50 protein-coding genes (2 of these 50 cut by a window edge) are annotated in these 57,671 nt (G+C 46.0%); 18 read left to right on the top strand and 32 right to left on the bottom strand.

Annotated features, from left to right (window positions below):
- From L3C95_RS20895 to L3C95_RS20805, 19 genes are all read right to left on the bottom strand, one after another.
- A protein-coding gene (locus L3C95_RS20895; RefSeq protein WP_236390579.1) for a DegT/DnrJ/EryC1/StrS family aminotransferase crosses the window boundary here: on the bottom strand, positions 1-514 show its start. Its footprint begins 629 nt before the window's first position; the window shows 514 of its 1,143 coding nt (coding positions 1-514); the start codon lies at positions 512-514; its stop codon lies off the left edge, out of view.
- A gap of 40 nt (positions 515-554) precedes the next feature.
- A complete protein-coding gene (locus L3C95_RS20890; RefSeq protein WP_317207700.1) occupies positions 555-1,205 on the bottom strand; it encodes a sugar transferase in 651 nt (216 codons plus the stop codon).
- Positions 1,206-1,224: 19 nt separating this feature from the next.
- On the bottom strand, positions 1,225-2,490 hold the full coding sequence (locus L3C95_RS20885; protein ID WP_236390578.1) for a glycosyltransferase family 4 protein: 1,266 nt from the start codon (positions 2,488-2,490) through the stop codon (positions 1,225-1,227).
- Positions 2,491-2,492: 2 nt separating this feature from the next.
- Positions 2,493-4,388 carry a heparinase II/III family protein gene (locus tag L3C95_RS20880; RefSeq protein ID WP_236390577.1) on the bottom strand — a complete coding sequence of 632 codons (1,896 nt, stop codon included), beginning with the start codon at positions 4,386-4,388 and terminating at the stop codon, positions 2,493-2,495.
- On the bottom strand, positions 4,385-5,503 hold the full coding sequence (wecB, locus tag L3C95_RS20875; RefSeq protein WP_236390576.1) for a non-hydrolyzing UDP-N-acetylglucosamine 2-epimerase: 1,119 nt from the start codon (positions 5,501-5,503) through the stop codon (positions 4,385-4,387). Before wecB (L3C95_RS20875) ends, L3C95_RS20880 begins: the two co-directional genes overlap by 4 nt.
- A 35-nt stretch (positions 5,504-5,538) precedes the next feature.
- Complete coding sequence (locus tag L3C95_RS20870) at positions 5,539-7,704, bottom strand: bi-domain-containing oxidoreductase (RefSeq protein ID WP_236390575.1); 2,166 nt, start codon at positions 7,702-7,704, stop codon at positions 5,539-5,541.
- A 3-nt stretch (positions 7,705-7,707) separates the two neighbouring features.
- A complete protein-coding gene (locus L3C95_RS20865) occupies positions 7,708-8,700 on the bottom strand; it encodes a glycosyltransferase (protein WP_236390574.1) in 993 nt (330 codons plus the stop codon).
- Positions 8,701-8,715: 15 nt separating this feature from the next.
- On the bottom strand, positions 8,716-9,858 hold the full coding sequence (locus tag L3C95_RS20860; RefSeq protein WP_236390573.1) for a glycosyltransferase: 1,143 nt from the start codon (positions 9,856-9,858) through the stop codon (positions 8,716-8,718).
- Positions 9,851-11,077, bottom strand: a complete 1,227-nt coding sequence (locus tag L3C95_RS20855; RefSeq protein WP_236390572.1) for an O-antigen ligase family protein — start codon at positions 11,075-11,077, stop codon at positions 9,851-9,853. The genes L3C95_RS20860 and L3C95_RS20855 overlap by 8 nt, the downstream gene beginning before the upstream one ends.
- Positions 11,062-11,595: an acyltransferase gene (locus L3C95_RS20850; protein WP_236390571.1), complete on the bottom strand. Its 534-nt coding sequence runs from the start codon at positions 11,593-11,595 to the stop codon at positions 11,062-11,064. The genes L3C95_RS20855 and L3C95_RS20850 overlap by 16 nt, the downstream gene beginning before the upstream one ends.
- Positions 11,592-12,698, bottom strand: coding sequence for a hypothetical protein (locus L3C95_RS20845; protein WP_236390570.1), 1,107 nt, complete (start codon positions 12,696-12,698; stop codon positions 11,592-11,594). Before L3C95_RS20845 ends, L3C95_RS20850 begins: the two co-directional genes overlap by 4 nt.
- A 27-nt stretch (positions 12,699-12,725) precedes the next feature.
- Entirely contained in the window at positions 12,726-13,868 is a 1,143-nt protein-coding gene (locus tag L3C95_RS20840) for a polysaccharide pyruvyl transferase family protein (protein WP_236390569.1), read from the bottom strand.
- A gap of 155 nt (positions 13,869-14,023) precedes the next feature.
- Positions 14,024-15,538: an oligosaccharide flippase family protein gene (locus L3C95_RS20835; RefSeq protein WP_236390568.1), complete on the bottom strand. Its 1,515-nt coding sequence runs from the start codon at positions 15,536-15,538 to the stop codon at positions 14,024-14,026.
- On the bottom strand, positions 15,535-16,725 hold the full coding sequence (gene wecB / locus L3C95_RS20830) for a non-hydrolyzing UDP-N-acetylglucosamine 2-epimerase (protein WP_236390567.1): 1,191 nt from the start codon (positions 16,723-16,725) through the stop codon (positions 15,535-15,537). The genes L3C95_RS20835 and wecB (L3C95_RS20830) overlap by 4 nt, the downstream gene beginning before the upstream one ends.
- A 12-nt stretch (positions 16,726-16,737) precedes the next feature.
- Entirely contained in the window at positions 16,738-18,093 is a 1,356-nt protein-coding gene (locus L3C95_RS20825) for a nucleotide sugar dehydrogenase (protein ID WP_236390566.1), read from the bottom strand.
- A 50-nt stretch (positions 18,094-18,143) separates the two neighbouring features.
- A complete protein-coding gene (locus tag L3C95_RS20820; RefSeq protein ID WP_236390565.1) occupies positions 18,144-20,537 on the bottom strand; it encodes a GumC family protein in 2,394 nt (797 codons plus the stop codon).
- Positions 20,538-20,550: 13 nt separating this feature from the next.
- Complete coding sequence (locus L3C95_RS20815) at positions 20,551-21,402, bottom strand: polysaccharide biosynthesis/export family protein (RefSeq protein WP_236390564.1); 852 nt, start codon at positions 21,400-21,402, stop codon at positions 20,551-20,553.
- A 78-nt stretch (positions 21,403-21,480) separates the two neighbouring features.
- Positions 21,481-23,340 (bottom strand): polysaccharide biosynthesis protein, encoded by a 1,860-nt coding sequence (locus tag L3C95_RS20810; protein ID WP_236390562.1) that lies wholly within the window; start codon positions 23,338-23,340, stop codon positions 21,481-21,483.
- A gap of 900 nt (positions 23,341-24,240) precedes the next feature.
- The gene (locus L3C95_RS20805; RefSeq protein ID WP_236390561.1) at positions 24,241-24,513 is read right to left on the bottom strand and encodes a hypothetical protein; all 273 of its coding nucleotides are present in this window, start codon (positions 24,511-24,513) and stop codon (positions 24,241-24,243) included.
- Between the two features lie 588 nt (positions 24,514-25,101).
- On the opposite strand from L3C95_RS20805, the gene L3C95_RS20800 reads away from it, so the two are divergent.
- The 5 genes from L3C95_RS20800 (at position 25,102) to L3C95_RS20780 (ending at position 28,358) form a co-directional block, all read left to right on the top strand.
- The gene (locus tag L3C95_RS20800) at positions 25,102-25,641 is read left to right on the top strand and encodes a hypothetical protein (protein ID WP_236390560.1); all 540 of its coding nucleotides are present in this window, start codon (positions 25,102-25,104) and stop codon (positions 25,639-25,641) included.
- Between the two features lie 222 nt (positions 25,642-25,863).
- Complete coding sequence (locus L3C95_RS20795) at positions 25,864-26,835, top strand: GntR family transcriptional regulator (RefSeq protein ID WP_236390559.1); 972 nt, start codon at positions 25,864-25,866, stop codon at positions 26,833-26,835.
- Positions 26,836-27,097: 262 nt separating this feature from the next.
- Positions 27,098-27,418: an ArsR/SmtB family transcription factor gene (locus tag L3C95_RS20790; RefSeq protein WP_236390558.1), complete on the top strand. Its 321-nt coding sequence runs from the start codon at positions 27,098-27,100 to the stop codon at positions 27,416-27,418.
- Complete coding sequence (locus L3C95_RS20785) at positions 27,415-27,918, top strand: SRPBCC domain-containing protein (protein WP_236390557.1); 504 nt, start codon at positions 27,415-27,417, stop codon at positions 27,916-27,918. Before L3C95_RS20790 ends, L3C95_RS20785 begins: the two co-directional genes overlap by 4 nt.
- A gap of 62 nt (positions 27,919-27,980) precedes the next feature.
- Positions 27,981-28,358 (top strand): DoxX family protein, encoded by a 378-nt coding sequence (locus tag L3C95_RS20780; RefSeq protein ID WP_236390556.1) that lies wholly within the window; start codon positions 27,981-27,983, stop codon positions 28,356-28,358.
- A gap of 124 nt (positions 28,359-28,482) precedes the next feature.
- Here L3C95_RS20780 and L3C95_RS20775 read toward each other — a convergent pair whose 3' ends face one another.
- The 3 genes from L3C95_RS20775 to L3C95_RS20765 form a co-directional block, all read right to left on the bottom strand.
- Entirely contained in the window at positions 28,483-29,205 is a 723-nt protein-coding gene (locus L3C95_RS20775; RefSeq protein ID WP_236390554.1) for a superoxide dismutase, read from the bottom strand.
- A gap of 21 nt (positions 29,206-29,226) precedes the next feature.
- Positions 29,227-30,384 (bottom strand): chromate transporter, encoded by a 1,158-nt coding sequence (locus L3C95_RS20770; RefSeq protein WP_236390552.1) that lies wholly within the window; start codon positions 30,382-30,384, stop codon positions 29,227-29,229.
- Between the two features lie 108 nt (positions 30,385-30,492).
- A complete protein-coding gene (locus L3C95_RS20765) occupies positions 30,493-31,329 on the bottom strand; it encodes a chromate resistance protein ChrB domain-containing protein (protein WP_236390550.1) in 837 nt (278 codons plus the stop codon).
- Between the two features lie 495 nt (positions 31,330-31,824).
- Here L3C95_RS20765 and L3C95_RS20760 point away from each other — a divergent pair, with 495 nt between their 5' ends.
- Positions 31,825-32,394: a hypothetical protein gene (locus L3C95_RS20760; protein ID WP_236390549.1), complete on the top strand. Its 570-nt coding sequence runs from the start codon at positions 31,825-31,827 to the stop codon at positions 32,392-32,394.
- A gap of 55 nt (positions 32,395-32,449) precedes the next feature.
- Positions 32,450-32,659, top strand: a complete 210-nt coding sequence (locus L3C95_RS20755) for a hypothetical protein (protein ID WP_236390548.1) — start codon at positions 32,450-32,452, stop codon at positions 32,657-32,659.
- Between the two features lie 183 nt (positions 32,660-32,842).
- On the opposite strand, the gene L3C95_RS20750 is transcribed toward L3C95_RS20755, so the two are convergent.
- The 3 genes from L3C95_RS20750 to L3C95_RS20740 form a co-directional block, all read right to left on the bottom strand.
- Complete coding sequence (locus L3C95_RS20750) at positions 32,843-35,224, bottom strand: glycosyl hydrolase family 28-related protein (RefSeq protein WP_236390547.1); 2,382 nt, start codon at positions 35,222-35,224, stop codon at positions 32,843-32,845.
- A 122-nt stretch (positions 35,225-35,346) separates the two neighbouring features.
- Complete coding sequence (locus tag L3C95_RS20745; protein ID WP_236390546.1) at positions 35,347-35,970, bottom strand: DUF4142 domain-containing protein; 624 nt, start codon at positions 35,968-35,970, stop codon at positions 35,347-35,349.
- An 85-nt stretch (positions 35,971-36,055) separates the two neighbouring features.
- Complete coding sequence (locus L3C95_RS20740; RefSeq protein ID WP_236390545.1) at positions 36,056-37,312, bottom strand: erythromycin esterase family protein; 1,257 nt, start codon at positions 37,310-37,312, stop codon at positions 36,056-36,058.
- A gap of 142 nt (positions 37,313-37,454) precedes the next feature.
- Here L3C95_RS20740 and L3C95_RS20735 point away from each other — a divergent pair, with 142 nt between their 5' ends.
- On the top strand, positions 37,455-37,682 hold the full coding sequence (locus L3C95_RS20735) for a dodecin family protein (protein ID WP_236390544.1): 228 nt from the start codon (positions 37,455-37,457) through the stop codon (positions 37,680-37,682).
- Positions 37,683-37,734: 52 nt separating this feature from the next.
- Here the strand turns inward: L3C95_RS20735 and L3C95_RS20730 are convergent, their stop codons facing one another.
- The 3 genes from L3C95_RS20730 to L3C95_RS20720 all read right to left on the bottom strand — a co-directional run bounded on the left by L3C95_RS20730 (position 37,735) and on the right by L3C95_RS20720 (position 40,652).
- Positions 37,735-38,580, bottom strand: coding sequence for an AraC family transcriptional regulator (locus tag L3C95_RS20730; protein WP_236390543.1), 846 nt, complete (start codon positions 38,578-38,580; stop codon positions 37,735-37,737).
- 100 nt (positions 38,581-38,680) lie between these two features.
- Positions 38,681-39,622, bottom strand: coding sequence for an NADP-dependent oxidoreductase (locus L3C95_RS20725; RefSeq protein ID WP_236390541.1), 942 nt, complete (start codon positions 39,620-39,622; stop codon positions 38,681-38,683).
- A 382-nt stretch (positions 39,623-40,004) separates the two neighbouring features.
- Positions 40,005-40,652, bottom strand: coding sequence for a YdcF family protein (locus L3C95_RS20720; protein ID WP_236390539.1), 648 nt, complete (start codon positions 40,650-40,652; stop codon positions 40,005-40,007).
- Between the two features lie 235 nt (positions 40,653-40,887).
- On the opposite strand from L3C95_RS20720, the gene L3C95_RS20715 reads away from it, so the two are divergent.
- The 4 genes from L3C95_RS20715 (at position 40,888) to L3C95_RS20700 (ending at position 44,749) form a co-directional block, all read left to right on the top strand.
- Positions 40,888-41,811 carry a 1-phosphofructokinase family hexose kinase gene (locus tag L3C95_RS20715; protein WP_236390538.1) on the top strand — a complete coding sequence of 308 codons (924 nt, stop codon included), beginning with the start codon at positions 40,888-40,890 and terminating at the stop codon, positions 41,809-41,811.
- Between the two features lie 87 nt (positions 41,812-41,898).
- Positions 41,899-43,335 (top strand): murein L,D-transpeptidase, encoded by a 1,437-nt coding sequence (locus tag L3C95_RS20710; RefSeq protein WP_236390537.1) that lies wholly within the window; start codon positions 41,899-41,901, stop codon positions 43,333-43,335.
- A 182-nt stretch (positions 43,336-43,517) separates the two neighbouring features.
- On the top strand, positions 43,518-44,549 hold the full coding sequence (locus L3C95_RS20705; RefSeq protein ID WP_236390536.1) for a hypothetical protein: 1,032 nt from the start codon (positions 43,518-43,520) through the stop codon (positions 44,547-44,549).
- Positions 44,550-44,560: 11 nt separating this feature from the next.
- Positions 44,561-44,749, top strand: coding sequence for a hypothetical protein (locus tag L3C95_RS20700; RefSeq protein ID WP_236390535.1), 189 nt, complete (start codon positions 44,561-44,563; stop codon positions 44,747-44,749).
- Here the strand turns inward: L3C95_RS20700 and L3C95_RS20695 are convergent.
- The gene (locus tag L3C95_RS20695) at positions 44,746-45,849 is read right to left on the bottom strand and encodes a site-2 protease family protein (protein WP_236390534.1); all 1,104 of its coding nucleotides are present in this window, start codon (positions 45,847-45,849) and stop codon (positions 44,746-44,748) included. The genes L3C95_RS20700 and L3C95_RS20695 overlap by 4 nt on opposite strands.
- Before the next feature lie 174 nt (positions 45,850-46,023).
- Here L3C95_RS20695 and L3C95_RS20690 point away from each other — a divergent pair, with 174 nt between their 5' ends.
- The 5 genes from L3C95_RS20690 to L3C95_RS20670 all read left to right on the top strand — a co-directional run bounded on the left by L3C95_RS20690 (position 46,024) and on the right by L3C95_RS20670 (position 54,872).
- Entirely contained in the window at positions 46,024-46,677 is a 654-nt protein-coding gene (locus L3C95_RS20690; RefSeq protein ID WP_236390533.1) for a BON domain-containing protein, read from the top strand.
- Between the two features lie 11 nt (positions 46,678-46,688).
- The gene (locus L3C95_RS20685; protein ID WP_236390532.1) at positions 46,689-48,659 is read left to right on the top strand and encodes an amylo-alpha-1,6-glucosidase; all 1,971 of its coding nucleotides are present in this window, start codon (positions 46,689-46,691) and stop codon (positions 48,657-48,659) included.
- Positions 48,656-52,873, top strand: coding sequence for an alpha-glucan family phosphorylase (glgP, locus tag L3C95_RS20680; RefSeq protein WP_236390531.1), 4,218 nt, complete (start codon positions 48,656-48,658; stop codon positions 52,871-52,873). Before L3C95_RS20685 ends, glgP begins: the two co-directional genes overlap by 4 nt.
- A gap of 42 nt (positions 52,874-52,915) precedes the next feature.
- The gene (locus tag L3C95_RS20675) at positions 52,916-53,677 is read left to right on the top strand and encodes an SDR family oxidoreductase (protein WP_236390529.1); all 762 of its coding nucleotides are present in this window, start codon (positions 52,916-52,918) and stop codon (positions 53,675-53,677) included.
- Between the two features lie 97 nt (positions 53,678-53,774).
- Positions 53,775-54,872, top strand: coding sequence for a hypothetical protein (locus L3C95_RS20670; RefSeq protein WP_236390527.1), 1,098 nt, complete (start codon positions 53,775-53,777; stop codon positions 54,870-54,872).
- A gap of 12 nt (positions 54,873-54,884) precedes the next feature.
- Here L3C95_RS20670 and L3C95_RS20665 read toward each other — a convergent pair whose 3' ends face one another.
- Positions 54,885-55,754 carry an HAD-IC family P-type ATPase gene (locus L3C95_RS20665; protein ID WP_236390525.1) on the bottom strand — a complete coding sequence of 290 codons (870 nt, stop codon included), beginning with the start codon at positions 55,752-55,754 and terminating at the stop codon, positions 54,885-54,887.
- The gene (locus L3C95_RS20660; protein ID WP_236390523.1) at positions 55,727-56,341 is read right to left on the bottom strand and encodes a cation-transporting P-type ATPase; all 615 of its coding nucleotides are present in this window, start codon (positions 56,339-56,341) and stop codon (positions 55,727-55,729) included. Before L3C95_RS20660 ends, L3C95_RS20665 begins: the two co-directional genes overlap by 28 nt.
- A 259-nt stretch (positions 56,342-56,600) precedes the next feature.
- On the opposite strand from L3C95_RS20660, the gene L3C95_RS20655 reads away from it, so the two are divergent.
- A complete protein-coding gene (locus tag L3C95_RS20655) occupies positions 56,601-57,614 on the top strand; it encodes a hypothetical protein (protein WP_236390521.1) in 1,014 nt (337 codons plus the stop codon).
- A gap of 44 nt (positions 57,615-57,658) precedes the next feature.
- On the opposite strand, the gene ftsH is transcribed toward L3C95_RS20655, so the two are convergent.
- Positions 57,659-57,671: the final stretch of an ATP-dependent zinc metalloprotease FtsH gene (gene ftsH, locus L3C95_RS20650; protein ID WP_236390520.1), read on the bottom strand. 1,913 nt of this gene lie beyond the right edge of the window; 13 of the gene's 1,926 nt are visible here — the last part of the coding sequence; the start codon falls outside the window, past its right edge; the stop codon is at positions 57,659-57,661.

Raw genomic sequence — 57,671 nt, 5'->3', positions numbered from 1 at the left:
CCTGAAAGGTAGAGCCCAGCGCCTCCGCAGCATCTTCCACCACCGGGATGTCGTATGCTGCCGCTACGGTCATTATTTCATCTATTTTTACGGGCATACCGTACAAGTGCACCGGAATGATCGCCTTAGGCTTTTTACCGTTGGCAATCCTGTCCTTAATGGCTTCTTCCAGCAGGTCGGGGTCCATTCCCCAGGTTTCTTCCTCGCTGTCCACAAAAATGGGTGTGGCTCCCTGATACATAACGGGATTGGCAGAAGCAGCAAATGTCATACTCTGACAGATCACTTCATCTCCTTTTCCCACGCCCAGTAAAATGAGCGCCATATGCAAAGCTGCTGTTCCTGATGATAATGCAGCGGCATGACCTGCGCCGGTGTAAGCAGCAACGTCACGTTCAAATCCGTCCACATGAGGTCCTAAAGGGGCTATCCAGTTGGTTTTAAAGGCCTCGTGTACGTATTCAAGTTCCTTGTGTCCCATATGGGGTGATGAGAGCCAGATTTTTGTATTCACACGCGTAAGGTTTAAAGGTTTTGTATCATTTTTTCATAACTTATTGTACCTCGTTTCTGGTAAGTTTTTCTATGGTAACTGATGAGGAGGAACCTATACCTTCGGGTTGCGGTACCCCGTTGCCGGCAAATTTCTCCATGGTGGCTGATGAGGAGGAACTTATACCTTCGGATTGTATCACCTTCAGTACCGTCATCAGCATGATCTTTACATCCAGCGCGAAGCTGATATTATCTACGTACCATGCGTCATAGGCAAACCGTTGAGGCCAGCTGATGGCATTTCTGCCATTTACCTGTGCCCAGCCTGTAATACCCGGTTTAACTCTATGTCTTTTCCATTGCAGGTCATTATACAATGGCAGATATTCAACTAATAAGGGGCGGGGGCCTACCAAACTCATATCTCCCTTTAAAACGTTTATTAACTGTGGAAGTTCATCGAGAGAGGTTTTTCTTATAAATTTTCCTACCGGGGTCAGCCTTGCTTCATCAGGCAACAGCTGTCCGTCCGCTGCCCGCTTATCATTCATTGTTTTGAACTTGACAACCCTGAAGATCCGTCCGTGCGTGCCGGGCCTGGGCTGAAGGAAGAATGGTTTTCCCTTGTTGGCCACATAGAGGAACACTGTAAGCAAAACAAGCAACGGTGAAAGTGCTACCAGCCCAACAAACGCGATTATGCCATCCATCAACGGCTTTATGATCTTACTATACAACTGCATTGCTTAAACTTCCGGTTTTTAAAATTTTTTGTTGAATAAAATCTATATACCGTAATGCCAATACCTGTCTGTCAAAATTCTGTTTCGCATAAGCAAAGCCGTTCTCACCTTCCCTTATGATCCTGTCGGGCTCTAACAGGTATTCCCGGATAATGCGGTTGTACTCAGCAATATTTTCAGGCTCTACATAAGCGCCTGCTTCCGCTGTTTCCACCAGTTCCCGGGATACGCCATCAATAGCCATCAGGATCGGTTTCTTACATGCCATATAATCAAACGTTTTATTCGAGTAAACTGTTTTGAAAGTATCCGCTTTTTTTAAAACAGATGCCCCCATCTCCGATGCCAGTATATACTTGAACACTTCCCGTTTAGGCACGGGATCGAGAAAACGTACGTTCGTTACCTTCATATCATCTGCTACCTGCTGCAGGCGTTTCTTATCCATTCCCTGTCCTATCAGCAGAAATAATACCGGCGTATCTTCCAGCTGCTTGCCGGCTTTCAGCACCTGTTCCAGATCATTGGCTACACCGTGAGCGCCTACATAAGTAATAACAAAATGACCATTCAAACCGTGCTCTTTCCTGAAGGCATCTCTGTCAAACGTATCCAGTAGATTGTCTGACAGTGTAAAGTCGGCCGCGTTGGGAATAAAGATCAGCTTGTCTTCCGGTACATTCTTCTTATCTCTTAACGTATTGAAAAACGCAGGTGTCAGCACGTTGATCAGTGATGCCTTCCTGTAGATGAAACCTTCAAACCAACAGGCCAGCTTTATGATCATTTTGTTTTTGAGCACCCCGGAATCAATAGCTGATTCGGGCCACAGGTCTCTTACCTCAAACAGGAAAGGTACCCGCTTTACCCTCGACAGCACATACCCGGAGAACCCCACAAACAAAGGTGGTGAAGTAACGATCGCCACATCGAAATCTCCCTTCACTTTAAACAGCCCACCCCACAATGAAGAAAACATAAAACAGAAATAACCCCATAAACGCCCCAGGAAGTTGCGGTTGTAAGACTCAGATACATGACATCTCCACACCGTCACCTCTCCCTGCTGCTTCTTCACGAAATATTTCTTCTTGTACTCAGCACGTTTCTCCGATCCGTTTGCATGCATCATGCCTGCCAGCACTGTTACACTATGGCCCTGCTCCGTCCAGGTCTTCGTTATTTCATTCCAGCGGGAGCCCCCCGGATCGTCTTCTTCTAAAAAATACTGGTGAATCAGTAAGACTTTCATAACTATCTGTTTAAACTTATCTCTGTGATGATTGCATGCTGGTTGGTGGTAAAAATGAACTCACGGCTGTCCTCTCTTACGCCATACAAGGAAGAATAAGCCCCTGTCCTTTCCTCTGCCTTCAGTTTATTTCCCTGCAGGTCACTGGCATTGAAGGTGACCGCTTTCGGCAAGATCGTATGCCATAGCTGACGCATATTCAACTGCGCCGGCTTATTCATGATGTAGTCTTCCACCCGCCAGAAGGGTTCACCTTTTTTCTTCTTTACAACACGCCTGTGAGTTATATCCGGTCCTGCATGCTGAAAGGCAGATATGGTCCCTTCCCAGATATATTCATCCTTTGTTTCATACAACACCGCACTTTTGCGCTGCGTCCAGTTATACCAGATAAACCGCGGGCCCTTCTCCATCTGGTCATAGTCGTCCAGCATCACTGTATTGTGTGAAGCCGTCCCCATGAAATACCGGAGCGTCTGTTCATTGGTATTGTATTTATAGCTACCTGCATCCATCAGGATGTTCTCTCCCTTATACCAGATGTCAAGGTGCAGATTATCGGCCTGTGAAGGTCTGTCACGATGATTACCACAACGCATAAACGTGATAGTGTCCGGCTCGCGGCACACATAAAAACCACCCTCCGGATAGCTGAATAAACCATGATATTCCTTCCCGGAAAGGTCTTTTTCAGCAGGGACTTTACCATACCAGTATGCATCCTCATAGACCTCCGGGAATGCTGCATCAGCATCCAGCAATACTGCCAGTGCCTGCAACTGCGGCCGGTAATCGCGGTAATGCCGGTTATTCAGCCGGAAGAAAAGTGCACCGTCATTAGCGCCATAGTTGGGCAGCCAGCCATTGCTGTCGTTCATACACGAGCGCAGGAACCGGAGGGACTGCCCTGCCCTTTCTGCTACAACAGGAGGAAAACTCTCACCATTTAACCCTGCCAGGCGGATGGCCCACGTTAACAGCTGTACCACCACCCGGTGATAGTTCATTGAAAACTGCAGGTAGCTGCCATCAGGATAGATCTGGTATTCTATTTCCTGTATCAACCATTTCCGTCCCTTTTCTTTCCAGGTGGCAGAGCCGGGGAATGCAGCATATAACAACCCTCCCAGATAAAGGGCAAGCGTTTCCGTGATCGCATGATTATTTCTTACAGCGATCCTTGAGAAATTGATATTCTCATATACATGATGCAGCTGCCAGTAAATGGCGTGCTGGATCTCGTCAAACACTTCTTCTGTGAGGTGCGGTGAATTGCGGTAATAATACAATGCAAAGGTCCAGTTCAACACCCGCAGGCTGATCTCCTGGCTGCACTTATAATGAGGCCCGCAGTTCACCTTATTTGCCTTTATCCAGGACAGGATATTCTGCAGTACAAAAGCGGCGCAATCCTCCTTAAAATGATAGTCATACCGGATAATATCATACAGGTAAGCGAACCTCGCCTTTTCCCATACAAATTTGATATCGCCGGCCTCCTTTGAATAATCCTCTATCTCTGTCCAGTGCTGATCACGTTTATACACGAAGCCACTGTCAGGGTTTCTCATCCAGTCACTGTCAATGCCCAGGTCTATCACCTTCCCGTTGAAGAAAGGCAATTTACCAGCTTTTATCTCCCGGTAACGGGCAGCCAGTTCCGGCTCCGGATTACGGGGAATGACCAGATCTTCCCTGCTGCTGAAAAAGAATTGTACGGTCTGTTTTTTCCAGCTGTCCAGGGTCAGGTATCTCACCTTGGCAGGCGTACCGGGAAAGCGCTTTTTAAGCCTTCCTGTTCTCCTGTTAAGTTCATAAACCGACCGGAATGCAACGTATCTCCAGCCCATGTTATGCATCACCCTCATGCCTTTCTGCAGCGTCTTCCAACTACTCATATCGCGCGGCTGTATTTTTCAGTAACTGCAAATATTTCTACCAGGCTTTCGACAATCCGCTCAGCGGCATGGCCGTCCCATAAAGGAGGTATACTGCCCTTTTTCCACTCGCCCCGGAATAATCTTTCCATCGCCGGCTTTATAGCACGGGGATCTGTACCCAACAATTCATTTGTACCCAGCGTACATGTTTCCGGCCGCTCGGTGGTATCTCTCAGTGTCATACAGGGTACACCCATCACCGTTGTCTCTTCTGTAATGCCACCGGAGTCGGTAATAACCGCTTTGGCATTTTCCACGAGGTAGTTAAACTCCAGGTATCCCAAAGGTTCCACCAGGTGAAGATTAGGATAGGACAGCCTGCTGCTTTCCAGGTTCTTTGCCGTACGCGGATGCACAGGGAAGACCACGGGCAATCCGTTACTATTGTTCATTATCTCGCTGATCAGTAGTGAGAGGTTTTCCTGCACGTCTACATTGGCAGGACGGTGCAGGGTCATCACCAGGTAGCCCTGCGGCTTTAACCCTGCTGTTTCAAAGATCGCCGGAGCCGTAAAACGGCTACGTTGTTTCAGCAGCGTATCGATCATCGTATTACCGACAAAAATGATCTGCTCTTCCAGCTTGCCTTCCTTTCGCAGGTTGGCGTTTGCGATGTCGGAAGTGGTAAAGAAATAATCCGTGATGGAATCTGTGACCATACGGTTGATCTCTTCCGGCATGGTGATATCTCCGGATCTTATACCGGCTTCCACATGGGCCACCTTTACCATCAGCTTTTTGGCAACAATGGAGCATGCCAATGTTGAGGTAACATCGCCTACCACAAGCACGAGCTCAGGGCGATGTTCTGTCAGTTCTTTTTCAAAACGCACCATGATATTGGCCGTCTGCTCTGCCTGAGAACCGCCGCCTGCTTCCAGGTTCACGTGCGGCTCGGGTATGTTGAGCTGTTCAAAGAAAGACTGACTCATGTTCTTATCGTAATGTTGACCTGTATGTACCAGCCGGTAACTGATATCCTCGCCCTGTTGCTGCCTGTCTCTGATGGCGGCGATAATGGGGGCTATCTTCATGAAGTTTGGCCTGGCTCCGGCTATAAGAGTTATTTTCATCAGTAATATTTATTGACAGATTAACAACGTACTATTTATTGAAGCGCTTCTGCCGGCTCTGCAACAACCGGCGCCGCTACCCTCACCTGGTCCAGTCTCACCCATCCGTTCTGTTGCAGGCTTCTGACAGCCGCAAAACTGGCTCTTGTCGTATTGACGATCTCATCGAAGGGGATCAGAGGTGCGCCGCCGTTTTTGATACGGCTGATCAAAGCCTCGAACTGCGCCTTATGCCCTTTGTCCAGGGTCGTCTTAAGTTTTGAGAATCCTTTGAAGCCGTAGCCGGTCGTCTGTTTATAATTGTCGATGATGGCGGTCCTTTCCTGTGAGTAGACTTCGATCCTTTCCTTCGGATAAGATTTTGACCCGTTAGAGAAATAGTTGATCACGCCGGTAGACCCGTTCTCATATTGCAATAGTATGGAGGCGTTATCTGTATTCTCAGCAGGATGTAAGCCCATCGCATTCATACAAACGGCTGTTATCTTACTGCCTGTCAGGTAAGTAATAAGATCAATGAAATGGCAGGCCTCCCCTATAATACGACCACCACCCACTTTCATATCATGCACCCACACATTAGAAGGAATAGCCCCTGCATTCATCGTGGCAATGATATTCATGGGAGTATTCCCCACCAGTTGTTTTACTTTCTGCACATGCGGTGAAAACCTGCGGTTAAAGCCGACTGTAAGTGTCACTGTGCCATCATATGCATCAATGATCTGATCGAGTTCGTCTTCGTTCAATGCCAGGGGTTTCTCTACAAACACATGTTTTCCTGCGGCCAGTGCTTTCAGCACCATGGAGGCATGTGTATTATGACGTGTTGTGATCATCACGCCATCTGTTTCCCTGTCTCTCAGTATTTCCTGGTAGTCCGTTGTACTGAGCGCTATTTTATATTTCTTCGCCAGCGCTGTTCCTGTAATGCCGCCCGCACTGGCGATATACTTAATATCTGCTTTTGCTTTTTCCAGGGCCGGCAGCATAGTCATTTTGGTAAAGTTGCCTGCGCCGATAATACCCCATACACCTTTCTTTCCTGCAAAGGAAATAGCAGGCAGCACATGTACAGTAGGCAGCGGAACTGCATTCTCTTTGTACACAAGCAGCGAGGCTATAGACCGGCTTTTACCAATGCTGCCATATACCCTGTTATATTCATCCAGTGGCACTCTTTCAGAGATCAGTGAGGCCACATCCAGTTTACGGGATGAAATAGCCTGTAAGATGGCTTCAAAGTTCCTCTTCTCCGTCCACCTCACAAATGGCAGCGGATAATCTATTCCCCGCTGTTCGTACTCTTCGTCATATCGTCCCGGCCCATAAGAACAGGATACCTGGAATGTGAGCTCCTTCTCATAGAACTCGGCCCTGCTGATGTTCAGACCTATGACGCCTACTAAGATTATTCTTCCCCTTTTGCGGCTCATCCTGGCCGCCTGTGATATGATCTCGTCCGTCTTTGCAGATGCTGTGATGATCACACCATCAGCACCGCGTCCCTGCGTTTCGTCCAGCACAGATTTCACAACATCTGCGCCCTCTGCAGGATTAATACCTATTATACCTTTTTTCCTCGCCAATGCAATCTTCTCCGCGTCGAGATCAATACCTATTACCCGGCAGCCGTTAGCCAGCAGGAGTTCAGCAGTGATCATGCCTATCAGTCCTAAGCCTGTTACTACGATAGTCTCTCCCAGTGTAGGGTTACAGAGCCGGATGCCCTGCAGCCCGATGGAGCCGATAACAGTAAATGCTGCTTCATCGTCAGACACATTTGCAGGTATAGCAGCCACCAGGTTCTGTGGCACACATACGATCTCCGCGTGCGGACCATTGGATGCTACCCTGTCGCCTACTTTAAATTCGCTGACGCCTTCTCCTACAGCAATCACTTTCCCCACATTACAATATCCCAGCGGAAGCGGTTGCGCCAGTTTGTTAAATACCGCCTCCAGCGTTGGCATCAGTCCTTCTGTTCTGATCTTGTCCAGCACCTGCTTTACCTTATCAGGTTGTTGCCTGGCTTTCTGGACAAGGTTCGCCTTTCCAAATTCCACCAGCATTCTTTCCGTACCAAGTGAAACAAGACTTCTTGTTGTCCTTATCAATACCTGTCCTCTCGACACCTGCGGTGCAGGGACTTCTTCCAGGATGGTGTCACCTGTCTTGAAGGATTGAATCAGTTGTTTCATACGTTATTTTAAATAGTCTACAATTTCTTTGATCTTATTTTCTACTACGAGTGTTGTTGATTTAAGCTTATTGCCTTTCAGTATCTGTTCTATGCTATCGGCTATTGAACGGGGTTCCATCGGATCAAATACGAGCGTCGGATTAACTACTTCGAAAACGTACGGCAAATCAGATGCCACAACGTCACAACCGCATTTCACGGCTTCGATCAATCCTAATCCGAAGCTTTCGCAAAGCGAAGGATACACCAGGTACTTATGCTGGCTATACAGATCGTAGGCATTTACAAACCCATGGTTGACCACCTTCAATCCCTTTGTTCTGTACTCCTCAATGGTGTTGATCAACTCACTGTAATTGCCTGTCACGGTTAAATGCAGTTCGGGGAACATACTCCTCTCTGCCAGCATACGCCAGGCCTGCAGCAGGTTCTTATGGTTCTTGTGCGTGTTACCATTACTAATAAATACAAAAGAATCTTTTCTGCTGCTATTGCCATTACACGATGCTACATGATAGAATGGGGCTACGATCACTTTTTCTGCCTTCACACCTTTTTGTGCGAGTAAGGTTTTTACCTCATTCGTCTGAACGAGGAAATAATCTGTATTCCCACTTAAAAAAGTGATCAGCCTTCCTTTGATCTTCTTCAGCGTTTTCTCTTTCAGGCCATAAGTTGCCGGGTAGCTGAGAAGCGAAACATTATGGAAATAAGTAAAGACCTTTGCTCTCAAACGCATAGTGGGTGGCAGGTTACCAAAGCACAACACCTTATCGAATTGCTTGCCGCGCTGCCTGTAAAACCGGTGTCTTTCTAACAGTGAAGCTTTCATAAAAGTTTTACGGTCGTCCGGGATAAACTGATAATCTCCCCTGCACCTGGCATCGAAGAGATAATAACAGTCCAACCCTGCACTACTGATCTCCGATACGAGATAGTCCAGTAAGACCTTTCCTCCGCTATTATTAATATACACCGCGTCCAATAGTATCATTTGTGTCTTTTATTTTTAACCCTCAACAAGCGTTTCCCTTCTCTTTCCTTTCCGCCAGGGCGCCTGTGGAGCAGGCCCATCCTCATATACACAATGCATGATATCCAGGAAATATTCTGCTGCCCGTGCGCCCGACAGGCATTCAGACCAGCGCCTGATCTTTTCCCGGGCGCCTGCTGGCACTTTCCCGGCCTTCATCCGCTTATTCATCTCTTCCGACAGGCGGCTGATATCGCCCGCCCTGATGACCGTACTGAAATTGTGGTCGCCCAGTAATACAGAGGCTCCACAATGGTCGGTACAGATAACAGGCGTGCCCTGTTGCAGTGCCTCATTGATCACAGCACCCCAGCCTTCTTTCAGTATACTGGGCAGCACAAGCAGGTCATGCTGACCCATAAGTTTTGTGACAGTCTCGTTGTCCTGGAAACCGGAGAACTTTACGTTCGGCAAAGTCAGCTCATTCACCAGGCTTTTTAACATAGGCGCTTCCGGGCCGTCTCCTATAATGTTCAATTCACCATTGCTGTTCTTCACGTTCGACCATGCCCTTATAAGGGTATGCACGCCCTTGTTGGGTACAAGTCCTCCCGCATACATCACCCGGAAAGGCCCGCTTTCTTCTGCCCTTACCGGTGGGGCAGGCTGTACAAAGTACCCCCATTCAAAGAGCTTATCCTTTTTGTATCCGGCCCTGTTATACACTTCCATCCCCTTGCTGCCGATGGCAAGAATGAAATCAAACATTTTTCCATACCGCATCCTGTGATAGACACTGCGCAGATACCTGAGTTGTCCTTTAATACCCAGCCAGCTATATGGCTCTGCCATAATACCCAGGTGATGCCTGTGAGCAGTCAGATAAGCAAAGGCATTTCTGAACAAAGGCTCACTGTCGAAACCACTGAAAATATGATAGGTATTCTCGTCTGAGGATGTTACAATATCATTGATCACTGCCTGGTCCGGCCCTACGATCAGTTTCACGCGGCCCATATCGGGAATAGTCCAGCCCATTCTTTTCCGCTTTTCTTCTATAGCAACAACCGTTACCAGTACCACCTCCACATGCTCTTTCAGCGAAAGGCAATGCAGGAAACATGACTGGTGTACGCTCACCATATTCTGCCAGAAAACAAACTTTCTATTCTTAGCCATGCGCATAACTATTTTGTCCGGTACGCAATTCAACCCGTGACTTTATATAATATTCAAACTGGATATGGGCCACACAACACCAAAACAAACTTGTCATCAATTCATTGATCCCAATCAGATATGATTCCACGAACGCTGTTATCAGAATGCTGATAACAATAAACAGATAGGTACGTAGTTCCTCTTTTTTGTTCCTGAAGAAGTCTATTGTGTACACTGCACAATTCCAGAACAGTATGAGAATAAATATGGCCCCGAATACTATTCCTATCATAATACCCAATCCCAGGTAACCATTATGAGGATTACTGGCAAAGTTGTTGGTACTGAACTTAGGGTCTGTCCAGCCATATCTTGCCAGGCCGTGGCCCCTCATCAGTTCGTCCTCGAAGGTTTTCAGTCCCCATCCATATGCATATTCCCTGTTCCGGAAAATGCTCTCCTTTCCGCTAAGACTGTCCATCAACCTGCTGAGGGCGTTGTTGGCGTCCATATCGCCCACATAGGAGATGAAATAGGGTAATAACAGCAGCAATGGCAACAGCAGCAACAGATATTTATACGCGGGCATTTTCCTGATATCAGAAAAGAACCAGGCTACGATATAAACAACAAGCGCTGCCCTTGATCCCGTCATGAGCACAACGTAGGTCAGATAGATCATCAATGGTATAGCAATGATCTTTTTGAAGAACTTGTTCTGCAATATGATACCGAACGCAATGGCCGCAAGCGTACCGGCGCTGTTTGCATTCATAAATCCAAAACTCAGCCTGAAAGTCTCAGAATCGACCGTCTGCGAAAACGAGCCATAGACCAGGCCAATGAGGATCAATATTGCCAGCCCCTTCAAACACTTCTGTTTATATTCATCTGTGTTAAGCGACATAAACAACGTAAACATCAGGAACAACAGCGTTTTGGATACCAGGTACACCAATGATTCATCCTTCAGCGGATCCAGGAAAATATAGTAAACGATAAAAAGTAATGTCAGCGCTGTAAACAGCCGGAACTGAATAAACAGCGAGAATACCTTCTCTCTTTTCAGAAAGGACAGGAACAGGACAAATCCGACCATCACGGGTACAATAAGTACATCCCCGTTCAGAAAACTGAGATGGGCGTACTTTAACCCGAAGTTGAAAATGATGAACATGATGAAAACAACGTTCAACCCTTTCTTGACAAAGCCTCGTATACTCATGTCTTTTCCCATATCTTCAGAACGTTATCATATTTCTTAATAATCTTTGCAGGATTACCCGCTACTACGCAATAGTCCGGAACGTCCTTTGTTACTACAGAACCGGCGCCAATAATGACCCGGTTACCGATAGTGACGCCTCCAAGTATGATAGAGCCGATACCCACCCACACACCATTGCCAATTACGATGTCTTTTCCATAACCTTCTCCTGCCATTTTATCGCCATCAGGACTTAACTCATGCGTGCCGGTTACGATCGTTACTCTGGACGAAATATCACAGTCCCTTCCGATCTTTATACGGCTATCAACAGCTCCCACCAGGAAAGTATCGTCACCAATGAAAGTGTTGTCGCCTACCTGTAGTTCAAAGGGCCCGGATACTTTCAGCCCCATGACCCTTACATTCATGCCCAGCCTGGCTCCGGCAAAGGCCAGCAAGCTCCGTTTCAGGCCGAACATCCTTGTACCGGGTAAAGCGCGGATCAACTTATTGACAAGAAACAATCTCCCAGGTCTCAGGCTCATCTTACAATATTTTTTATGATTGAATCCAGGTCTACACTGTTATAAAAGGTGGCTGCATTAGAAGCATACTCCCGGTAGTCAGAAAAGATCTTGCCCATTGTATCCTTCACAGACTCCACACAATTGAAATCTGTACAGAGCCCTGCCCTGTAATGTTCCACTGTATACTTTAGTCCAGGTATGTCATTGCACAACATGGGCTTTGAAAACATTGCATATTCCCATATCTTATTAGGCGCGCAGTAGATATTGTTCAGGTCAATGAAGTCATATACTACTATACCGATATCCGCCAGCTTGGTGATCTCAAGGTGTAGCGGCGCATCGATGAAAGGAATATGGATGATATTGGGATTGATCCCCTTTAATGTATCTATGTAATCAAAATCCTTTCCCACGATCAGGAACACGAACTTCGAATCGTCTTCAAATGTGGCTTTGGCGATGGTATCCAGCCTCCTGTAATGTGTGATGATCCCCTGGTAAAGAATTACTTTCTTCCCTTTACTGATCTCGTCTTTTACCTTCTGCACCAGCGGACCGTTACTGCCATTAATACTACCCTGTACCACCGGTTTGAAGTATGGTTTATTGGGCAATACATAAGGCGTATGCTTCAGTTTCCATCGCACACGCAGGATGGCAGACCTGTTATACTCTGCTGTTACGATCTTATGTGCATACTGAGAAAGACGCCTCAGCAAAAAGTTATAAACAGGCACCGCATCATACAACTCCAGCAGGCACATCACAAACCGATAACCTTTCAGTTTGTTACCAAGGCTGACAGCAGTGTCTCCCGTAGCGATCCATAAAAGATCGTGCGGAGTGTCATTTATGAGCTGAAAGACCTTCTTCCTGAAGTAATAAACAGATAATATCTTGGATGTACCCCTGCCCTGCAGCCGGAGGTTTTCTATGGAAAGATTTTTACATTCCCCCAAAAGAAAAGCCTCGCTTTCTTTACTGATATCGCCGCAGATCAGTTTTACGCTTTCATACAGTTTAGAGAGCCCCAGCACCACATTCAGAACGGGTGCAATAAACGATGGATTACCCTTGCATACTATAACAGCCGACTTGTATGACGTCTCAACTTTCATTTATTATGGTTAGTTTTTATCATTTTATTACTGCCGGTTTTCGAGCTCGCATAAATACTGGTGCAATGAATCAAACATCGCGTCTGCCTTTTTTCTCAGTGAATTCACGGAAGCGGTACAGTCAAAATTATTGTCGTCAAAGACTTTCATTGCCTGCTTCAGATCGTCCGCCCTGAAAGGCATATCCCAAAGCCGGAAGCCTTTGACCTGTCTCGATAGTATGCCCAGCTTCGGTTCTATGCCTATGCATACCACCGGCTTGTTCAGCACGGAGGCCATTACTCCTCCATGGTAACGTGCCGTAATAAAACCATCAAACGCATTCAGTTTGTCCATGAAATGCTCTATACCATGCTGGAAAGGATCCCATTCCAGGCACGGATATCTTCTTGCACTGATGATCTTTTTCCATTCCACGTCACGCAAACTGGAGAAAATAATGAACGTGAACTCATACTGAGGATCATTGTTCGTATCAATCATTCTCAGCAAAGTATCCTGATAGGCATTACCTCCATTCTCATAGTTCCAGTCCCTTACGATGACCCCTATCTTCTTACGTTTTTGTCCGTTATGATTGCCCGTTCCGTTACTGCGAATAGATTTATCATAATTCAGAAAGCTCGAATAACATATATCCGCGCCCTCATTTACATCTTCATATCCCCAATCCTTACAATAAGACAGCGATGTAGCATCCCTCACATATAACATATCCATCTGCCCTACAAGGTTTTTAACATCCTCTATCTTGTTATTCTCCGGGTTGAACGGGCCAAGCCCTAAACCAAGCCCTACCGATTTCTTTGCGGATACCAGGGTCTTCCCGAAAAATTTACTTTTGATCTTCTTTATCAGCATCCCGGGGTTAGCCGTCAGTAACTTCCAAAAAAGTTTCAGATAAAATCCGCCTTTATTGGAGTTAAATAAAAAGAACTGTGTGCCCCCTCCGTAGATCAATACATCAGCTGTCGTTTTTTTATTATCATTCAGATCCACATATCCCGATTTCCTCAATAACCGCTTACAGTAATCACTCGAACTGCCACAAAAATCAACATTCAGCCTCAGGTCATTCGTTAAAAAAAAGTTCTCAATGGTACACATCAAAGCGTCATCTCCAAAATTTGCTTCTCCGTATGCTCCTTTTACTACTACGTTTTTTCTCATGATATTATAATTAACAAACTATGTTCAGTAAACGGTATCCCACCAATCAGGTATCCGCGAATACAGGTTTGCACCAAACACAGTTTGTCTTCAAAAAATAGTTCGCTATAGATCTTCCGATTGGTGATTGATGTTACTCCTCACGACACGTTTAATCACTGACCAGTAAGACGTTTAAATGTCCTGATCAGTAAAAAAACAATTGCTCCCAGCACAGATAGTAATATGAATATTCGTAGTGCGATCGCGATCTCAGTAAAGATCATCAGCGCTGCTGAAAACAGGATCAGCAGCCATATTGATATACTTTCGAACGACCAGACATAGTCTTTCTCGCACAGCTTTCTTGAGGTATAAAATGGGATGAACACGAGTGTGTTCAGAAAATAGGCGATTGCATAGGCGCCGGATCGTCCGATAGCGCCATAGTGTTTTAAAAATTCCATGCTCACCAATGCTGTTATGCCCCACACAACATTTGTGATCAGGCTCCACCACATGTATCCTCTCGCGGTAAAGTTCCGCGCTATACCCTGGCGGTGTGCTACAATGACGGTGGTGAACATGACCAGTACGATAGAGCTTTTCAGCATCTCTCCGGCATAATCACGACCGAATAGCAGGTTACCCAATTCGGGCACATACATAAAAGGAAGTGATATGAAAATGCCAACGATCCAGGGCAGATAGTTATTGGCCATCTCAAACTTCTTGTTCGTATTCTCCAGGTTCTTGACCACATAAGGTAAAAAGGCCTGCCCTATCATACCATTGATCACTGTTACAACCAGCATGATATTTAAGGCCGCATTATAGATACCCAGTTGCTGATAGCCATTGGGCAGCTCTACCAGGAACGCGTTGCAGAACCAGTTCACCGGCAATACCAGTCCTCCGCTTAATACTGCCGGCAGACTATACGAGAACAGCACATTCAGTTCTTTTGTAAAACCGGCCTCGTTGACATTGATGCCATATGCTTTGGCCGCCTTTCTCACTTCAAAAAAACCGATCGCGCAGATTACAACGGCATTGCTGGCCAACGCAATTACAGCACCCGCTACGCCAAAGAACCAGCACAGCAAAATAGCAACCGGGATGTTGATCAAACCGCCTATCAGGTTAATCCTGGAGATACTCTTAAACTTTTCCAATCCCAACAGTATACCGTTCTGCACCCCGTTTACAGAGTAGAACAGGATGGCAAGTCCACCCAGCTGCAGATCCCTGATCAGCTCTTTCGATTTCAACGAAACAGCTGCCAGTGGTTCGGCATAAATAAATATCAGTCCTGCTACCACTACTCCGGTCACCCACGAGATCAGGTACGACATTCTGATGATACGTCCTGCCTTGATCTTGTCTTTTATACTGAATTCAGAAACAAACTTCGTTGCAGTCACACCAAGCCCCAGCCCTGCGAATGTAGAGAACATATCCACCGTAGACCGGATCATACCCAGCTCTCCAAAGCCCTGTTTCTTCAGTATCCTTGCTATTGCCACATATGTCAGAAAGATCAGCAGTCTTGATCCGATAGTCCCGATAAAACTCCAGATGATGCCCGAAGACACCTTTTTGGCAAGGTCTGAGCTCAGGTTGCCTTTTATGAAGCCGGTCGCCTTCTCAGGTAAAATGGCAGCCACTCTTGAAATCAGTACGCGACTCATATTGTTTCCAGTTCATTTATATGCGCTACTATCCTCTCGCACGATCTTCCATCCCCATAAGGATTTACAGCATTTGACATACTCTCGTATGCTTCGCGGTTAGTAAGAAGACTATCTACGTACTCGTATATTTTTGCTTTGTCTGTGCCTACCAACGATACCGTTCCTGCCGCCACAGCTTCCGGCCGTTCGGTAGTATGCCTCATCACAAGCACCGGTTTTCCCAGTCCCGGCGCCTCTTCCTGGATACCTCCGCTATCCGTAAGGATTAGATAACTGCGATTCATGAGGTAGATAAAAGGCAGGTATTCCAGTGGTTCGATAATAAACACATTCGGCAACTGCTCGTTCATCAATACATCTGCCACCGGCTTTCTTACATTCGGATTGAGATGCACGGGATAGATAAAGTCAACGTTCTTGTGCTTCTGTGCCAGCTCTTTGATAGCGCTACAGATGTTGAGGAAGCCATCACCGAAATTCTCCCGGCGGTGCCCCGTTATCAGGATCATCCGTCTGCCTGCATGACCATTCTTGTGCTGCCATTCGTTGATCAGCTCCCGGGAGATGCCCATCTTTGTCAGCTCACACTCCGTCTCCTGTTTCAGCTGATCGTCGGTCAGCACTCTGTTCAGCACCAGGTAAAGTGCATCGATCACGGTATTACCGGTCACGTATATCCTATCGTCGGATATGCCTTCCCTCAGGAGATTCTGCCTTGCAGTCTCCGTCGGTGCGAAATGACAAGTGGCGAGCCGTCCTGTGAGGTTCCGGTTCATTTCTTCAGGCCATGGACTGTAGATATTATGCGTTCTTAGCCCCGCCTCCACATGTGCCACGGGTATCTGCTTGTAAAAGGCGGCCAGTGCGGCAGCGGTCGACGTTGTTGTATCGCCGTGTACCAGCACAATATCGGGCGTCACCTCGCTCAACACCTCTCTCATTCCTTCAAGCACCCTCACTGTCACATCTGTCAGGTCCTGCCCCTGCTTCATGATATTCAGGTCATAATCCGGTGTGATATCAAATATCCGCAGCACCTGATCAAGCATCTCGCGATGCTGCCCTGTTACACAAACGATGGCTTCAAACTTCTCAGGATGGCTCATCAGTCTTTTTACCAGTGGCGCCATTTTTATGGCTTCGGGTCTCGTACCAAAAACAACCAATACTTTTTTTTTCCTCATACATGCTTTACTTTACAACCTTGCGTCTACAAGATCCCTGTTAAGACAGGCTTTGGTGTCGAAAATGACACCGTTATTCCTGATGATCTTCTTATAATCCAGTTCCAGAAACTCCTGGTGGGCAACCGCCACAATGATGGCGTCATAAACAACAGAATTGCTTAACTGCTTGATGATATCCACGCCATATTCATGATACACCGCTTCTTCATTCGCCCATGGATCATATATGTCTACATCCAGCCCGAACTGTTCCAGTTCATGGTAGATATCCACCACTCTCGTATTCCTCACATCAGGACAATTCTCTTTGAAGGTGATGCCCAGTATCAGGGCTTTAGAGCCTTTGATTTTATGATCCTTTTCGATCATCAGTTTCACTACTTTGTTGGCTACAAACTGTCCCATGGTATCGTTTACTCTTCTTCCGGAAAGGATCACCTGCGGATGATATCCTAATGATTCCGCCTTATGGGCCAGGTAGTAAGGGTCTACACCAATACAGTGACCACCTACCAATCCTGGTTTATACTTCAGAAAATTCCATTTAGTGCCTGCGGCCTCGATGACATCATTGGTATCAATGCCTATTTTGTCAAAGATCAGCGCCAGTTCATTGACGAATGAGATATTCACGTCACGCTGTGCGTTCTCAATAGCCTTGGATGCTTCAGCAACCTTGATGCTTGGTGCCTTATGCGTACCCGCCTTGATAATGGAGCTATAAAGATCATCCACGACAGTAGCGATCTCCGGTGTAGAGCCGCTGGTAACTTTCTTTATTTTAGTCAATGTATTGATCTTATCGCCGGGGTTGATCCTCTCGGGAGAATAACCAACGAAGAAATCTTTATTAAGCTTCAGACCCGACACCCTTTCCAGTACGGGCACACAATCTTCCTCCGTACAGCCGGGGTATACTGTGGATTCATAGATCACGATATCGCCGGGTTTCAGGGCCGCCCCGATCATTTCTGATGCCTTCAGCAAGGGCTTCAGGTCTGGCGCCTTAAACTGGTCTATAGGCGTAGGCACCGTAACGATGAACGTATCATAGTCTTTCAGTTCTTCTCTGTTAAAAGAAAAACTTAACCCTTTCCCGGATTTGCCGCTTTTCTGCTTCAACCTCATTGCTTCCAGCAACTCTTCCATATCCGCTTCTTTCGTGCGGTCATGGCCTTCACTCAACTCTGCAATACGTTCCTGGTTGATATCAAATCCCATTACATTGTAATGTTTTCCAAATTCAATTGCCAGGGGCAGTCCAACGTATCCTAACCCTATTATGGCAATGCTGCGTTGTGCTACGCTGGTTTCTGTCTCTGCAGCAATCTGAAGCTGATTTATTTCTTCGACCACATTGTTCATAAAAAACAGATTATTAAAGATTTTAGAAAAATTGCAGTTAATAAACGGGTTTATTTCTTTGCCAGTGAGCGTTTTACCTTTGATATCAGCCCATTGGTTGGCCTTGGTGTATCCGAATACCCATATCCGTAACCATAACCATATCCGTAACCATATCCATAACCATAGCCACTGCCGATCTTGACATCATTCACTATGATGTTCATTTTAGGCAGTTTGCCATTGAGGTGAAGATCTCTGGAGAGCAATAATTGTTGCTTGAAGGTATATCCCTGCCTTACCAGGTAAAGTGTTGCATCTGCAAAACGCCCCAGCAGTTGCGCATCCGTGACAAGTCCCACAGGTGCAGTGTCTACAATGATGTAATCGAAACGCTGTTTCAGCTCACGGAACAATTTCTCTGTAGAAGGCAGTAACAGCAATTCAGCCGGATTAGGAGGAATAGGACCAGAAGAAACGATGTAACAGTTCTCATGAAAACCGGAAGGTTTGATCAGATCGTCTATCGTTGACTTGCCGATCACATAGGTGCTGAACCCGAACTGGTTCACCAATCCCAGCTGTTCTGAGATCTTGGGTTTACGGAGGTCCATTTCCATGAGTACGACCGACTTTCCGGAAAGTGCCAGTACCGACGCGATATTAGTCGCCACAAAAGATTTTCCCTCACCACTCATACTGGAAGTAAGCAGGATCACCTGTCCTTTGTCGCCCAGTATAAACTGCAGATTCGTCCTGATAGCTCTGAACTGTTCCACTACAGGGGCAACGGAACCTTTCCGCACCACTACGAGTTCTTTATGATCTGAGTGTCCTACCTCAGCAAGGATAGGCACAGGTGTATTGTGCATAATATCTTCCCTGCTTCCTACTCTGCGATTGAAGAGGTCTTTCAGGTATAATGCAACGGCAGGAATTGCCAGGCCTGCCACCAGGGCAAACAGGTAGATCATGGTCCTTTTAGGCGCAAATGGAGCGGAATCACTCTTAGCCGGATCTATGATCCTTGCGATAGCCAGGTTGGACGATTTGGAGATGGCTGACTCTTCCCGTTTCTTCAACAGGAACAGGTACAATTCCTGTTTTACAGCCTGTTGTCTTGAGAAGTCCAGGAATACCCTTTCCTTGCCAGGTACCTGCTTGATCTGACTGCTGATTCCTCCCATACGGGTCTTCAGCTGATTAATGGCGATCACAACACCACTTTTCAGGGAAGCAATATTAGCACTCAGATCTGCCCTCAGGGAAGCCAGTTGCTCATCTATATTCTTTATGAAAGGATTGGATTCTGTGGTGGTCATCAGGCTGCGCTGCCTGTCGAGTTGCATCGCATTATACTTCTCTACAAGGGCCAGGAAGGTTGGGTCCTGTACTACCAGGGAAGAGGGTACGATGCGTTTATTATTGTTCTGGTCTTTGATATATTGCTCGATAGATTCCACTATGCTTAGTCTTACTTCCTGCTCCGTCAACTGCTTGTTGAGGTCTTCCGTACCAGATACCAGCACCTTCGCCTGTTCCTCTAGGTCGGCCAGGTCATTCGCCTGTTTGAACTGCTGTATCTGTTTTTCGACGCCCGACAGTTCACTGCTTACCAGCACCAGGCGGTTATCCACGAAAGCAATGGTGCTGTCCACTATCCTGTTTTTATCTTCTACGCTGGCCTGCAGATATTTCTCGATCAGCTTGTTGAGGATAATCTCCCCTTTCCTCGGAATGGTGGACTCTATACCGAGGTTGATCACGCTTACCTGCTTATTCGGTATCTCTACGTTAATCTTTTTCTGATAGGCGGCCACTGCGTTATCAAAAGACGTAACGTTGATGAGATATTCCTCCCCTACCAGGTCGAACTGCTTGTTTCTTGTGATACGCAGGATGCCTTCGGTGAGGTGGACCGTATCACCCCAGCTCAGGGACTTTTCAGTATCACCGTTCCTGAACAGGAATTTACTTTCATCGACTGGTTTTAGTACATACTGTACATTTTTCAGGGTATCTTTCAGGTACAACCAGTTGGCGGTAAAAGGTACGTCCAGCACCTCCGCTTTTTTCAAATGGCCTTCTACTATGTAGGTCACATTCAGTTTCAGATCTCTTACTACTTTCTCAATGATAGACCTTGATTTCAGGATCTCCACTTCATTATCGACATTACTTTTTGTGCTGAACATGCCCAACTGATCCAGGATCTCCTGGCCCTGTATGTCGCCGCCCTTTTTGTCGTCCTTCACGAGGATCTTTGCACTGATATTGTACCGTGCAGTAGAATATCGCAGATACACCCAGGCAAGCGTACCAGTCAGTAACAGGCATATTACAAACCAATACCACCTGTTGCGGAGCTTTTCTATGATGTTCTGTACATCAAGTGTATTGTCTGGTAAAAGCTCAGCTTCTATCTTGTTATTTACAGCACCGTTAATGTGATTCGTACCACTCATATTATGGGATTAATTATAATTTAACTCTGGTTGCAAGCACAACTAATAAAGACAACAGAGATACTGCAATGGTGAAATTCCTTGTTTTTGCAACATCTGTAGACGCAATTTTAGCCTTGTTCGGCTCTACGTATATAACATCTCCCTGACGTAAATAGAAATAAGGAGAAGTAAACATTTTACTATCGTTGATATTAAATCGTATGAATTCTTTTTTGGCGCCTGCATCTCTTATGAGCAAAATGTTCTCTCTCTTTCCATAAATGGTGAGATCACCGGCCATACCAAGCGCATCGAGCAGCGTGACTTTTTCATTGGGCATGATATAAGAGGACGGTTTCGTCACCTCTCCCAATACGGTGATCTTGAAATTGACAAAGCGAACGTTTACGACAGGATCCTTATAGTATTCGGCAGCTTTGGCCCTGATCTCATCGCGTACCACGTCTGTGGTCTTTCCTTTTACAAATACTTTCCCTATGAGGGGCAGCACGACATTCCCGTCTTTGTCAACCAGGTATCCGCTGGTAGAGGAAGAGCCAGGCGCAGACGGTGAACTGCCTGTCCCTAGCGGATTTCCGTCTATAGGCCAGGTAGCAGTATTCTGCTGGTTCAGCATAGCTGTTGCAGATGGATCGAGTGTTTGTATACTTACCTGTAAAATATCATCGGGTTGTATGGGTGGTGTATAAAAGGTAGCCTGCTCGATGGCCGTCCTTCTTACGGAGTCAGGAATATCTTTGAAATAGGCTATATTCTTAGGACTGGAACAAGATGTAAAATAGAGAGACATAGCGCCTGCCATGAGCAGAAGCAGGTAAACTCCAGGTTTTGTAGTGCGACTCCGGCGATTAATGATCCTCATTATAAAATTAACTGTTTAAAAAAGGTCTACTTCCGGCATACCATCGGATATGCGGATGATTCATTTATTGATTGGTTACTATAGCTTTATTTTGTCCTTATCCAGTTGTTCGAATGCAGAATTCTTACTGATAAATTCAGGTACCAGTTGCTTCATGAGAACTACTGTAGGGGTGATGTAATGCTTCTGGGCAGAAGCGATTAACTTTTCGACGTGCTCATTCACTTCAACAAAATCATATTCACGAACGCGGGCTATCATGATCTTTTCATGATAAGTACTGAGTGTATTTTCTGCATTGTTCAACAGTTCTTCATATAGTTTTTCCCCCGGGCGTAATCCTGTAAACACTACCTGTACATCTTTACCAGGTTCTCTTCCGCTCATGCGGATCATCTTATTAGCCAGGTCTGCTATTTTCACCGGCTGTCCCATGTCAAACACAAATATCTCGCCACCTTGTCCCATTGCCCCTGCTTCCAGCACCAGCTGGCAAGCTTCAGGGATCGTCATAAAGTAACGGGTGATATCCGGATGTGTAACAGTCAGCGGACCTCCCTTTTCCAGTTGTTGTTTAAATCGCGGAATAACTGATCCGTTTGATCCTAATACGTTGCCAAACCTCGTTGTAATAAACCGCGTAGGCGGCATACTATACACAGGGCCCGACTTTTTATATTGGCGGTTAACATGGTTATTGTATGACTGTGTAAATATCTCGGCTATCCTCTTTGAAGCGCCCATGACGTTGGTAGGGTTCACGGCTTTATCTGTAGAGACCATCACAAACTTCTCCACACCAAATTCCACTGACAATTCTGCCAGCATCTTTGTGCCCATTACATTGTTCAGCACGGCCACAGAGGGATTCTTTTCCATCATAGGCACGTGTTTATAGGCAGCAGCGTGATACACGACAGAGGGCTCATATACTTCGAATAACTGCTGCATGCGAACACGGTCACAGATGTTGGCGATGTACGGCACTACTGGTGTATTAGGCGCCGCCTCTGCCATTTCCAGTTCTAGTTCATGTAAAGGTGATTCAGCTTTATCGCACATCACGACAACAGCGGGCTCCAGTTTTACGAGTTGTCTCACCAGCTCACTACCGATAGAACCGGCAGCGCCTGTAACGAGGATCGCTTTGCCTCTTGCTTCACGGCTGACCTGTTCGTTATTGATACTGATAACAGTTCTGTCGAGCAGGTCTTCAATCCTGATGTCCTGCAATTTCGCAGGGCTCCATTCAGCATTGATCCATTTATGTACGGGTAACACTTTTTGTACTTTAATGTTCAGCGCAATGCAGTTATCTACAAGGTCGTTGAGCACCTGTGCATCGGGTGCCTCTTCTGCCACGATGAGCAGCCTCACCTTTTCCTGTTTCATCAGTCTTTCAAGCGCAGCCCTGGAAGTGCCGAAGATGGGTAATCCGTCCAGTCGTTTACCCGCACGGGTGAGTTTGTCGTCCAGGAAACCGGTAACGCGTATACTACCGGTCTGATCTTCACTGATGGCCTTTCGCACCATCAGTCCGGAATGACCTGCGTTATAAATAACAGCCTTTGTTTTGTTGATGGCGCCATACCTGCTGTAATAGTGGAAAGCCCATTTTACAAAGAGTCTGTAAGATAACAGGAAGAAGGTATTGATGAAGAAATTGATAGTGATAACGGATAAGGGTATCATGTTTTCCGCTGTGTATGTAACAGCGGCAACATTGATATAGTAATAGATAACAGCACTGATAAGACTTACACATGATATGCGTCCTATATCAGCCATACTTGTATACCTCACAATGCCTGTGTAAGTACGAAACAATAACGACAATAATAAATTCACACTCACAACAACCAGTACAATATCCTGCATGGGGTATCGACCAAAGTCTTCGAGGTTAAAGTTAAGCCTGAGTAAAAAAGACAAGCTCATTGCAACAATCGAACACCCGAGGTCTAATAACAAAATCAGCCAGGATGGGGTAATCCATGATCTCTTAGTCATCGGTTTAATTAGATAAGGTTAAAACTGTATCAGTACTTTTTCAATAACTCGGAATCTCTTAAAACAGTGTCTTTATCAGCTTTTTATGTTTTAACCTGTGTGCAAAATAAATACATAATGTGAAATTTTGTCCAGTTTATAGATGAGTTTAACCACATGTTTTTATCTCTAATATTTATAATCCATCATATTAAAAACACATCGATTCATACAATTCTTCTATACAACTTGCCACCGGGCCTTAATCTACAGTATGGCTTTTCAATCTTTCGGAAATAACAATTACGCCTAATTTAACATTCCGTATTTCTACGTACCATTAACCGGCATCATCAAACGAATCACATATCACCAGAGGCACAACAATAACCGGACGACGTATGCCGTCTTACATAGGCCATTACCCTTAAGAATATGGTATTAGTGTGAAGCAATGAGTTTTCCATGGCATGCAAGTTAAAGTTGACTACTCGGTTATGTACTTTGCACTCTAAAGGCGTTATCAAGCAGACTTTAAAGTAGTGTTTACTATCAAGTGATTTGGTGAGACAGTTGAAACAAACACTATACCAAAAAGCAGCTATGCCAATTCTTTCTCAAGGCTACACTTGATAACAACTATTGACGAGCGTTTGTTTTGGGGATTTTAAAATCTTTAGCTCATCCGTTGTCTTTAAACAAAAAGGATTAACAAATAGAAAAATAAACAAATTCAAAATATTGCTTGTATAAACATTAGGGGCTATCCGAAAAAAAATTACCCGGAGCATAAAATGCACCGGGTAAAGTTTACTACAAAAAAATATATGTCTTAACGTTATTCCACAGTTAGTGTGCCGGTATAGCCACAGGTTTTGTTCTGATCGCTGGCATCGATTCCTCTGCCATGATCTGTTTGCGCTGTGGTTTATGCCATACATAACTTCTCTTCAGACAGGAGTAGCAGATATATCTGCGAATAGGGAATACACCTAACACATATTTAACGAAGAAACCACGGGGTACCCTGTCTTCAAGAACACCGTGTTTACATTTAGGGCAATCATGCAATTCAATACGCTCCAGATTGGAAGATGAGCCCTGTAGCAAAATGTAACTCATAGGTAATTAATTAGTCTGGTAAGGGATCGTAGTTTTGTTCACGAACTACTCTACAAAAGTACAAATAATATTATTATTGCATTAATTTAATTTTTACTTTGAGAAGTACTTTATATACATAAAGTTAGAAATCAGTTGCCATTGTCAATTATACTTTCCGGGGGAATCCCTCCTATTAGGGCGACAGCATTGGGGTATTTTTTAAAGGAATGAATATGAACATTTTAGGATACGGGAACAAGAAGCAGGCGTCTTTCGGTGCAAGGGCATAGGCGCCGATGCCTTGTATCCCTCGCATTGCAATCCCGAACTGAATGGCTTTAACAATTGAAAATCTCACACATCAAAATCACCCAGGCACATAGTTAATCTTTTCACCGGCGTCCGAAGTGCTACCTATCGGCTTTGAATGAGCTTACTAAAAGGGCTTTAAAAGTGCATTAAAAGGACATCAAAAGGGTATCTATATATCTATTCGATATTTAAGTGACCTTTAAATATCATTTTAGCGCCGATTATAATAGTTTATCGGTACCTTAGATAAACGAAACAGTAACCTTGTAATTAAGAACCTCAAAAAACCTTTTTATGGCCATTGTTAAAGACAATATCCTCCTGCAATTTGTACGGGGACCCCTCGGCAAACAACTCACGATCTATGAACGGAATGGGCAGATCATTATGGCGACGAAACGCGGCCCTTCAAGGAAAAAGCCTACCCAAAAGCAGTTAGAAGCAAGGGAGAGGATGACCATTGCTTCGGCACGAGCGCAGCGAATGATGGCCGATCCGGAGGTAAAAGCCTACTATGCGTCGCTGGCAGGACCAGGACAAAATGCCTATAATATGGCAGTCAAGGATGCTTACCGCAGTCCTGAGATCCAAAGTATCAGATTAGAAAAGGAGGAAGTGGTAGTGACTGCGAAAAATGAGTTCCGCGTAGCAGAAGTAGAGGTAAAGGTAGTAGACGCTGACGGTGTTGTTACTGAGAGTGGGCGGGCAGTTTTAGGCTGGAACGGCGTTGATTGGCATTATAAAGCCACAGCGCTGCCTGCAGGCGGTAAGGTCATTGTGGAAGCGGAAAATTTGCCAGGGAAGTATACGGTGAAGGAATTGCTGCTTACATAAAACGTCTTCACTGTTTACGAATGGCTTCTTTCTGGCCGGCGAGTGTTGCCTGCATATCTGGAATATTTTCCAATTTGCCAGCCAGTGAGCATTATTTGACATGTGTTGTACCCTGCTTAAAAGCGGGTAGGCGTAGCCTTGCGTTCACAATTCCGATTTCTTTGTTATTTTACCGTAATGAAAGGCTTGCAAATAGATACCAGCAGCAAAATTCCCGTTTACATGCAAATCGCGGATTCCATTATGGCAGCAGTCCGCGATGGCATTCTAACCCGTGATCAGCAGATTCCTTCCATTAATGAACTGAGCGAGCAATATTTGCTTTCGCGTGGCACGGTGGAGAAGGCTTACAAAGAACTGCGGGATAAAAAGGTGATTATATCAGTAAAAGGTAAGGGATATTTCATTAACCGGACGGACGTCGTCATCCCTCTTCGGATATTACTCATCTTCAACAAGATCAGTAACTATAAAAAGCAGGTCTACAATGCGTTTGTAAAGGCATTGGGAGATAATGTATTTGTCGATCTTCATATTCATCACCATAGTGTTCCTTTGTTCGAAAACCTTATCAACAATCATCTTGGTGACTATGACTATTACGTTATCATGCCACATTTTTACGAACAACCAGGAAAAGTACTGGAAATATTGCGGAAAATACCTGCGGAACAATTAATTCTGCTTGATAAAGATTTACAGGAACTAACGGGTAACTATGGTACGGTATACCAAAACTTTGAGAAGGATATATATGAAGCACTGCATGAAGCACTGCCTGCGCTAAAGAAGTATGACAATCTTGTTTTCGTGAATCCGGGCATTACCCCCTACCCGATGGAAATTGAAAAGGGATTCCGGTATTTCTGCCGTATGCAGGACTTCAACTTTTCAATCATCGAGGGGATAGAGATGAATACACCCGTTACCAAAGGCCAGGCATACGTTATCATAGAAGAAACAGATCTGGTTAATCTTGTCAAAATATGCAGGAACGAACAACTTATCATTGGAAAAGATGTAGGTATCGTATCCTATAATGAAACCCTGTTAAAGGAAATTCTACTGGATGGGATAACAGTTATTTCTACAGATCATGAGCAGATGGGCGTGGCTGCTGCACGAATGATCATTGAAAAGAAACAGGAGCGGATAAAGAATCCCTTTAAATTAATTTTAAGAAATTCTTTGTAACAAAGGCATCAGTGATTTTCCTTCCACTCCTCCCATAAACGATTATTTATTCATGCCATAGTTTTCAGATCGAATTAGAGAATTATCAATTGCGGGTTCCGCGGATTTGATGTGCAACAACTAACAGTAAATCAACACCTTAAAAAGTCCGCCAATTCTCTGAACTTTCCAAGCTGTAAAAAAAACAGTGAGCAAGGTATCCGCAACCGATTATTTGCATATATTTGCAACCGAACGGTTTCAATAACTAATTATTTGACCAATGAGAAGGGATGTTTTTCAGGCCATCGCAGATCCGACCAGGCGGGCAATTATATTATTGATCGCATCACAGGCGATGACACCCAACGCCATAGCAGAGCATTTTAACACCACCCGGCAAGCGGTGTCCAAGCATCTGCGCATATTGGCGGAATGCCAGCTGGTAACACAGGAGCAGTCTGGCAGGGAGATTTTTTATCAGCTTAATGGTGACAAAATGAAAGAGATCGACAAATGGCTCGACCAATTCAGAAAAATATGGGAGAGCCGTTTTAACGAGCTCGATAAAATATTATTAACGCTTAAAAACAATAAAAAATGAACGTCAACTTAGCCTTTGATTTTTCCGTTGATAAGGAAAACAAGACAATCACCGTAAAAAGGGAATTTGATGCAGAAGTAGCGCTGGTATGGGACGCCTATACCAAAAGCGAGCTTCTTGACCAGTGGTGGGCCCCAAAACCATGGAGAGCAAGGACCAAAACCATGGACTTCAGAGAAGGCGGATACTGGCACTATGCCATGGTCGGACCAGAAGGTGAAGAACACTGGGCACTGGCCAACTACAAAAAGATCCAGCCGCAAAAAGCATTTACCGGACTCGATGCCTTTGCAGATGCAGATGGTAATGTGAACCCTCAAATGCCACAGTCCAAATGGGAGGTTTCCTTTACTGATAAAGGACAAATCACCCTTGTGCAGATACACATTTCCTACGACGACCTGGCTCAACTGGAAACTACTATTCAGATGGGCTTCAAGGAAGGACTGGCAATGGCAATGGAAGGACTGGACGAATTATTGCCTTCATTAAAAAAATAGATTAAATTTAGATCACCTCACCACGTAAACACGAAAAACTATATTCAGGAAAACAGAACACTATGAAGAAAAAAATTCTATTTGTTGTCAGCCTGCTGTTCGGACTGATGTTCATTAATGCAGGCCTGAACAAGTTCCTCAATTACATGCCTCCTCCGAAAGATATGCCTGAAAATATGATGAAGGTAATGGGCGCTATCATGCAGATCACCTGGCTGATGCCGCTTGTCGGAATTGCAGAAATCGTGGGCGGCATACTCTTCATTTTTCCAAAAACCAGAGCGCTTGGTGCACTTATCATTTTGCCGGTAATGGTAGGGGTTATGCTGACCACTATTACCGTGGCGCCTTCAGGCTTAGCTATTGCGCTTCCGTTATTCCTGATAAACATCTGGGTGATCATAGAGAACAGGGAAAAATATCTCCCGATGATAAGATAAGAATAGCATACCATCATTGCTACAGAGCCATTCAAGACAAACAAAGTAGCTGGACAAAGGCATCTTCTGTTGAAGGTGCCTTTGTCATTCTAAAGCAGATGAGCTGTTTATCTTCCCTCAATAGCTATACCAGCTTCGTGGCGGTGTTCAACCTGTCTGCAACATCATCCCAGTTGATGATCTGCAGCATATTGTCTACGAAATCAGTTCTTTTATTTTTATACTTCAGATAATAGGCGTGTTCCCATACATCAACTACCAGCAATGGTATAACACCCCATTGGGTTAGTTTCTCGTGATTCTCACATTGCAGGATCGTGAGTTTGTCGCTATATGGCTGATAGCCCAGAATGCCCCAGCCGTTACCATCCACATCTTTGGATGTTTTAGAAAGGTAGCTCTTCAGCTTATCATAGCTACCAAAATCTTTCTCGATGCGTTTTAGAAGTTCGCCTTTCGGCTCTGTCTTCTTATTGGTCAGATTTGTCCAGAAAATCGTGTGAAGCACATGGGAAGAGAAATGATAAGATAATTTCTTCGTCCAGTAATCAACGGTTTCAAGGCTGTTATCGTCCAGGGCTTTCCTGATCTTTTGCAGATCAGTATTAGCCGCTTTTACAGCACCACCATGATGAAATGTATGATGAAGGTAGACAGTCTCCTCGTCCATGTATGGTTCCAGAAAATTCTTATTGTAGGGTAAGGGCAGATGCTGAAAATTTCCCGCTGCATCCGTTAGCTTGTCCAGTCCATTATTGTTGTAATTTTCTGCTAACACGGAATTGGCGGGTAGCAGCGCCGTTAAAGAGAGAATACCAGTCGCAGAAAGAAAATCCTTACGGTCCATTTATGTTGCTTTAGATGTTAATTAAATCAGCTCAGGAATGAATTTGATCAATAGTCCGATGGCAGCGGCCAGCACGATAATGAGCAGTTCAGACACTTTTTTAAAGTTGAGCAGGATGAGTATTGTTCCCAGTGCTATCACGACAGAAGTGATATCGGTAAACTGTCGTTTCGCAAGTACGAGTACCGCCCCCGAGATGGCGCCAATAGCCGCAGCCGTTACACCATCAATGAATGCCTTGATAGCGACATGTTTACCGTATTTTTTAAAGTAAGGCGCTGGTAATACTGTAAACAGATAACAGGGCAGAAAAGTTGCCAGCGCGGCCACACAGGCGCCGGGTAATCCTGCTACCAGGTAGCCTATGAAACCAACGGTGATTACTACCGGTCCAGGTGTGATCATAGCGACAGCCACCGCATCCAGGAACTGCTGTTCATTTAGCCATTGATATTCTTTTACGACACCGCCATACAAAAAGGGAACAATAGCCAGTCCGCTGCCAAAGACAAAAGCGCCGGCCTTCAGAAAGAACCAGCCTGTCTGTACCAGTTTCTCATCTGCCGACAATTGACCGGTTATTTGCAGGAGCACGGGAGCATACAACACTGACTGTGTTGTATTCAGCAAACGCGGACGGGTTCTCCACAACCAGACGGCGATGCCTCCCAGCAGGATCAGCCATATCAGTTCTTTTTCATAAATAAAGGTAGATATGGTCAAAACCCCGAAAATGCTCCACAGCAACCAATCCTTTCCCAGGCTTTTTTTTGTGAGTTTATAACTGCTGACAGCTATAATGCCTATAACCGCTGCTCCTATACCGTAAAACAGTGCCTGCATCCAGGGCAGCCCACCGAATTGCACATAAGCAATGCCCAGGCCTACCACCATTAAAAATGACGGCAGTACAAAGGCCAGCCCCACTAAAGTGGCCCCCAGGATCTTATAATCCACATACCCGATGTAAATGGCTAGCTGAGCGGCCAATGGCCCCGGTGCTAATTGCGCCAGCGCCAGGCCTTCTTTATAGTCCTCTTCCGTAATCCAACGGCGTTGCTCTACCAGATCGCGGTTCATATAACCCACCAGTGCTACCGGACCACCGAAGCCAATGGTCCCCAACTTTAAAAAATACTTTACCAGCCCTGCCAGGGTGTAGGATTGCTTTTCACTCATACAAGTAATTTATAAGCTACGCCGGATCTTATTGCGGCGCAGACTAATGCAATGCTACTGCCTGATGCAGGCAAAAAATAGAACGGAAATGATGTATTTGTATGGAAATTACTTTTTACCGTTTTTTTTCCTGTAATCGGAAGGATTTTTACCGGTGTGTTTTTTGAAGATGCGTGTGAAATGACTTTGATCTGAAAACCCGGTCAGATAGGCGATCTCCGTTAGTGAATAAGCGGACGACTGCATCAATGAAATGGCTTTCTCAATACGCTGTTTGCGGATGTATTCACCGAAGGACAGGTCTTCGAAGTACTTTGAGAACTCCCGTGAGAGATAGGACGGACTTATCTCCAGCCCTTTGGAAATCTCTTTCAGGCTTAAATTGGTATCAATATGGTCCTGTATGATCTCTTTCAGTTCCTTTGCCCAGGCAGGGATCTTCTTAGCGCCTGGTTTTTGTTTCAGGTACGTGTTGAACACATTCAGCAACAGATTTTCAAATGGCTGTTGCGTATGTTTTTCTTTTTGCAGATGCTTTGCCCAGCTATACAAACCGTCATATATGATCATACCCTTTTCCAGCAGGTCCTGATCGTCCGGATAGTTAAACGCAAGCCCGGCGGAAATGGCCCATAGTCCGGACGATTGTGCTGCCAGTTCATGATGATCTGTATCTGCGCCACGTACGATGACGGCAAGTGTATGTACAGCAGGATCTTCTATCTGATACTTCTGTATAAAGTAGTCGAAGGTGCAGTAGTCACCGTAATGGGTAAATTCAACTCCAGGTACGTCAAAAGGAGTTGCATCTAATTGTTTTGCCTTCTCTGTTACCTGGTCGAAAGGAACGTAGATGATCTCTGCGTCTTTATCGATGAATCTCTTAATCAGCCAGGGACAGGCAAGGCGATCGATCTTAGGTCGTTCACGTGTGATCCATTTCATGATGAGGACAAAATACGCTAAATACCTGGTTGTTAACATGGGATTAACGTATAAACCAAAAAGTATTTTGTTATTTTGTAAATTGTTGTGCAAGATGTGGTAAATACCTATACTGTTAACCGCATACCTCTTGTATCCGAATAACAACGCAATTAATCTGACTATACATCTTTTTATCAATCTGCAATAAGACAAGAGGTACTTCTGTCTGTTGTAGATTTTTTTATTTATAACCATTGATAATTATTTGCCATTAAGACGACAATGAAGCATTCCATGAGAAGATTCGTAGTGTATCTCTTAGCGCCGTTAGTCACAATGTTGCTAACGCTCATGAAAGTTCCTAATTTCTGTGCCAGGATTACATTAATATATCCTCAGATTACGACGTGGCTTGACTATTTTGTCATTCTGGCTACTGTTTTTATATACTATTACACCCTCTGGTCGCCGTTAAAGTTATTTGAGAAGCAAGCCAGGAAAAAGTGGGATATCATGAAAGAGCTGGCTATCAAATTCAACGAGGAATATGATTCTAACTTTGATTTCAGCTTCAGTGTAATGTTGATTAAGACCAGCATTTTTCATTGCCTCGAACCGGCAGAGGCAAACTCGCTGGATATGCAATTTGTGTGGAAAGGGCGACGTTTCTCTTTTTTCGGAAAAGTCCTTAAAGTCGTCTGGGATCATGGCAGTAATGGAATTCCGCCTAACTATCGAATGACTCTAAATCAGGGGATATGTGGTAAGGCCTTTCAGGAAGGAAAAGAAACTAACACTCATAATATCGTCGGTGTTACATTGTTAGCAGAACTATTGAAAGGACATAACTTTAAATTAAACGAAATGCAGAAAAAGAGCGTTCAGGGAATTGTTATTGTGGCCTCATGTCCATTGGTGATAAAAGATAAAGGCGTAGACAGACAACGAAAAGAAGTGATAGGCGTACTAAATGTGGAAAGCAGATCTTTTGATTCGGCACGATTACTTCTTGACGAGAATGCAAGAAAAATTTTTTTTCAGAAAATAACGAACGTTGCCAACATATACCTTAATTTACATTAACAGCATACAATCCAACCATCAATAAATCTAACTACAATTTTTAAAAGCAGGTCTTATGGATAGACAAGAATTAATTGAAAAATTAAAACAAGCTATGGATCCGGATGGCTTTTTTAGAGTACACAAAACATCTTCAGAAGATGAAACAGAGGAAGAACCTGATGAACATCTGAGCAAAGAAGAAAGATTGAACAGGGCTCTCGAAAAATTCGAAAATTCATTAGAGAACGTACCCAAAAGATACACGAAGGTTTATTTGCTTTGAGTACATCGTTTACCCTTCAATGATAATCTGCAAAATGCTTGAAATGGCGGGCAGTATTGCCTATGCCGGGTTAACGAATTCGAATAAGGAAGCCGATGTCATTGGAATACTACCCTTTGATGATAAAAAGGGCTGACCGAAAAACCGGTCAGCCCTTTTAACAGCTATAGAAGACAGGCGCTACTATACCCTCGCCGACCACGTAAACACAAGACTTGTTCCGTTTGCAGGCGCAGTGTCATAGTGCACAATAATACCTGATGCATCTGCCGTTACATAACTGATGCCTTTTGCATCTGCTGATGCAGCATTCACCTGGAAATAAGACGGAGCTGCTGCCAGTCCGGCAATACCATGCGGAATAGTAAACGTACTTGCCGTACCATTACCACTGGCGGTGAAGCTGCCCGTACGTATGCTTTGCATTGCTGCCGGTACTACCACAAAATACGCCAGGTCAAGACCGCCGCTGGCAGGAGTCACGTAGATCTGGCCTGTCATACCATCAGGAGCGCCGCTATGATCGACCACCAGGCTGATAGTCTGCCAGCTTGTTCCTACATTGGTTACTACTCGTGACGCACCAAAGCTTCCGGCAACATCCAGCCGCTGAAATGCGATCGTCACACTCTTTGTTGTATCAGGGCTTTTCACCTTAGCATACAATATCCACCTTGACTTCGGGAAGAATCTGTTAATGGAGAATGTATTGGAAACACTACCCAGTGGATTCCTGATAGCCAGCTGCACCGGAGTGCTTGTGCTGACATAGGCATTCACATCCAGCGCAGCATCTGTTTTGTAAGTAAGCGCAGGGTTATTGTAGAAAAGCTGGTTCACTGCCAGGTGGAACAATACGTTCTCACTCTGGAAAGGAATTTCAGGTGTACCCTGCAATACATGATCCGGCCAGTAACCTCCCAGCGGTTTATTTACAGAGTATTTAGCCAGATAGGTGATGTCGCGCGGCGCATCCAGTCCGTTGAAGGACTTGATGAACAGAATACTGTTGTTTACGCCCAGATCATTGATGAAATTCTCCTTGCTTTGTACACCGGCACGGATCGTGTTGCCATCACCGTTGATGGTTACACTGTTGCCATCGTCTACTTCGATCAGACCAAAATCAGAGTAGTTGGTGTTGATGGTGATGAAGTTATTACGACCATTGCCACCATTCTGACACTTAGGACCATTAGCTACACGGATCTGTGTACCTTCTATCAGGGCATATTCCTGATTTACCACGGCGCTGTTCAACGGACCTTCCGTATACATTTCACTGAACTCCACACTACGTGGTTCATACCTGATAGCAGAGGGAAAAGCCATTACTCTTACGGCCACTTTGTAAGACTGGCAGCCAAAGGTGTTGAAAACACTCTGTGCCAGGTTAGGCACGCTCAGTCCTACCCTTCTGCTAAGTGCAGTGATCAGGTGTTCTGCCGCCCATTCGTCACAGGCATACTCGATACAATTGGCGCCTGCAGGCACCAGGAACAGCTGCGGATTGGAAGTAGAGAAGCTGATAGCAGTACCACCGGAAGTTGCTGCCAGACTAACACTGGTAGTGGTAGCGTTTACAATGAAATACCGGGTACGTGGTGTAAGGCCGGTCACTGCGCCATCTGCAGGATCAAAGATCAGCGCTACCTGTTCACCGTTGGCGAATATAAGGCCGGTATTAGCACAGTTAAGGACAGTCGTACTACCAGTGCCGGGAGGCGATACCTGCAGCGGCTTCATGCCTGCTACCAGCTCGGATGTACCAACTACAATGCCGTAGTCCAGTCCGCGGATCTCCACAATGCTACCAAAGTTGATACGATAGGCGGGGCCGGCATAGAATATACCGCAATCGCCGTATCCGTCTACGTCATTACCTAAACGCTGAATACTGAGGTTATCAAAATAGTGGCCGGTATTTCTCGCAGTGCCACCTACCTGTCCGGGCAGGCAGATCGCTGCATTGCCCACTCTTTCGCCTCCCAGACCTATCCTGGTACGGCCATTGGCAGAACGTACGTCGGTACTTCTGTCCAGCTTCAGCTGGAAATTCGTGATCTGGATGTCGAGTGCCTCCACAAAATCTTCTTCCGTCTGGGATTTCCAGTAGAGGATGTCCTTCCCTGGTTTACCCCGCAAGCGGGTATTCATGTTGGCGCCTGACACATTGTAGATACCCGTAATGTTGATCGTGTCGGTGTAATACATGCCTTCGGGGAAGTACATGTTCTTCCGCACCTGAGTGGCTGGGTTAACGTCCGTCACACGACAAAAGTCGGCGCAGGCAGCAATAGCGGCCGTATCATCCGTACTGTCATCACCTTTAGCGCCGAACCATCTGACGTTGATGGTATCCGTGATAATTCTTTTCCATCTGCCTGTTACCAGGTTGGCCTGCTTGATAATGGTACCGCCATTATCCGTTTCCTGGGAGGTGCTGTCCCAGTAAAATTCTCCGCCGCCACCGTCGCTGGCAGCATAATAACCGAGGAGGGTTTCTGTAGCGGGAGGGGTAGTGCTGGGGTTCCCTCTCATCGCTGCAATTGATGCAAATGCCATGGTTACATTTTTTAGGGTTAACTGTGATATGGTTTCAGTACAAAGATCACTTCGCGTTACGCAAGGGACATGCGTAACGGGGTACTTATTAAAGTAGATTTTTGGGGTTACTATTTCGCAAGTTATCTCGGCATCGGTGTATTAATATCAATCCTTTTTTTCATCACTTTCTGCAGGCTTCTGGCAGAGTCAAGATGCGTGTACAGCAGTGGCAGACTATTGCTGGCAAAAGATTTCACTTCGGGATCTGTGGCATATTTAGCCGCCCTTCCGAAATCCTTAATGTCTTTGTTATAGTCATTCACTGTGATGTCCACATATGACCTGTCGAACTCAACGCCGCTCTTTTTAAGCAGATTTTCCTTCTGCTTCTGCTGTTGGTTCGATATATCCGTAGGAAGCGTCACATTTTTGGCGGCCGCCAGTTCCTTCAACTTAGCTTCCGCTTCCTTGTGATCGCGGGCGATCATTGCACCCAGATCTTTTACCCGCTGATTACCGGATCTATCCATGGCCATCTGACCCATCTGCGCTTCCAGCATTACCCCACTGGCTGTATTCACAAGGAAATTAGCATCATCCTTTGTCAATACAATAGCCGCTGAATCGTCCGGACGACTCTCCGTATCAATCCTTTTGGCATTTACTTCTTTAGCACTTTTTACACTATCGGGATTTCTGCTGTTGCAGCTGAGAAGGAAGGAAATAACTATAAGACCCGAATATAATTTGATGAAATTTTTCATGGTCTTTTTTCTGTAAACCGGCTCAAAATGCATGCCACAGCGCACCACCACTATCGCAGTCATTTATATTACAGAGCTATAAATATTATATACCGAAGGGATATGTTTCCGGCATCTTCTGATCATGTGGTTTCATGTGCAACGGATGCAGCGCCTGGGTCTCATCCAGGAATATCAAAGCATCGTAACGTTCAGGCAGTACAGAGGGCACATAATTGCCTCTTCTCTCCGCCCCCGGATGGTATACAACGCCAATGGCCCTATGACCAATACGTGTTGCAAATACCTCTTCGCGTTTATCACTGAAAAGCTTGTAACAGTTTGTGCCGTATTCATCATGCAAAACAGCTTCGATACTCTCGGCTCTCGCTTCAGGAACCACCATCTTCTGCATGGGCGCGCCCCATTCACTGCCAGCTATTACAGTTCCTTTATAACTGGCAAAACCAGCGAGATAGACATGCTCTTTGCCATACTCTTCTCTTGCCAGCTGCCCTATATTCACCATGCCTGCTCCAGTCATATCGGTTGCCCGTGCATCACCGATATGCGTATTATGTTCCCATATAATTCCCTTTGACAGGATACCATGAAACTCCAGCAAGCGCTCAAGCGTTTCCATCATGTGTCCGTCCCGTATATTCCAGCTCTCATTACTGAACCCGATCATGCTCCTGTAATATCTTTCCGCATTGACAGCTATCAGGGCATTCTGCTCTGTATTAAAACCCGCTTCCATGTCTCCATCCAGGAACTGCGCCTTTAACCTGACCTCCCGCAACATATTCAGCACTTCGTCTCTGCAGTTATGGTCCGCCAGTGAAGAACGGGCATACAGATGCTCATCTTCATTAAATGGCTCAAAGCATGCTATTGCCTTCTTCACTGATGCGGCAGTCTGTTGATCTTCTTTCTCCAGATAGTGCATGATAGTACTCATAGAATCCCATAAACTATACACATCCAGGCCATAAAAGCCTACTCTTCTTTCCAGGGGAAGCTTGCGGTTATATTCCTTCAGCCAATCGGCCAGCGCAGCTACTTCCCAATTCGCCCACATCCAGGTAGGCCAGCGGTCAAACGTCTGCAATATGCTGCTGATATCGGCACCTGCATCCTCATATCCTTTTACATACCGGTTAATGCGATAGCAGTCAGGCCAGTCGCCCTCAACGGCAATAAACCGGAATCCCTTTTCCTGTATCAGTCTTTTTGAAATGGCAGTACGCCAGGTATAGTATTCATGGGTACCATGCGATGCTTCCCCAAGCATTACAATACGTCTTTCATCAATGTCCTTCAACAATGGATCCAGGCTCTTCATATCTGTTAAAAGATGCATAACGCGGGTTTTAAAGCTGTCCTGAATTGACCTGCCACAATAATTATACCCTCCGGTCCACTTCGTTCTTATGATCTGCCTGGTGGAAGCAGGTATGGTAATTGTGACCTGCATAATATTGTTTCACTATAAAAATTTCGTTATGGCCATTGTAAAAGTTATTGAGATCATCGCATCTTCTGAAAAGAGTATAGAAGACGCTATTCAAAACGCAGTGACAGAAGCGTCAAAGACCATACACAATATAGACTCCGTGTTCGTAAAAGATATTAAGGTACATGTTCAGGACGGGAAAATCACCACTTATGGACTGATCTGTAAAGTATCTTTCAGAATTGATGAAAAAGTGAAGGAACACGAACACGCTTAAACGTTGAGAAAGCATTAGCGGCAGCCGGTAATGTACCGCTGCCGCTTAAATGTTATACACCCAAAGTTGTGCAGGAATCCGCTCCTGCAGGATAATATTTTTTGATCACCTTGGCCATGTGACTGGCATCTGTAAATCCTAATTCATAGGCGATCTCCTTCGCTGTCTGGTCGGAATGCTTAAGCCGGCTATGAGCAACATTTACTCTCGATTTCAGCACATATTCCTTCAGCGTCTCTCCCGTCTTCTTTTTGAAATATTCGCTTACATAAGTGGCCGACAAATGAAATTCGCTGGCAATTGCCTCTATGCGCAACTTCTCATTGTCGAACAAATTGAACTGTATGTACTGCAGGATATCACTGATCTGTTTTTCCGCAACCGGATGATCGTTTTTGAAGGTTTGTTCAAAATTGCGCCGGAGGATATTCAGCAACGCAAACATATGACCACGAATGATAGAGTCTGACTGCCCGCGTTTATTGGTATACTCCTCGTAAACACCTTTGATAAGGTGAACAAGCATATTTTTATCGGAAGCACTGTGTATAATATCTCCTGGTTGCCTGTTATAACTGCTCAATATGTAGTGCAGATTCTGGAACCATTCTGTATAATCCATCATCTGCATACTGTCCTTTTTAAAGAACAGACCGTTGAACCGGATAAAAATGAAAGTAGTCGGCTCCGCTATTTCAAACGAATGACAGTCATAAGGAGGCAACAGGAAGATGTTATCCTGCTGATATGGGATCAGACTGTGATTGATACATTGCTTCCCGCTACCGGCTTCTATATAAACAAGTTCAAAAAAGTTGTGCTTATGCGGACGCTGGTTCCATTCCTGTAATTCCTCCCGGGTAATGAAAAAAGGCTGAGCTGAATTTTCTACTCGCATTTTATACTGCTGATTTACTTTGAAGTCGTCAAAAATTTATCCTGAATCAGCCATCAAGTTAATGCAAAAACCAATGTCTTTATGTATCGTCCGGCAGGTATCAGAGAATGGTGAGCACAATCCTTCCCCGGGTATTCCCTGTTTCCTGCTGCTGATGGGCAATATCCATCTGGGAGAAATCAAAATGGTTTACATAAGGTCGGATAATTCCCTTTTCCAGCATGTCTGCCAACACTTCCATATCGGGTCCGCTCGACTCCACCAGGAAGAAAAACGCGTTTACACCACTTTCCTTCGCAGCTTCGGCAATCTCTGCAGGAACGCCAGAGGGAATACTGATAATCATTCCTCCTGGCTTCACCACCGCGATAGACCTCCTGATCAGTTCACCGCCAACGCCGTCAAATACCAGGTCAACATCTTTTACTACTTCCTCAAACAGCTGGCTCCTGTAATCCACATGCTCATCAGCGCCTAATCCGAGTACAAAGTCCTTGTTGGCTGCCGAAGATGTCCCTATTACATATGCACCCGCGTGTTTAGCCAGCTGTACCACAAAATGCCCCACTCCACCGGCGGCAGCATGCACCAGTACCCGCTGTCCCTTTTTCAGGCCGGCCTGCCGGAACAGTCCCTGGTAAGCAGTCAGCGCTGCCAGTGTCGTGGCTGCTGCCTGCTGGTGAGTAATATTGGACGGCTTTTTTGCCAGATGGGAAGCCGGAGCGGCTACATATTCTGCATAGGCCTTGCCATGACCAGGGAAGTTCACCATACCAAATACTTCATCCCCCACCGCAAACTCCGTCACATTGCTGCCTACGGCTGTTATCACGCCCGAAATATCCCAACCTAAGGTAAGCGGCATTTCATTTTTCATCCGCCCTGCCATACCTTTTCCAGCTCTTGTCTTTACGTCTACCGGATTGATGGCAATGGCATGCACCTTTATCAGTACTTCATTTTCTTTAATAAGGGGTTCAGGCAGCTCGATGTATTCCAATTTATCTGTTCCGCCAAATTCGTTGATGATAATCGTTTTCATTTCCTTTGTATTTATCTGTTTAATAGCAGGCTGCGTTATAATAAAGCGCCTGCACATCAAAATGTTTTTAATTACTGCCGGTGACAATCAAGTCGTCTGCCGGCTGTCTACTTACGTTGACACATCAAAATTGCGGTAAAGTATTCCCACGGAAGAGTATTTATTTGGGTAAGACCGGTATTTTTCAAGGTCGGGGTACAAGAAAGCAGGATTTAGCCATTCAGGACATATCGGCTTAAACACGAAGGTCGGGAACATGAGAAAGGGAGACTCTCCCCTCCAGAACATACCGGGTTAACACAAATGTGGGGCATGGGAAATGAAAATATACCTTCAAGGATATGTCAGTTTACAGACGAAAATAAATATGACGTTATAAAGACTAGTTAATACGCTTATTAAATCCTAAATCTACCAATTCAGTATAGGCGCTCCATACATCTTCCGGTATTTCCTGTGGTATCTGGAACCCTTTGCTGCTATATGTTCTTATCCGGTACAGATCACCTACGAGCGTATCGAGAAAGGTCTCATAGGAAATACTGCCACGGGCGAAATAGTCGGCCATTGATATTTGCGGAGATGTAACAGATATAGGCACTTCCTTAAAATGATTCCTGAAAGTGGCATAACTACGCCGTTCCATATAGGGCTTGTGTACAAGTATAAAGCTCGACGGATGAATGTTCCGTTCCTTTAATAATTGCATACTGAAAATGACATTTTCGCCGGTATTGGTCGACTTATTTTCCAGGATGATAGCAGACTCCGGCACTCCTCTTTTAATGGCTAATGCCGCAAATGTTTCGGCTTCACTTACTTTCCAGGTTTCCTGTGTCAGATATCCGAAACCGCCGGAAAACACGATCAGCGGAGCATATCCTTCCAGGAAAATATCCGCGGCCCTTTCAGCAACGCTGGTGTCATGACTTCCCAATACCAATATACAATCGGATGCTTTGATCTCCTGGTGGAGGCATAGATAATTCCATAATTTTTCAGCCAGCTGAAACGTTTTTTGGTCCTGCATAGATTTGTTGCAATTGAAAACTGAGTTCTGCGAATATTTGTGTTTATCTGGCAAGGTTTCATAGCAGCGCCCTGCGCATTTTGTAATAATACTAATTATGTCGTTTATATGCAAGCTTGTAAAAGTGAGTACATATATTAAGTTTTCAAAAAATGAGCAGCCTAAAAAACACTGATGACTGTCATGCGTTGGAACATTTTTAATGAAATACCTTTGAAATGAAAAACCAGTCCCCATGATATTGACAATAACAATGAACCCTGCACTCGACAAGAGCACTACAGTAGAAAAAATGTTCCCGGAGAAGAAACTACGTTGCGAACAACCGGTTACAGAAGCCGGCGGTGGCGGCATCAATGCCAGTAAAGCCATCAAAAAGCTAGGTGGAGAAAGCGTGGCGCTTTACCCCGCAGGCGGTGCTAACGGCGCCAGGCTACGGGAACTCCTGACAGCAGCAGACATTAAAAGTATTGTCGTTCCATTGAAAGCAGAAACGCGGGAGAACATCACCGTTACAGAGCTCAGTCATAACCAGCAGTTCCGGTTCGTAATGCCGGGTCCTGCACTGGATGAGGCTGACCTGCAAAGATGCCTGGCAGCAGTTGAAGCAGTACAACCGGTACCCAACATCGTGGTGGCCAGCGGCAGTCTGCCTCCCGGCGTACCGAACGATTTCCTTGCCCGCCTTGCTCATTTGTGCAAACGTACCGGCTCAAAGCTGATCGTAGACACGTCAGGAGAACCCTTACTACAGGCAGCCAGGAAAGGCATCTACCTGTTAAAACCCAATATGTCTGAACTTTGCAGCCTCGCGGGTAAAGAGTACCTGGAACTGGACGAAGTGACAGAAGAAGCCAGGAAGATCATTGACAAAGGCTATTGCGAAGTGCTGGTAATATCCATGGGGCCTGCAGGTGCATTACTCGTTACCAGAGAGCTGAGTGAAAGGATCAGCGCGCCAGCTGTAAAAAAGCGGACCGCCGTCGGTGCCGGCGACAGCATGGTGGGCGGCATGGCCTGGATGCTGGACAAGGGAGAGCCTTTACAGGCTGTGGCGAGATTTGGCGTAGCCTGTGGCACTGCCGCTACCATGAACACAGGCACACAATTATTCAAAAAAGAAGATGTATACCGGTTGTATGAATGGATTAACCGCTGAGACCAGGGCTGACCAGAAACAGTTGTTACGGCAACCATGATCATTTTTCGTCCCTCTCCGCTATGGTACATTTATGGCAAAAACTGTATGCGGAAAAAAGCCTGCCTGTTATTATTACTCTTAGTGCAGTATTTCACTGTTGCAGCCGGGCAACAAATGTACTGGCTACCCGCAGACTGTGCAGCAAACAGACAGACGCTTTTTAACTATTTCGCGCAGTCGGAGCTGCTCGGACTCGACCCACATGATTATGCCTATACGCTGGTGCAGCAACTGAACGCGGGTATCGCGCCTGCAGATTCCGCAGAAACAGACAAACAACTATCGCTGGCTGCTATTGCTTTCTTTACGGATGTGACATACGGCACCAAAGCTGCCAGAGTAGGATATGACGGATTGAAATACACACCCACTTGTTACGATATTTCCGCCCTCCTGCATCAGGCCCTTGCTGAAAATACTTTCGCACAACTGCTCAACAGACTGGAGCCAACGTGTCCGGAGTACCGATCCATCAAGCGCATGATCGCGATCTACACACAACGCTTACAAGATTCGGGATACCATCCTGTAAACGTTATCAGCAACGTAGTGGATAGTACCAACCATCCCCTGATAGATAAGCTGTATCAGCTCGGCTACCTTGATACTGTCAGCTACAACATCCAGGAGGATAGCTTAAGGATGAAGGTCAGGGCCGCACAGCGCCTGTTTGAATTCATGGAAGATGGCGCCCTGAGACGCGGAGTGATTGAAGAGCTGAATATTCCGCTTGAGAAAAGATTATCTGAGTTAAAACACGCGCTGAATACGTACCGCTGGCTGAATTGTATACGCCAGTATCAGTCAGTCATTGTAGTGAACATTCCGGCTGCAGGCCTTTATCTTTACCAGGGCGACAGTCTGCTCCTGTATTCCCGTACTATTGTAGGAAAGGAACGCACGCCTACTTCTCCCCTCACCAGCAGGATAGATGAGATCATCATGTATCCTTACTGGACGGTGCCCTACAATATTGCCACGAGAGAGTTGCTGCCAGGTATAAAGGGTAATCCGGTCGCATACCTGGATGCAGGTAATTACCAGGTCCTGGACAGATCGGGCAAAATACTGGACCCAACGACCATCGACTGGCAATCGCTCAGCAGGACCAATTTTCCTTATACTATCCGGCAGATGAATGGTTGTGACAATTCACTGGGTATAATCAAGCTGAATTTCTTCAATCCTTACAGCACTTATCTGCATGATACGCCAGGCAAAAGCTATTTTATGTTCAACAAACGGTATTTCAGTCATGGGTGTATCCGGGTGGAAGATGCAATCCCACTGGCGAAGCTGCTCCTGCCGGCCGAAGCGCAACGTATAGACAGCCTGGTAAAAATGGCCGCTGCGCCTCAGAAAGGGCCTGTTGTCATTCCCGTGAAGCAGAAAACACCAGTATTTATACTATATGAGGTTGCCTGGCCGGACCAGCGGGGCGATATCAGGTTCTACGACGACGTTTACAACAAATTCAGGTAATAGTTTATAGCGTTTATTCAAACATTAAGGCTTCGGTAAGTGTTATCACTTGTATCAACGCTCCGTGGGCCGGGTCAATATGCCAGCTATTGCTTTTTGTTTGATGATGTGTATCATCAGACTACCGGGATAGTATCTTTTTCCACGGAGAGCATCACCTAACTTCTGAAAAACAATTGTGTATGCTATCACTGTTCTACAGGTCAGCAGCACTCATGTGCATTTCGGGACTCCTGTTTGCCTGTACCCGGCCAGCGGCGGAAGATCGCCGCGCTACGTCGCGGGACAGTCAGCAGCAGGCCACCGCGGAGTTTACAACTGTATTATCGGCTGAAACTAAGGATACTAATCGCTATAAGCGTTACCTTCTTCATCTTGTGCATAACGATCCATCGGAAAAGTGGCCTGTGTACGGAGCAGTTCCCCCGGCAGGGGCACTGCTTCCGTATCACAGGATCATCGCCTATTATGGCAACTTTTATACACCGGCGATGGGAATACTGGGCATGCAGCCCGAAAGCGAAATGTTGACGAAACTAAAAGAGGAAACAGCCAGATGGCAACAGGCCGACACGATGCTGCCGGCATTACCTGCACTGCATTACATTGCTGTTACAGCCCAGGAAAGCCCCGGACCTTCCGGCAAATACCGCCTGCGTATGCCGCCCGAACAACTCGAAAAAGTGGTTGCACTGGCTTATCAGGAAAAGACGCTGTTATTTCTGGACGTACAGGTAGGACTAAGTACCCTGCAGGATGAATTACCTTTACTGGAAACATATCTGCGCCTCCCGGAAGCACACCTGGGAATAGATCCCGAATATTCCATGAAAAATCAGCAGGTACCCAGCTCCCGTATTGGCACTTTTGACGCCGCAGATATTAACTATGCCATTACGTTTTTGTCCGGCATCGTGAAGAAATACAAACTGCCACCCAAAATACTGGTAGTACACCGTTTTACTCAGGGAATGCTGACCAACTATAAGGATATTAAGAAAGTTCCTGAAGTACAGGTAGTCATAAACATGGATGGTTTTGGCTCACCTGCCAAAAAGATAGATAGCTACACAGGCTTCGTTGCGCGGGAACCGGTGCAGTATACCGGTTTCAAAATATTTTATAAAGTAGATTCTCAAACAGGTAAGCGGCTGATGGCGCCGGAGGAAGTACTGGCTTTGCATCCGAGTCCTGTTTATATTCAGTATCAGTAAATTTCATTGTTATGTATACGCAGATCACTCCCCTTCCTGTAAAAGGCAATATTCATGGTCAATGGCATGCACAGATTGAAAAGATCTTCGCCTGGCTGACGGCATTACTACTTGCGGGAATGACATTTCCATTATGGAAAAATCTTGTGTTGCTGGTATTCGAAAAGCTTTATGAAGTGCTGATCATGCAACGTTATTAGCTGAATACCTCCTGTATATCATCACTATGTCTGTGCACGGCCAGATATTCAATGATCGCATCGCGGCTGATGACACCAACAAGGTCCCCATTGCCTGTCACAGGAATGATCATATCTGTTTCAGGTGGCAGATTCTCCCAGGCGCCAAGCGCTGATATGCCGATATCAAAAGCGGGATGTTCCTCTGTGATCAGCTCACTTACAGCCCGGTCGATATGCTTTTTATCAATGCTCTTTATAAGCGTTCCCCTGCTAAGTATGCCAACCGGGGATCCCGCCGTAGTGATGACAAAATAGGGCTGCCGGCAATCGGCGAGGAAAGGTAAGGCCTCTCTTACCGTCAGTGAAGATGATATGGTATGGTAGTCTGTTACCAGCACATCCCTGAGCGATACATTCCTCAGGGCATCCCGCACGATGGCATTGTGCTTTTCAATCGTTCCCTGTAACAGCAACACAACTCCCGCAATGATAAGCAGCAGGTTCATATTCAGTATGCCGGAGACTACAAACAACAGCGACACAAAACGACCGACCCATACCGCGATATTGGTTGCTTTCAACGGTGTGGTGAACAGCTCCATCATTCCTCTCAGTATCCTGCCGCCGTCCATGGGAAATGCAGGTATAAGATTGACCACTCCCAGCAGCACGTTAACAGCGTGTAAAAAGAAAATAAAATTCAGCCGGTCTGTACTAAGGAAAAAAGGAATGGATTTCCATAACGGCGTTTGTCCGGGCAGGAATGGTATCAGCAACATCGCAATGACAAGATTAACTGCCGGACCGCTCAGGCTGATCATTATTTCCTGTCCGGGTGTTTCAGGCTGGCGTTTCAGGTGTGTCATACCGCCGATAGGCAATAAAAGGATCTCTTTAACCGGGATCCTATAGTAGCGGGCGGCAAACATATGGCCCAGCTCATGTAACGCAACAGAAGTGAAAGCTGCCATGACGGCAACCAGTTTCCACAACGATTGTGCAGGTGTCTTACCGGTAAGCCCGTCGGCGATCAATATCCAGCTGATCAGCAGGATAAATGTCCAATGTATCCCAATTTTGGCGCCCTTGAGCGTAAACAGGCTGAATGTTGCTTTCATGAGAATCGATTTGAACATCGAAGTTCCGAAACCAATGTACTGCGATCAATGATCGCTATCATACAAACAGATGGATAGACATCATCATCAGACGCAATGGCCATCATTGAACAGACATGCGATTTGCAATAATTTCGGTAAGAGTCAATTTCCTCACTCAACAATTCTTCAATTATGAAAACAGACCTTCAACTACAACAGGACGTCATGGACGAACTCGTATGGGACCCTTCCCTGGAAGCTGCCGAAGTAGGCGTTTCCGTCCATGATGGTGTGGTAACCTTAAGTGGTACTGTAAACAGTTACACAAAAAAAACAGCTGCAGAGAAAGCGGCCAAAAGAGTAAAAGACGTAAAGGCTGTGGCCATGGACATTGAAGTACATTTCCTCAATGGAGAAAGCAAGTCAGATACGGACATTGCACATGCCGGCCTGAATGCATTCTCCTGGAGTACGGTAGTACCAAAAGACAGCGTGACATTAAAAGTGGAAGACGGTTGGATAACACTGGATGGAGAAGTGGAATGGCAATACCAGAAACAGGCAGCAGAAAACCTGGTTAAGGATCTGCAGGGTGTAAAAGGTGTAACTAACCTGATCCGGTTAAGACCGGCACTCACCCGTTCAATTGTCAAGGATAATATCAAAAAAGCGCTGGAACGCAGCGCAGATGTGGAGGCGGACGCGATTAGTATTATAACAGAGGGCCACAACATTATTCTCAGGGGAAAAGTACGTTCATGGGGCGAAAGAAATGAGATCGAAAAAGCGGTATGGGCTACTCCTGGCGTGGTAGATGTAAAGGATGAACTGATCATTGCTCCTTAATTCCTGCAACTATGCTTTACAACTGCTTTCATAGCCCACTCATGCAGGACCTGAACTTCTCGGCATCCAGGGAATACCTGGTTGCCGGACCATCAGGCTCCTGGAGTGCCAGTACAATATCAGGCTGTCATACGCGTAAATACCACGGGCTGCTGGTAGCGCCTCAGTCATTTCCGGGCGACGATAATTATGTCATACTATCATCTCTGGATGAGACTTTCATTTGCGGCGACAGGTCCGTTCAACTGTCCCTTCACCGCTATGCCGGATCAGAAATGCCATCATCCCTGCAGCATATTCTTGCATTTGCAGCTAATCCATTGCCACGATGGTGGTATCAGCTGGATGACAACCTGCTGCTGAAAGAAATCGTGCTGGATGGGCACGGCAGTGTGATGGTCGCCTATACACTGTTGACAGGCAGGAAGCCGGTTAAACTTCAGTTGCGCCCGCTGGTGGCATTCCGCAACATGCATACGCTTACAAAGGCCAATAGTGTTGCAGATACCGTCACCCGAAGTATTAAACAAGGCATCAGCATTAATCTTTACCCGGGGTACAATGACCTTTTTCTACAGATGAAAGATGGTTTATTTCAGGCTAACGGATATTGGTATTACAATTTTGAATACAGCTGGGAAAAAGAACGGGGATATGAGTACCAGGAAGACCTGTATTCGCCCGGATACTTTGAAACATCACTGGCGCCTGGACAATCCGTCATCTTCTACGCAGGGTTATCTCCTGCAAATATGAGTAACCTGGAAGACAGGTTCAGCAAATGCAGGGAGGCTGTGCGGAAACCCGAAACACTGCGGGATCACCTGCTGCTGGCGGCAGAACAGTTCGTGATGACCGACCGTATCAGAGCTGGTTTCTACTGGTTTGGCAGTTGGGGACGGGATACCTGTATCTCTTTGCCTGGCTTGACGTTACTGACAGGAAAAGTGAACGTTTTCAAGGGCATTGTACGGCAGCTCCTGAAGCAGGTAAAGAATGGCCTGCTTCCGAATACCGGAACAGGTACATGTGCGGCGTATAATACAGTAGATGCCTCTTTGTGGTTAATATGGGCCTTACAGCAGTATGCAGAGAAAACACATTCGTGGAAAGGGATCTGGCATGATTACGGCAAAACGTTGAAAAATATTTTGACAGCCTACAGAGACGGCACCTTGTTCAATATCCATATGGAAACAGATGGCCTGATATACGCAGGAGGGCCTGGAATGGCCCTGACCTGGATGGACGCGATAGCGCCTGAAGGACCCGTTACCCCGCGTACCGGAAAAGCAGTGGAAGTGAACGCCCTTTGGTACAACGCGATATGCTTCTGTCTGAATGCCGCGACAGAAGCTAATGATCAGGTTTTTATTGAAAGCTGGGAAACATTCCCTGAAAAAATTGCAAAGTCTTTTATCGCCTGTTTCTGGAGCGATGAAAAAAAATACCTGGCCGATTGTGTAAACGGCGATACATGCGACTGGTCTGTCAGGCCTAACCAAATATTCGCTGTATCAATGCCTTCTTCACCATTGCTGCCGGTACAACAAAGGGCAGTTATGGAAAAAGTCAGGAACGAGCTTCTCACCCCAAGAGGATTGAGAACACTCTCACCTTTCGACCCGCAGTATCAGCCAGTATATACCGGCGATCAGGCAACGCGCGATAAAGCATATCACCAGGGACCGGTATGGCCCTGGTTGCTCGGGCACTTTACCGAGGCGGTGCTAAAAGCGGAAGGACCTGTGGCTCTACCCTATCTGGAGAAGATCTATGACGGATTTAAATATGTGCTGGATGAATACTGTATCAATAACATTCCGGAATTATTTAACGGAGACTTCCCGCATCACCCGGGAGGAGCGGTTGCCCAGGCATGGAGTGTAGCGGAACTGATCAGAATGGAATATATCATCTCCGGATTCAGGGCACAGCACAAGACATCCATCACCACCAACACTTTAAATGAGCAAGTATGATCCCTGCAGGCAATGAGTTCCTACGACCTGATTATATATTTGAAATAAGCTGGGAGATCTGCAATAAAGTAGGTGGTATCCATACTGTAATAAGCACAAAGGCAGCATCGCTGCAAAAGGAGCTGCAAGATCGTTACATTCTCATCGGGCCAGATCTCACCAAAACAGGTAGTCAGCTATCCGTGTTCCACGAAGACAGGTCCCTGTTCCCTTTATGGCAGGAGCAGGCAGGAAAAGAGGGCTTACGGATAAGAACAGGACGCTGGAATATACCAGGCAATCCAATTGCTATTCTGGTTGATTTCAGCCCCTTATACACCCGTAAAAACGACATTTTCGCTGATCTGTGGAGCCGGTTCCGGCTCGACTCGCTAACAGGCCAGTGGGATTACATTGACCCCGCCCTGTTCGGTTATGCCGCAGGGATGCTGATTGCTGATTTTTACCGCCTGCATCTTAATGCCACCGACAGGATCATTGCGCAGTTCCACGAATGGATGACAGGCGCCGGCGTCCTATACCTCGAAAAAAACGTACCACAGGTAGCAACCGTCTTTACAACGCATGCTACTGTGCTAGGCAGGACACTGGCAGGCAGTGGACTGCCATTCTACAATATGGCCGACAAGGTCGACGCTGCCGCAAGGGCTGCAGATTACCACGTGACTGCTAAATACTCCCTGGAAAAAACCGCTGCTGCCACAGCAGATTGTTTTACCTGTGTTAGTGAAACAACAGCCCGCGAGTGCCGGATCTTTCTTGAAAAATATCCTGATTACGTCACCCCAAATGGTTTTGACACCGGCATAGCGCCCGAAGAGGATTTTGAGAATAAAAGAAAACTGGCCAGGGCTGCTGTATTGAAAGTGGCTGGCACATTATTCAAGGAGCAACTTCCGGAAGACAGTCTGCTGATAATAAAAAGCGGCCGCCATGAATTCCATAATAAAGGTATCGATGTCTTTATCGACGCATTATCACAGTTGCAAAAAGAAGCACTCCCCAGGACAGTATTAGCAGTGTTGTTTATCCCCGCAGCGCATACAGGCCCCAGGGACGCATTGCTGGAACATGTACATCCGCCATATTCGCGCACGCCGGAGGACAATATTCTGACTCATAACCTGTACGCGCCTGATAAAGATGCTATCATCCAGCGCATGAAAGAGCGTGGACTCAATAATACTCCCGGCGCCAGCGTCAAAGTGATTTATGCGCCCGTCTATCTCAACGGACAGGACGGCATTTTCAATCTCACGTACTACGATATGCTGACGGGTTTCGACCTGGCTGTATTTCCCTCCTATTATGAGCCGTGGGGATACACGCCAATGGAAAGCCTGGCATTCCATATACCCTCCCTCACCACCTCATTATCTGGTTTCGGCATTGCGGCGAAAGCGCTGCCGGAAAATGAACGGATCGGTATAAACATAATAGACCGGCGTGACGGCGACATGCAGGAGACCCCGAAGGCAATTGCCGCGTTCATCCGTTCCTTCCTGCAACTGATGCCTGCTGTGGTGACTAAAATGCGCAGCAATGCCAGGGAACTGAGCCTGCGCTTCACATGGGAAAAACTGATCGGAAAATATTACGAAGCCTACAGTTTTGCATTACATAAAAGCTGGCAACGGGAAGGACTTTTTCGCGACAAGCCGCAGGTATTACCTGCCGGTGCATCTGTAGTCCTGAGCCAGCAACCTGTATGGCGGGAGATAAACATCACGCCTTCGTTTCCACCAGGACTGGAAGCGCTCAGGCAGCTCAGCCAGAACGTATGGTGGAGTTGGATGCCCGCCGCCAGAGAGTTGTTCCGAAGTATTGACCCGCAGCTGTGGTCTGATTGTCACGAAGATGCCATCAGAATGCTCAGCTACCTCAATTATGAAAAGCTGGATGCACTGACCACCAACAGGGATTTTATACAGCGTTTGCACGTGCTGGAAGAACAACTCGACATATATAACCACCTCCCGATGGAGCCGGGTCCTTCAGTGGCGTACTTCTGTATGGAATATGCGTTGCTGCCTGCCTTCAGGATCTACTCCGGCGGGCTGGGCGTACTGGCGGGCGACTTCCTCAAAACGGCAAGTGATATGCAGGTGAGCCTGACGGCTGTTGGCCTTTTTTACAGGGAAGGCTACTTCAGACAACAATTCTCCGACGACGGCAAGCAGGTGGCCGTGGCGGAGCACCTGGACCCGGCAATGCTGCCTTTCCAGGATGTGAAGGACTGCCATGGCGATCCCCTGCAGATCTCACTCGCCTTCCCGGGAAGAACTGTCTTCGCCAGGGCTTGGAAAGTGCAGGTGGGCAGGACGAACCTCTATCTGCTTGATACAGATATCGCCGAAAACAATCCTGAAGACCGTAAAATAACTTCCAGGCTTTATCCGGCAGAAAAAGAACTCCGGCTGCAACAGGAAATACTGTTAGGCATCGGAGGCATAAGGTTGCTTCAGGCACTCAACCTGACCATTGACGTATATCATTGTAATGAAGGACATGCCGCTTTTCTTGTCTTCGAAAGAATAAGGCAGCTTATTTACCGGGATCACCTTTCTTTTGAAGATGCGTTTGAAGTAGTAAGAGCCTCTCATCTTTTCACTACTCATACCTCAATGCCGGCAGCTATGGATACCTTCAGCGAAACCTTGTTACGCGCTTATTTTTCGGGGCTCGCAGAAGACTGTTATGTCAGCTGGCAGCAACTGATGGCATTGGGAAAAGCAGACGAATATAATACGCAGACGGATTTTTCCATGTTCCACCTGGCTGCAAAGTCGGCACAGGAAATCAATGCCGTCAGTCGTATGCATCGGGATGTATCTGCAGGACTACTGCAATCCCTATGGAAAGATTATGAGCCGGATGAACTACCTCTGCGGTATATTACCAATGGCGTGCATTATCCGACATGGGTTGCGCCGGAGTGGCAGGAACTGTACGCGGAATGCGACATTAATCTGCAATCTGGCAAAGGTTCCTGGCAATATATCGCAGAAATACCAGAGGCCCGCATATGGGAGATCAGGCAGCGGCTTAAACGAACCATGATTGAACGGCTGCAACAGCTGCTAACCCAACAGCAACTCCGGCACCATCGTGCTCCGGAACAGATCGCAGCCCTACAGGCAACCTTACATCCACAAGCGATGTATGTTGGATTTGCGCGGCGGTTTACGCCTTATAAAAGGGGCACCCTGCTGTTCTATGATCCGGAGCAGTTAAAAAAGATCATCACTAACGAGCAGCAACCTGTGATCTTTATCTTCTCCGGCAAAGCTCATCCTGCAGACATGGAAGGCGTCAGCATGCTGCAACAGGTAATCAGAAATGCGGCAGGCAGCACCAATCATACACATATTATTTTTCTGGAAGACTACGATACGGATATTGCCCGACTGCTGGTACAGGGAGTAGACCTTTGGCTGAACCTACCCGTAAGGGGAAGAGAGGCATCGGGCACGAGCGGCATGAAGGCCCTTATCAATGGCGTACTTAACTTCAGTACACAGGATGGCTGGTGGGCGGAACAGTATCATCCTGAAAGCGGCTGGGCGCTGACAGCGCAGCATTTTTATTCTGACGAAAACAAACAGTATGCCCTGGATGCAGCCGAAGTATACAGTATGCTACAACATGAAATAATCCCCATGTACTTCAGAAGAAATCAACAGGATATTCCCGTGGAATGGGTCGCAAAGATTAAAAAGGCTATCATATTCTCCGGGCAGGCAATTTCCATGAACAGGATGATGAGTGAATATAATACCTGTTATAGCAAGCTGTCTGAACGCGCTGCAGCACTTCGTGAGAACAACTATGCACTGGCTCGTGACCTGGTGGTCTGGAAAGACAAAATAAAAGCTGGCTGGGACAACATAGGGATCGTAGCCGTTACTCCCGCCAAAAGCCTGCTGTCTGCAAAGGTTGCGGGAGAACAACTGGATGTCGCGGTAACGCTCACTGCAGGCAAACTGATTGCCGACGATATTGGTGTAGAGATCATTTTTACAGATAAATACAGGAAAGAAAGTCCGGCGTTTAAACATGAATTGCAACTCTGCCATCAGCAGGGAGATGAAATCGTATATGCAGCAAAGATAAATTTGCAGCATAGCGGAGAATACACTTATACGTTCCGGGTATACCCGAAAAATCATTTTCTGTACCATCGTACAGACATGCCACTGGTGAAGTGGACATGACAGCTGGAAGCATTTTCCCTTAACAACATAAAATAAGCTCTTATGGAAAAAATCTTCAATGGACAGGTAGCTTTAGTAACAGGCGGCAGCTTCGGCATAGGCCGGGCTACAGCCATTGCTTTCGCAAAAAGAGGCGCGAGCGTAGTTGTAGCAGACTTGATTGAGGACGCGGAACAGATAACGATGAAAGAAATAGCAGCCGTGGGAGGCAATGCTGTTTTTGTACAGTGTGATGTTTCCAAAGCTGCCGATATTACTTCCATGATCGATAAAACATTCATTACATATGGCAGGCTCGATTTTGCATTCAACAACGCGGGCATAGAAGGTGTTTTGGCCGCTACTCATGAATGTACACAGGAGAACTGGGAAAAGGTACTGGCAGTGAACCTCACCGGTGTGTGGCTCTGTATGAAACACGAACTTTCACACATGCTGCGCCAGGGTAAAGGAGCTATTGTCAATTGCGCATCGGTGGCAGGACTTATGGGCTTCCCCAACCTGCCGGCTTACGTGGCGAGTAAACATGCCATTATTGGCCTCAGCAAAACTGCGGCGCTGGAGAATGCAAAACAAGGTATAAGGATAAACGCTGTATGTCCCGGTGTAATAAGGACGCCCATGGTGGATAGAATTACCGGCAAAGACAAAGCAGCAGAGCAACATTTCGTTGATATGGAGCCTATGGGCAGGTTTGGAGAACCGGAAGAAGTAGCAGAAGCAGTAGTCTGGTTGTGTTCTGACGCAGCGTCGTTTATAACTGGTCATGCGTTAACAGTGGATGGAGGATGGCTCGCATCCTGACCTTTTGTTATACTGCCGGACTGCTGGCTAACTGGCAGAAAACATTTCATACACCATGTCAAAATTAAGCACTATGATAAAAGATAAATTAAGCATTATGCAAAAACAAGCGGCAAAACCACCTTACGTGACTATCATTGTTTCGCTGCATGAAACTGTTGCCCCGGATAAAAAGGCAGCCTTGCTGCTGGCAGAAAAAGCCATACAGGAAGCAGGTGATTTCCTGCGAAGCATGTATCCCAAAGAGGAAGCCTCCCTGTTGCACTCTCTGCAAGGACTGCTGGACGACTTTGACCGGCATTATGATCTTACCGCCGAAGGACTGGGGTTTTATGTATCGCCTGGCTACAGCAAGCTGGTCAAGTTCTGTTTTCCTGTTCAGAAGAAGGTTGAAATCGGTGATTCCTTTGCTTTGCGGGAACTATTATACCTGGAGCATTATAGTATCAGCTACATGGTATTGCATGTAGATGAAAAAGCAGCCCATTGTTACAAGGGGCATCTAAACAGTTTAGAAGAAGTAAATGATGGCGTCTTCCCCCGGTATTTCCATGATGATTACGAATACAGCAAACCCGCAAGAGCCAGTTCCTATTCAGGTCAAACGGCGATACAAGGTTTTGAGGGAGATAAATCGGCTAATGAGGCCAATCGCCTGAAGAGCTTCTACCGGGAGACAGACCAGATGCTCTCTGCTTACCTGGAAGATCAGCCTCTTATAGTAACAGGACCTCAAAAGGACATCTCACTGTTGCAGGAAGTTAGCGTTCATGAGAAGAATATTATAGCTACTATTAATGGCAATTACGCTAATGTTACTGTAAAAGCGCTTGAAGACCGCGTTTGGCCCGCGTTAAGATCGTGGATAGACGATACGCAGCAATCGACCATGTTACAGTTGATACAGGAAGAATGGCAGCAGCATGTAGTGGATGGCATGAGAGATGTGTGGACGGCCGTCAAAGAAGGCCGCGGTCAACGGCTGATAGTTGAGAAAGACTATACCTGTCCTGCTTTTCTGGATGACAAGACTGGCAAACTACACATGAGGAAGACCAGGAAAACACAGAATATAGTAATGGACGCGGTCGAAAAGGTATTAAGACTTGCTATAGAAAAGGGCGGAGAAATTGTATTCGTTAACAATGGCACCCTGGATGACCATGGTCACATTTCTCTTATCACAAGATACTGAGCAATGAAACCACTAGGTATTTTCAGGCTTGCATTGCGATCGTCGAAAAAACCATCGTTTTATCCATTCACCGGTTATAACATAAACCAACAGAAGAAACATAATAGCCGTTACCTGTGCGAAATGGGCTACGGAAAGTTCCAGAATCTCTGCAAACGGGGACAACGGAAGACCTATTGCTATTAAGAAAGCGGCAACGCTTGCCAGAATCAGCAATTTTCCGGGCCTGCTCTTCACAATATTTTTGCGCGTCCTGACAATGAAAACTATCAGGATCTCGGTAATGGCCGACTCCAGGAACCACCCTGTCTGAAATGGGGATTCAGATAACCGGAAATAATAATAGAGAATATAAAAGGTAGCAAGATCAAAAAGGGTGCTGTGCAATCCAAAAATGACCATAAAATTTCTGATCAACTTAAGATTCCATTTTCCTGGCATCATCAGCTGCTCATCATCCACACGATCTGAAGCAATCGTGAGAAATGGCAGATCGGTAATAAGGTTGGTCAACAGGATTTGTTTGGGCAACATAGGTAAAAATGGCAGAAATAGTGAAGCGCAGGCCACACTGAGCATATTTCCGAAAGTGGCGCCTGTGGTAATAAAAATGTATTTCATGGAGTTAGCAAATGATCTTCTGCCTTCATACACACCGTCTGCCAGCACAGCAAGGTCTTTCTCCAGGAAGACGAAATCAGCTGCTTCTTTTGCGACGTCAACGGCATTGTTTGTTGAGATCCCGATATCAGCCGCATTAATGGCTGCCACGTCATTAATACCGTCTCCGAGATACGCTACCGTAAAATGTGACTGCTGCAGCGCCTTAATGATGCGTTCTTTCTGGTGAGGCTCTATCTCCGAGAAAACATGGGTAAGCAATTGTGTTTTTCCACTAGTGGAAGCCCCTCAGCCGTCTGGCCGGGCGTCTTTTCAACCGGGTAAGATTCACCCGTTAACGTACTTTCATTAACATGCAATTCATTGCTCTCTATAATGCGACAGTCGGCTGGAATGATATCTCCAGCTACCAATGCCAGGACATCACCTTTCACAATCCCGGCGGTCTCTACCCCGACTGGCTTTCCATCGCGTAGTACAATATGTTTCATCTCAATCGTCTTCTTCAGCTGATCAAAGGCGCGGCCGGCATTTAGCTCCTGCCAGAAACCCAGAAGACCAGTGATAAGGAGTATAAACAAGATGAGATATGCATCCGAAGATTCGCCCAGGAATGCCGACAGTATAACGGCGACGACGAGGAGTAACACCAGCGGATTAAAGAACTGGCGCAAAAGTAGTTTCATTCTCCTGTTGAAACGACTTTGAGTCTTGAGTTGTTTATGTTGTTGCTTTAATCTTGCGACAGCTTCCCTCGCAGTCAATCCTCTTTCAGAACACTTAAGCCGAACATATAGTTGCTCAACCGGCACAGCGCAGAAATGTCCGCTTTGTACTTCAGTCATCATAAAGGTGCAGGTATTGATTTGTTTCTGAATACGTACTACAAATTATTTCATACCCGGTATTTCAAACGTGAACTGTCATCGTAAAGTGTGGTAACATCCGTCATCTCCGTTTCGGACCGGTTTCATGTCAGTATACGCATCCGCTGAAAGGCAGACTGACGATGAATGTAAGATCATTGACAGCTGTCAGCAGCGCCCCTAATCCGCATCATTTCCTGTGGTAAAGTGAAACACTAATTTAGTTGAATATTAGAGACTCATGAAAACAATTCTTCATTTCATTGCCCTGATGACCACCGCCTGTCAGCCCATGACAGATCAGGCCCAGATCGGCCCGCGTATTGCGGAGTCACCAGCGGAAGTCATCGTAGCGGATACACGGTCTTCCTCTGTTGGTCGGGATACTGTATTGTTTAACAGGATACAGCTCCAACTCGTACACAACAAGCCGTCAGTAAAATGGCCGGTAAAAATGGCCTATCCCCTGCCAGGATCTATACTACCATATAAGCGGGTGGTCGCCTATTATGGTAATCTGTATTCAACGGGAATGGGCATTCTGGGGGCGCTTCCACCAGATGAGATGTTACAGCGGCTTTCGGGAGAAGTACGCAAATGGGAGCAAGCCGATACTTCCGTACCGGTACAGCCCGCGTTACATTATGTGGCAGTTACAGCGCAACCGAGGCCGGGAGCAAGCGGAAAATACCGGGCACAGATGCCTGACAGGGAAATCGACAAAGTATTGGCACTGGCGAAAAAACTAGATGCAATCGTATTCCTGGACATACAGGTCGGACATAGCTCATTACAGGAAGAAATACCCGCATTCGAAAAATACCTGCGCATGCCGAACGTCCATCTGGGCATCGATCCGGAATATTCAATGAAGAACCGGCAGGTACCATGCACCGCAATAGGTACGTTTGATGCCGCCGACATTAACTATGCATCATCTTATCTTAGCAGGCTGGTGCAACAATATGATCTGACGCCGAAAATACTTGTCGTACACCGCTTTACTCAGGCCATGGTGACCAATTACAAAGCGATCCAACTACGCCCCGAAGTGCAAATTGTAATGAACATGGATGGTTTCGGCTCGCCCGCCAAAAAGCTTGATACGTACAAAGGATGGATCTCGAATCAACCAGTCCAGTTTACCGGTTTTAAGTTGTTCTACAAAAACGACGTCGCAACCGGAGGACATTTAATGACGCCCGAGGAAGTGCTGCAGTTATATCCGCGCCCGATATATATCCAATATCAATAGAGGACAAATGGTGTATTGCGTATCTGAAACGGATGGGAGGTAAGTTAGCTGGGTATC

Source organism: Chitinophaga filiformis (assembly GCF_021646545.1).
Lineage (GTDB): Bacteria > Bacteroidota > Bacteroidia > Chitinophagales > Chitinophagaceae > Chitinophaga > Chitinophaga filiformis_A.
The sequence above is the reverse complement of the archived record's forward strand: the minus strand, read 5'-3'. Positions and strand labels throughout refer to the sequence as shown.

Excerpts from the sequence above, each read along its gene's own strand:
- L3C95_RS20820 (WP_236390565.1), bottom strand. The coding sequence starts at position 20,537 with ATGAGTGGTACGAATCACATTAACGGTGCTGTAAATAACAAGATAGAA.
- L3C95_RS20790 (WP_236390558.1), top strand. The coding sequence starts at position 27,098 with ATGAGAAGGGATGTTTTTCAGGCCATCGCAGATCCGACCAGGCGGGCA.
- L3C95_RS20845 (WP_236390570.1), bottom strand. The coding sequence starts at position 12,698 with ATGAAAGTTGAGACGTCATACAAGTCGGCTGTTATAGTATGCAAGGGT.
- L3C95_RS20715 (WP_236390538.1), top strand. The coding sequence starts at position 40,888 with ATGATATTGACAATAACAATGAACCCTGCACTCGACAAGAGCACTACA.
- L3C95_RS20755 (WP_236390548.1), top strand. The coding sequence starts at position 32,450 with ATGGATAGACAAGAATTAATTGAAAAATTAAAACAAGCTATGGATCCG.
- L3C95_RS20655 (WP_236390521.1), top strand. The coding sequence starts at position 56,601 with ATGAAAACAATTCTTCATTTCATTGCCCTGATGACCACCGCCTGTCAG.
- L3C95_RS20775 (WP_236390554.1), bottom strand. The coding sequence starts at position 29,205 with ATGGACCGTAAGGATTTTCTTTCTGCGACTGGTATTCTCTCTTTAACG.
- L3C95_RS20700 (WP_236390535.1), top strand. The coding sequence starts at position 44,561 with ATGTATACGCAGATCACTCCCCTTCCTGTAAAAGGCAATATTCATGGT.
- L3C95_RS20800 (WP_236390560.1), top strand. The coding sequence starts at position 25,102 with ATGGCCATTGTTAAAGACAATATCCTCCTGCAATTTGTACGGGGACCC.
- L3C95_RS20840 (WP_236390569.1), bottom strand. The coding sequence starts at position 13,868 with ATGAGAAAAAACGTAGTAGTAAAAGGAGCATACGGAGAAGCAAATTTT.
- L3C95_RS20765 (WP_236390550.1), bottom strand. The coding sequence starts at position 31,329 with ATGAAATGGATCACACGTGAACGACCTAAGATCGATCGCCTTGCCTGT.
- L3C95_RS20750 (WP_236390547.1), bottom strand. The coding sequence starts at position 35,224 with ATGGCATTTGCATCAATTGCAGCGATGAGAGGGAACCCCAGCACTACC.
- L3C95_RS20890 (WP_317207700.1), bottom strand. The coding sequence starts at position 1,205 with ATGGATGGCATAATCGCGTTTGTTGGGCTGGTAGCACTTTCACCGTTG.
- L3C95_RS20660 (WP_236390523.1), bottom strand. The coding sequence starts at position 56,341 with ATGATGACTGAAGTACAAAGCGGACATTTCTGCGCTGTGCCGGTTGAG.
- L3C95_RS20760 (WP_236390549.1), top strand. The coding sequence starts at position 31,825 with ATGAAAGAGCTGGCTATCAAATTCAACGAGGAATATGATTCTAACTTT.
- L3C95_RS20880 (WP_236390577.1), bottom strand. The coding sequence starts at position 4,388 with ATGAGTAGTTGGAAGACGCTGCAGAAAGGCATGAGGGTGATGCATAAC.
- L3C95_RS20770 (WP_236390552.1), bottom strand. The coding sequence starts at position 30,384 with ATGAGTGAAAAGCAATCCTACACCCTGGCAGGGCTGGTAAAGTATTTT.
- L3C95_RS20885 (WP_236390578.1), bottom strand. The coding sequence starts at position 2,490 with ATGAAAGTCTTACTGATTCACCAGTATTTTTTAGAAGAAGACGATCCG.
- L3C95_RS20805 (WP_236390561.1), bottom strand. The coding sequence starts at position 24,513 with ATGAGTTACATTTTGCTACAGGGCTCATCTTCCAATCTGGAGCGTATT.
- L3C95_RS20785 (WP_236390557.1), top strand. The coding sequence starts at position 27,415 with ATGAACGTCAACTTAGCCTTTGATTTTTCCGTTGATAAGGAAAACAAG.
- L3C95_RS20855 (WP_236390572.1), bottom strand. The coding sequence starts at position 11,077 with ATGGGAAAAGACATGAGTATACGAGGCTTTGTCAAGAAAGGGTTGAAC.
- L3C95_RS20870 (WP_236390575.1), bottom strand. The coding sequence starts at position 7,704 with ATGAAACAACTGATTCAATCCTTCAAGACAGGTGACACCATCCTGGAA.
- L3C95_RS20780 (WP_236390556.1), top strand. The coding sequence starts at position 27,981 with ATGAAGAAAAAAATTCTATTTGTTGTCAGCCTGCTGTTCGGACTGATG.
- L3C95_RS20730 (WP_236390543.1), bottom strand. The coding sequence starts at position 38,580 with ATGCGAGTAGAAAATTCAGCTCAGCCTTTTTTCATTACCCGGGAGGAA.
- glgP (WP_236390531.1), top strand. The coding sequence starts at position 48,656 with ATGATCCCTGCAGGCAATGAGTTCCTACGACCTGATTATATATTTGAA.
- L3C95_RS20795 (WP_236390559.1), top strand. The coding sequence starts at position 25,864 with ATGCAAATCGCGGATTCCATTATGGCAGCAGTCCGCGATGGCATTCTA.
- L3C95_RS20825 (WP_236390566.1), bottom strand. The coding sequence starts at position 18,093 with ATGAACAATGTGGTCGAAGAAATAAATCAGCTTCAGATTGCTGCAGAG.
- L3C95_RS20835 (WP_236390568.1), bottom strand. The coding sequence starts at position 15,538 with ATGAGTCGCGTACTGATTTCAAGAGTGGCTGCCATTTTACCTGAGAAG.
- L3C95_RS20675 (WP_236390529.1), top strand. The coding sequence starts at position 52,916 with ATGGAAAAAATCTTCAATGGACAGGTAGCTTTAGTAACAGGCGGCAGC.
- L3C95_RS20745 (WP_236390546.1), bottom strand. The coding sequence starts at position 35,970 with ATGAAAAATTTCATCAAATTATATTCGGGTCTTATAGTTATTTCCTTC.
- L3C95_RS20705 (WP_236390536.1), top strand. The coding sequence starts at position 43,518 with ATGCTATCACTGTTCTACAGGTCAGCAGCACTCATGTGCATTTCGGGA.
- L3C95_RS20725 (WP_236390541.1), bottom strand. The coding sequence starts at position 39,622 with ATGAAAACGATTATCATCAACGAATTTGGCGGAACAGATAAATTGGAA.
- wecB (WP_236390576.1), bottom strand. The coding sequence starts at position 5,503 with ATGAAAATAACTCTTATAGCCGGAGCCAGGCCAAACTTCATGAAGATA.
- L3C95_RS20860 (WP_236390573.1), bottom strand. The coding sequence starts at position 9,858 with ATGGCTAAGAATAGAAAGTTTGTTTTCTGGCAGAATATGGTGAGCGTA.
- wecB (WP_236390567.1), bottom strand. The coding sequence starts at position 16,725 with ATGAGGAAAAAAAAAGTATTGGTTGTTTTTGGTACGAGACCCGAAGCC.
- L3C95_RS20695 (WP_236390534.1), bottom strand. The coding sequence starts at position 45,849 with ATGAAAGCAACATTCAGCCTGTTTACGCTCAAGGGCGCCAAAATTGGG.
- L3C95_RS20810 (WP_236390562.1), bottom strand. The coding sequence starts at position 23,340 with ATGAGCTTGTCTTTTTTACTCAGGCTTAACTTTAACCTCGAAGACTTT.
- L3C95_RS20740 (WP_236390545.1), bottom strand. The coding sequence starts at position 37,312 with ATGCATCTTTTAACAGATATGAAGAGCCTGGATCCATTGTTGAAGGAC.
- L3C95_RS20850 (WP_236390571.1), bottom strand. The coding sequence starts at position 11,595 with ATGAGCCTGAGACCTGGGAGATTGTTTCTTGTCAATAAGTTGATCCGC.
- L3C95_RS20735 (WP_236390544.1), top strand. The coding sequence starts at position 37,455 with ATGGCCATTGTAAAAGTTATTGAGATCATCGCATCTTCTGAAAAGAGT.
- L3C95_RS20720 (WP_236390539.1), bottom strand. The coding sequence starts at position 40,652 with ATGCAGGACCAAAAAACGTTTCAGCTGGCTGAAAAATTATGGAATTAT.
- L3C95_RS20865 (WP_236390574.1), bottom strand. The coding sequence starts at position 8,700 with ATGATACTATTGGACGCGGTGTATATTAATAATAGCGGAGGAAAGGTC.
- L3C95_RS20670 (WP_236390527.1), top strand. The coding sequence starts at position 53,775 with ATGCAAAAACAAGCGGCAAAACCACCTTACGTGACTATCATTGTTTCG.
- L3C95_RS20710 (WP_236390537.1), top strand. The coding sequence starts at position 41,899 with ATGCGGAAAAAAGCCTGCCTGTTATTATTACTCTTAGTGCAGTATTTC.
- L3C95_RS20685 (WP_236390532.1), top strand. The coding sequence starts at position 46,689 with ATGCTTTACAACTGCTTTCATAGCCCACTCATGCAGGACCTGAACTTC.
- L3C95_RS20815 (WP_236390564.1), bottom strand. The coding sequence starts at position 21,402 with ATGAGGATCATTAATCGCCGGAGTCGCACTACAAAACCTGGAGTTTAC.
- L3C95_RS20690 (WP_236390533.1), top strand. The coding sequence starts at position 46,024 with ATGAAAACAGACCTTCAACTACAACAGGACGTCATGGACGAACTCGTA.